51 protein-coding genes and 1 tRNA gene (1 of these 52 running past the window's edge) are annotated in these 56,057 nt (G+C 72.5%); 24 read left to right on the plus strand and 28 right to left on the minus strand.

From position 1 onward, the window contains the following. Window positions 1–69 precede the first annotated feature (69 nt). Both QQX10_RS13000 and QQX10_RS13005 read right to left on the minus strand, forming a co-directional pair. Window positions 70–468, minus strand: a complete 399-nt coding sequence (locus QQX10_RS13000; protein WP_301119926.1) for an Rv3235 family protein — start codon at window positions 466–468, stop codon at window positions 70–72. Next, on the minus strand, window positions 465–1,229 hold the full coding sequence (locus tag QQX10_RS13005) for a LysM peptidoglycan-binding domain-containing protein (RefSeq protein ID WP_301144571.1): 765 nt from the start codon (window positions 1,227–1,229) through the stop codon (window positions 465–467). The genes QQX10_RS13000 and QQX10_RS13005 overlap by 4 nt, the downstream gene beginning before the upstream one ends. A 112-nt stretch (window positions 1,230–1,341) precedes the next feature. Between QQX10_RS13005 and QQX10_RS13010 the strand changes: the two genes are divergently transcribed. Continuing rightward, complete coding sequence (locus QQX10_RS13010; protein ID WP_301119930.1) at window positions 1,342–1,863, plus strand: hypothetical protein; 522 nt, start codon at window positions 1,342–1,344, stop codon at window positions 1,861–1,863. On the opposite strand, the gene QQX10_RS13015 is transcribed toward QQX10_RS13010, so the two are convergent. Beyond that, on the minus strand, window positions 1,860–2,072 hold the full coding sequence (locus QQX10_RS13015) for a helix-turn-helix domain-containing protein (protein WP_301119932.1): 213 nt from the start codon (window positions 2,070–2,072) through the stop codon (window positions 1,860–1,862). The genes QQX10_RS13010 and QQX10_RS13015 overlap by 4 nt on opposite strands. Window positions 2,073–2,180: 108 nt before the next feature. Between QQX10_RS13015 and QQX10_RS13020 the strand changes: the two genes are divergently transcribed. The 3 genes from QQX10_RS13020 to QQX10_RS13030 are packed head-to-tail and all read left to right on the plus strand — an operon-like array spanning window position 2,181 to window position 4,403. Beyond that, a complete protein-coding gene (locus tag QQX10_RS13020) occupies window positions 2,181–2,786 on the plus strand; it encodes an SAF domain-containing protein (RefSeq protein ID WP_301119934.1) in 606 nt (201 codons plus the stop codon). Then, window positions 2,786–3,964 carry a CpaE/TadZ family protein gene (locus QQX10_RS13025; RefSeq protein WP_301119936.1) on the plus strand — a complete coding sequence of 393 codons (1,179 nt, stop codon included), beginning with the start codon at window positions 2,786–2,788 and terminating at the stop codon, window positions 3,962–3,964. Before QQX10_RS13020 ends, QQX10_RS13025 begins: the two co-directional genes overlap by 1 nt. Window positions 3,965–3,968: 4 nt before the next feature. Continuing rightward, window positions 3,969–4,403, plus strand: a complete 435-nt coding sequence (locus QQX10_RS13030) for a DUF6912 family protein (RefSeq protein WP_301119938.1) — start codon at window positions 3,969–3,971, stop codon at window positions 4,401–4,403. A gap of 11 nt (window positions 4,404–4,414) precedes the next feature. On the opposite strand, the gene hisN is transcribed toward QQX10_RS13030, so the two are convergent. Both hisN and rsgA read right to left on the minus strand, forming a co-directional pair. Continuing rightward, window positions 4,415–5,200, minus strand: a complete 786-nt coding sequence (hisN, locus tag QQX10_RS13035; RefSeq protein WP_301119940.1) for a histidinol-phosphatase — start codon at window positions 5,198–5,200, stop codon at window positions 4,415–4,417. A gap of 188 nt (window positions 5,201–5,388) precedes the next feature. Beyond that, window positions 5,389–6,411: a ribosome small subunit-dependent GTPase A gene (gene rsgA / locus QQX10_RS13040; RefSeq protein ID WP_301119942.1), complete on the minus strand. Its 1,023-nt coding sequence runs from the start codon at window positions 6,409–6,411 to the stop codon at window positions 5,389–5,391. A gap of 104 nt (window positions 6,412–6,515) precedes the next feature. Here rsgA and QQX10_RS13045 point away from each other — a divergent pair, with 104 nt between their 5' ends. Beyond that, window positions 6,516–7,499, plus strand: coding sequence for a Gfo/Idh/MocA family protein (locus tag QQX10_RS13045; RefSeq protein ID WP_301119944.1), 984 nt, complete (start codon window positions 6,516–6,518; stop codon window positions 7,497–7,499). A 6-nt stretch (window positions 7,500–7,505) separates the two neighbouring features. On the opposite strand, the gene aroA is transcribed toward QQX10_RS13045, so the two are convergent. Together aroA and QQX10_RS13055 are read right to left on the minus strand one after the other, a co-directional pair. Continuing rightward, window positions 7,506–8,816: a 3-phosphoshikimate 1-carboxyvinyltransferase gene (aroA, locus tag QQX10_RS13050; RefSeq protein WP_301119946.1), complete on the minus strand. Its 1,311-nt coding sequence runs from the start codon at window positions 8,814–8,816 to the stop codon at window positions 7,506–7,508. Continuing rightward, complete coding sequence (locus QQX10_RS13055) at window positions 8,813–9,310, minus strand: hypothetical protein (protein ID WP_301119948.1); 498 nt, start codon at window positions 9,308–9,310, stop codon at window positions 8,813–8,815. Before QQX10_RS13055 ends, aroA begins: the two co-directional genes overlap by 4 nt. Window positions 9,311–9,399: 89 nt before the next feature. Here QQX10_RS13055 and QQX10_RS13060 point away from each other — a divergent pair, with 89 nt between their 5' ends. Together QQX10_RS13060 and rsrA are read left to right on the plus strand one after the other, a co-directional pair. Next, window positions 9,400–10,095 (plus strand): sigma-70 family RNA polymerase sigma factor, encoded by a 696-nt coding sequence (locus tag QQX10_RS13060; protein ID WP_436968557.1) that lies wholly within the window; start codon window positions 9,400–9,402, stop codon window positions 10,093–10,095. After that, complete coding sequence (gene rsrA / locus QQX10_RS13065; RefSeq protein ID WP_301119952.1) at window positions 10,088–10,333, plus strand: mycothiol system anti-sigma-R factor; 246 nt, start codon at window positions 10,088–10,090, stop codon at window positions 10,331–10,333. The genes QQX10_RS13060 and rsrA overlap by 8 nt, the downstream gene beginning before the upstream one ends. A gap of 81 nt (window positions 10,334–10,414) precedes the next feature. Here the strand turns inward: rsrA and QQX10_RS13665 are convergent, their stop codons facing one another. Beyond that, a complete protein-coding gene (locus QQX10_RS13665) occupies window positions 10,415–10,489 on the minus strand; it encodes a 50S ribosomal protein bL37 (RefSeq protein ID WP_375730880.1) in 75 nt (24 codons plus the stop codon). 159 nt (window positions 10,490–10,648) lie between these two features. Here QQX10_RS13665 and QQX10_RS13070 point away from each other — a divergent pair, with 159 nt between their 5' ends. Continuing rightward, window positions 10,649–11,737: a type IV pilus twitching motility protein PilT gene (locus QQX10_RS13070; protein ID WP_301119954.1), complete on the plus strand. Its 1,089-nt coding sequence runs from the start codon at window positions 10,649–10,651 to the stop codon at window positions 11,735–11,737. Between the two features lie 84 nt (window positions 11,738–11,821). Here QQX10_RS13070 and QQX10_RS13075 read toward each other — a convergent pair whose 3' ends face one another. The 4 genes from QQX10_RS13075 to QQX10_RS13090 form a co-directional block, all read right to left on the minus strand. Continuing rightward, entirely contained in the window at window positions 11,822–12,418 is a 597-nt protein-coding gene (locus QQX10_RS13075) for a GDSL-type esterase/lipase family protein (protein WP_301119956.1), read from the minus strand. Next, window positions 12,415–16,152 (minus strand): multifunctional oxoglutarate decarboxylase/oxoglutarate dehydrogenase thiamine pyrophosphate-binding subunit/dihydrolipoyllysine-residue succinyltransferase subunit, encoded by a 3,738-nt coding sequence (locus tag QQX10_RS13080; protein WP_301119958.1) that lies wholly within the window; start codon window positions 16,150–16,152, stop codon window positions 12,415–12,417. Before QQX10_RS13080 ends, QQX10_RS13075 begins: the two co-directional genes overlap by 4 nt. Before the next feature lie 256 nt (window positions 16,153–16,408). Next, window positions 16,409–17,206: an ABC transporter permease gene (locus tag QQX10_RS13085; protein ID WP_301119960.1), complete on the minus strand. Its 798-nt coding sequence runs from the start codon at window positions 17,204–17,206 to the stop codon at window positions 16,409–16,411. Next, a complete protein-coding gene (locus tag QQX10_RS13090; RefSeq protein ID WP_301119962.1) occupies window positions 17,203–18,093 on the minus strand; it encodes an ATP-binding cassette domain-containing protein in 891 nt (296 codons plus the stop codon). The genes QQX10_RS13085 and QQX10_RS13090 overlap by 4 nt, the downstream gene beginning before the upstream one ends. Before the next feature lie 113 nt (window positions 18,094–18,206). Between QQX10_RS13090 and QQX10_RS13095 the strand changes: the two genes are divergently transcribed. From QQX10_RS13095 to QQX10_RS13105, 3 genes are all read left to right on the plus strand, one after another. Continuing rightward, entirely contained in the window at window positions 18,207–19,502 is a 1,296-nt protein-coding gene (locus QQX10_RS13095) for a hemolysin family protein (protein WP_301119964.1), read from the plus strand. After that, entirely contained in the window at window positions 19,499–20,539 is a 1,041-nt protein-coding gene (locus QQX10_RS13100; RefSeq protein WP_301119966.1) for a hemolysin family protein, read from the plus strand. Before QQX10_RS13095 ends, QQX10_RS13100 begins: the two co-directional genes overlap by 4 nt. A gap of 156 nt (window positions 20,540–20,695) precedes the next feature. Next, window positions 20,696–21,487 (plus strand): M15 family metallopeptidase, encoded by a 792-nt coding sequence (locus QQX10_RS13105; protein ID WP_301120003.1) that lies wholly within the window; start codon window positions 20,696–20,698, stop codon window positions 21,485–21,487. Window positions 21,488–21,771: 284 nt separating this feature from the next. On the opposite strand, the gene QQX10_RS13110 is transcribed toward QQX10_RS13105, so the two are convergent. Beyond that, window positions 21,772–22,593, minus strand: a complete 822-nt coding sequence (locus tag QQX10_RS13110) for a class II aldolase/adducin family protein (protein ID WP_301121844.1) — start codon at window positions 22,591–22,593, stop codon at window positions 21,772–21,774. 309 nt (window positions 22,594–22,902) lie between these two features. Between QQX10_RS13110 and ald the strand changes: the two genes are divergently transcribed. Next, window positions 22,903–23,976 (plus strand): alanine dehydrogenase, encoded by a 1,074-nt coding sequence (gene ald, locus QQX10_RS13115; RefSeq protein ID WP_301121842.1) that lies wholly within the window; start codon window positions 22,903–22,905, stop codon window positions 23,974–23,976. A 48-nt stretch (window positions 23,977–24,024) separates the two neighbouring features. On the opposite strand, the gene QQX10_RS13120 is transcribed toward ald, so the two are convergent. The 4 genes from QQX10_RS13120 to QQX10_RS13135 are packed head-to-tail and all read right to left on the minus strand — an operon-like array spanning window position 24,025 to window position 28,403. Further along, the gene (locus QQX10_RS13120; RefSeq protein WP_301121840.1) at window positions 24,025–25,263 is read right to left on the minus strand and encodes an MFS transporter; all 1,239 of its coding nucleotides are present in this window, start codon (window positions 25,261–25,263) and stop codon (window positions 24,025–24,027) included. Window positions 25,264–25,294: 31 nt separating this feature from the next. Beyond that, a complete protein-coding gene (locus QQX10_RS13125; RefSeq protein WP_301121838.1) occupies window positions 25,295–26,266 on the minus strand; it encodes a fumarylacetoacetate hydrolase family protein in 972 nt (323 codons plus the stop codon). Next, the gene (locus QQX10_RS13130; protein ID WP_301121836.1) at window positions 26,263–27,393 is read right to left on the minus strand and encodes an FAD-dependent monooxygenase; all 1,131 of its coding nucleotides are present in this window, start codon (window positions 27,391–27,393) and stop codon (window positions 26,263–26,265) included. The genes QQX10_RS13125 and QQX10_RS13130 overlap by 4 nt, the downstream gene beginning before the upstream one ends. A gap of 23 nt (window positions 27,394–27,416) precedes the next feature. After that, the gene (locus QQX10_RS13135; protein WP_301121834.1) at window positions 27,417–28,403 is read right to left on the minus strand and encodes a cyclase family protein; all 987 of its coding nucleotides are present in this window, start codon (window positions 28,401–28,403) and stop codon (window positions 27,417–27,419) included. Between the two features lie 123 nt (window positions 28,404–28,526). Here QQX10_RS13135 and QQX10_RS13140 point away from each other — a divergent pair, with 123 nt between their 5' ends. After that, window positions 28,527–29,465 carry a LysR family transcriptional regulator gene (locus QQX10_RS13140; protein WP_301121832.1) on the plus strand — a complete coding sequence of 313 codons (939 nt, stop codon included), beginning with the start codon at window positions 28,527–28,529 and terminating at the stop codon, window positions 29,463–29,465. Window positions 29,466–29,574: 109 nt separating this feature from the next. Here QQX10_RS13140 and QQX10_RS13145 read toward each other — a convergent pair whose 3' ends face one another. Continuing rightward, complete coding sequence (locus QQX10_RS13145) at window positions 29,575–30,591, minus strand: VOC family protein (protein WP_301121830.1); 1,017 nt, start codon at window positions 30,589–30,591, stop codon at window positions 29,575–29,577. Window positions 30,592–30,868: 277 nt separating this feature from the next. Here QQX10_RS13145 and QQX10_RS13150 point away from each other — a divergent pair, with 277 nt between their 5' ends. Beyond that, complete coding sequence (locus tag QQX10_RS13150; protein WP_301121828.1) at window positions 30,869–32,044, plus strand: alpha/beta hydrolase family protein; 1,176 nt, start codon at window positions 30,869–30,871, stop codon at window positions 32,042–32,044. A 33-nt stretch (window positions 32,045–32,077) separates the two neighbouring features. Here QQX10_RS13150 and QQX10_RS13155 read toward each other — a convergent pair whose 3' ends face one another. Both QQX10_RS13155 and QQX10_RS13160 read right to left on the minus strand, forming a co-directional pair. Then, entirely contained in the window at window positions 32,078–34,948 is a 2,871-nt protein-coding gene (locus QQX10_RS13155) for an alpha-L-rhamnosidase (RefSeq protein WP_301121826.1), read from the minus strand. Window positions 34,949–35,051: 103 nt separating this feature from the next. Then, window positions 35,052–35,666, minus strand: a complete 615-nt coding sequence (locus QQX10_RS13160; protein ID WP_301121824.1) for a TetR/AcrR family transcriptional regulator — start codon at window positions 35,664–35,666, stop codon at window positions 35,052–35,054. A 114-nt stretch (window positions 35,667–35,780) separates the two neighbouring features. On the opposite strand from QQX10_RS13160, the gene QQX10_RS13165 reads away from it, so the two are divergent. The 3 genes from QQX10_RS13165 to QQX10_RS13175 are packed head-to-tail and all read left to right on the plus strand — an operon-like array spanning window position 35,781 to window position 39,797. Next, complete coding sequence (locus tag QQX10_RS13165) at window positions 35,781–37,346, plus strand: ABC transporter substrate-binding protein (protein ID WP_301121822.1); 1,566 nt, start codon at window positions 35,781–35,783, stop codon at window positions 37,344–37,346. Between the two features lie 40 nt (window positions 37,347–37,386). Then, a complete protein-coding gene (gene pgmB / locus QQX10_RS13170; protein ID WP_301121820.1) occupies window positions 37,387–38,079 on the plus strand; it encodes a beta-phosphoglucomutase in 693 nt (230 codons plus the stop codon). After that, on the plus strand, window positions 38,076–39,797 hold the full coding sequence (locus QQX10_RS13175; protein WP_301121818.1) for a glycoside hydrolase family 3 protein: 1,722 nt from the start codon (window positions 38,076–38,078) through the stop codon (window positions 39,795–39,797). The genes pgmB and QQX10_RS13175 overlap by 4 nt, the downstream gene beginning before the upstream one ends. Before the next feature lie 59 nt (window positions 39,798–39,856). Here the strand turns inward: QQX10_RS13175 and QQX10_RS13180 are convergent, their stop codons facing one another. Next, window positions 39,857–41,062, minus strand: coding sequence for a cytochrome P450 (locus tag QQX10_RS13180; protein ID WP_301121816.1), 1,206 nt, complete (start codon window positions 41,060–41,062; stop codon window positions 39,857–39,859). A 37-nt stretch (window positions 41,063–41,099) separates the two neighbouring features. After that, window positions 41,100–42,071 carry a PDR/VanB family oxidoreductase gene (locus tag QQX10_RS13185; RefSeq protein ID WP_301121814.1) on the minus strand — a complete coding sequence of 324 codons (972 nt, stop codon included), beginning with the start codon at window positions 42,069–42,071 and terminating at the stop codon, window positions 41,100–41,102. 125 nt (window positions 42,072–42,196) lie between these two features. Here QQX10_RS13185 and QQX10_RS13190 point away from each other — a divergent pair, with 125 nt between their 5' ends. Then, complete coding sequence (locus QQX10_RS13190; RefSeq protein ID WP_301121812.1) at window positions 42,197–43,075, plus strand: IclR family transcriptional regulator; 879 nt, start codon at window positions 42,197–42,199, stop codon at window positions 43,073–43,075. 7 nt (window positions 43,076–43,082) lie between these two features. Here QQX10_RS13190 and QQX10_RS13195 read toward each other — a convergent pair whose 3' ends face one another. Further along, on the minus strand, window positions 43,083–43,814 hold the full coding sequence (locus QQX10_RS13195; protein ID WP_301121810.1) for a patatin-like phospholipase family protein: 732 nt from the start codon (window positions 43,812–43,814) through the stop codon (window positions 43,083–43,085). 51 nt (window positions 43,815–43,865) lie between these two features. On the opposite strand from QQX10_RS13195, the gene QQX10_RS13200 reads away from it, so the two are divergent. Together QQX10_RS13200 and QQX10_RS13205 are read left to right on the plus strand one after the other, a co-directional pair. After that, window positions 43,866–44,381, plus strand: coding sequence for a hypothetical protein (locus tag QQX10_RS13200; RefSeq protein ID WP_301121808.1), 516 nt, complete (start codon window positions 43,866–43,868; stop codon window positions 44,379–44,381). 37 nt (window positions 44,382–44,418) lie between these two features. Next, window positions 44,419–45,465 carry a LacI family DNA-binding transcriptional regulator gene (locus tag QQX10_RS13205; protein WP_301121806.1) on the plus strand — a complete coding sequence of 349 codons (1,047 nt, stop codon included), beginning with the start codon at window positions 44,419–44,421 and terminating at the stop codon, window positions 45,463–45,465. Between the two features lie 61 nt (window positions 45,466–45,526). Here the strand turns inward: QQX10_RS13205 and QQX10_RS13210 are convergent. The 5 genes from QQX10_RS13210 to rhaI form a co-directional block, all read right to left on the minus strand. Then, window positions 45,527–45,602: transfer RNA gene (locus QQX10_RS13210), tRNA-Arg, on the minus strand. A gap of 76 nt (window positions 45,603–45,678) precedes the next feature. Continuing rightward, entirely contained in the window at window positions 45,679–46,914 is a 1,236-nt protein-coding gene (locus QQX10_RS13215) for an alpha-hydroxy acid oxidase (protein ID WP_301121869.1), read from the minus strand. Window positions 46,915–46,921: 7 nt separating this feature from the next. Further along, entirely contained in the window at window positions 46,922–48,343 is a 1,422-nt protein-coding gene (locus tag QQX10_RS13220; protein ID WP_301121804.1) for a rhamnulokinase, read from the minus strand. After that, entirely contained in the window at window positions 48,340–50,400 is a 2,061-nt protein-coding gene (locus QQX10_RS13225) for a bifunctional aldolase/short-chain dehydrogenase (RefSeq protein ID WP_301121802.1), read from the minus strand. The genes QQX10_RS13220 and QQX10_RS13225 overlap by 4 nt, the downstream gene beginning before the upstream one ends. A gap of 100 nt (window positions 50,401–50,500) precedes the next feature. Continuing rightward, window positions 50,501–51,667 carry an L-rhamnose isomerase gene (gene rhaI, locus QQX10_RS13230; RefSeq protein WP_301121800.1) on the minus strand — a complete coding sequence of 389 codons (1,167 nt, stop codon included), beginning with the start codon at window positions 51,665–51,667 and terminating at the stop codon, window positions 50,501–50,503. A gap of 227 nt (window positions 51,668–51,894) precedes the next feature. Here rhaI and QQX10_RS13235 point away from each other — a divergent pair, with 227 nt between their 5' ends. The 4 genes from QQX10_RS13235 to QQX10_RS13250 form a co-directional block, all read left to right on the plus strand. Beyond that, entirely contained in the window at window positions 51,895–52,905 is a 1,011-nt protein-coding gene (locus QQX10_RS13235; protein ID WP_301121798.1) for a LacI family DNA-binding transcriptional regulator, read from the plus strand. A gap of 145 nt (window positions 52,906–53,050) precedes the next feature. After that, on the plus strand, window positions 53,051–54,388 hold the full coding sequence (locus tag QQX10_RS13240) for an ABC transporter substrate-binding protein (protein ID WP_301121796.1): 1,338 nt from the start codon (window positions 53,051–53,053) through the stop codon (window positions 54,386–54,388). Between the two features lie 75 nt (window positions 54,389–54,463). Then, entirely contained in the window at window positions 54,464–55,396 is a 933-nt protein-coding gene (locus QQX10_RS13245; RefSeq protein ID WP_439710131.1) for a carbohydrate ABC transporter permease, read from the plus strand. After that, window positions 55,393–56,057, plus strand: the 5' portion of a protein-coding gene (locus QQX10_RS13250; protein ID WP_301121794.1) for a carbohydrate ABC transporter permease. Its footprint extends 190 nt past the window's final position; only the first 665 of its 855 coding nucleotides appear in the window; it begins with the start codon at window positions 55,393–55,395; its stop codon lies off the right edge, out of view. Before QQX10_RS13245 ends, QQX10_RS13250 begins: the two co-directional genes overlap by 4 nt.

Here is a 56,057-nt window from a genome sequence, read left to right on the forward strand (position 1 = left end):
GCCCCCCCCGCCCGCCGGGGGGGGGGCGCCCCCGGCGGGGGGCCCCCCCTCCCGGCGTCAGTGCGGCGGTCAGCCGAGGTCGAGCACCGTGACCACCCAGCGTCCGGACCAGTCCTCGAGCCGCATGGCGACGGGGTGCGTGCGCTCGCCCACCGCCGCGATCACGCTCACCTCGGCGGCGTCGCGCGACACCCGGCACACCCGGGCCCTGACGATCCGGGCGTCGGGGGCCCCGCGACGCCCGGCGCGCCGGGACAGGGAGTGCTGCCGCGTGAGCGCGTCCCTGAGCTCCGGGGTGATCCATCGCAGGAGCGTGTCGATCCCGTCGCCGCCCCGAGCGACCTGGATCGCGGTGAGCGTGACGGTGCAGGCCAGGGGCGAGGGGTCGCCGAGCACGGCGCGGGCGCGCCCGTAGACGTCCCGGCGGACCGGCGACCGCCCGGTCGCGCCGAGCGGCTCGGCGCTCATCGTCCACCCCCCAGGGTGGGCGGCACCTCGAGCCGCATCCCGACGCTGATCATCCCCGGGTCGTCGCCGATGGCCGCGCGGTTGGCGCGATAGAGGTCGGGCCAGGCCTCCGCGATGCGTGCGTCGCTCGGGCCGTCGCCGAGCAGCGCGGCGGTGATCCGCCACAGCGAGTCGCCGGCGACGACCACGTGCACCTGGGTCGCATCGCCGGTCGAGGTCGAGGTCGAGGTCGAGGTCTGCGTCGGCGGGGGGACGGATGGGCCCGATGGCACGGACGAGGTCGGGGTCGCACCGGGCGACGGCGGCGTCCCCGCGGGTGCCCGCAGCGCCTCCGGAGGTCCGGACCCGAGCGGGGTCGTCCACGCGGACGCCGACGGCGAGGGCGATGGCGCGGTGTGCTCGACCGGCAGCCATCCGACGGGAGGGGTCTCGGTCGACGCGGTGGCGGCGCCCGTCCCGGCCAGAAGCGCGAGCAGGGAGCCCGCCGCGGCGGCTGCGAGGCGGCCGGTCCGCGCGGGGACCGGCCGACCGCGGCGCAGGGCCCGCCACGCGGAGGCGACGTCGGTCACGAACCGCAGGCCGGCCACCGTGGCGAGCACGCCGATCCCGACCGCGGCCGCGTCGGACGGAGTCCACCGTGACCAGTCGGTCGTCGAGCCCAGCCGGTACGTCAGCCACCCGGCCGCGGAGGTGAGCACCGGTGCCGCGACCGCGATCGCGAGGGGTGCGGCGGCCCCGACGCGCGCATCGTTCCTACTCATCATCATGCCCCTTTGATGTTGTTTGATGCTGTTTGATGTCATCTGGTCTACACGACCGCCACGGTGATGTCGACCGGTGGGCGCAGATGGGGGACGGCGGTAGCGTGGCGCCATGCGATGGGAGCGGCTGTTCGACGACCTGGAGGCGCGGCTCGCGGCCGAGCAGCGTGCCGAGCTCGCCGCCGAGGTCGCCGAGCGCGTGGTCGCCGAGCGGTCGGCGGTCGCCATGTCCGCGCGGCTCGCCGCCCACCGGGGCGGCGAGCTCGTGCTGGTCCTCGAGGGCGGGCTGCGGATCCGGGGGACCCTGCGGTCGGTCGCCGCGGACGGGGTGCTGCTCGACATGGATGGCGGCGAGGCACTGATCCCCGAGCACGCGATCGTGGTCGCCGAGAGCCTGGCCCGGCGCGTCGCCGCGCGCGGCGTGGTCGAGTCCCGCCTCCGTCTCACCTCGATGCTGCGGTCGCTCGCGGAGCAGCGCGCGCGGGTGGTGGTCGAGACGGGAGCGGGAACCGCGGCGGGTGCGCTGGTCGGGGTCGGCGCCGACCACGTGGACCTCGAGGGTGACGGACCGGTGCGCACGGTCGCGCTCGCAGCCGTCAGGATCCTCCGCGCGGCGCCCGAGCGTCCGTTCTAGCGGGGCTCGCGCTCCTTCACCTGCTCGCGGGCTGCCGCGTACTGCCGCTCGATGTAGGCCTCGAGCTCGGCACGCTCGACGCGCCAGACCCCGCGTCCCCCGACCTGGATCGCGGGCAGCTCGCCCGATCGCACCAACGCGTACGCCTGCGGCGAGGAGATGTTGAGGATCTCCTGCACATCGCTCAGCTTCAGGAAGCGGGGCTCCATGCCTGCATTGTGGCACGGGCGCGAAGGTCGGCCGCGCTCCCTCCACAGCCCTTTCGTTCAGCTCCGCGACCAGGCATGATGAGGTCATCTGGCGAAGGGGGGCCGCCGATGGACGCTGCGACGCGCCCGGTGCCCGTGCGGCTGCGCCGCCCGGGATGGAGGGACCCGCGCCTCATCGTGGGTGTGCTGCTGATCGCGATCGCCGTCGCCGGGACGGCGCTGCTGCTGCGCTCGGCCGACCGGACGGAGCCCGTGTACGCCGCACGCCACGCGCTCGCGCCGGGAGTGGTGCTGGAGCCGGCCGACCTGGTCGTGGTCGACGTGCGCGTGGGCGACGGCTACGCCGAGCCCGACGCGGTCGAGCCCTGGGGGATGACCGTGACGCGCCCGGTCGGTGCCGGGGAGCTCGTTCCCGTGGCGGCCCTGGCCGAGCCCGCGGACTTCGACGGCCGCCCGGTCGCGGTGAGCGTGTCGCAGCCTCTCGCCGAGGGCGTCGTCCCCGGGGCGCTGGTGGACGTCTGGCTCACGCCGGCGGACGGCACCTCGAGCAGGCGGATCGGCGAGGCGCTGCCCGTCTCGGCGGTCGACGAGGACACGGGCGGGTTCGCCGCCGGCGAGGAGACGGTCTACGTGGTCGTCCCGTCCGCCGACGTCGGAGCCCTGCTGGACGCGCTCGCCGACGAGGGCGCGATCGCGGTGCTCGGGAGCGGCTGATGGGGACTCTGGGGGTGATCGTCGCGGTCACCGGTGCGCGCGAGATCGAGGTGGTCGAGGCGCTCGATGCCGACCCCGGCCTGACGGTGGTGCGCCGATGCGCCGACCTCGCGGAGGCGGTCGCGGTCGCGCGCGCCGGCCTCGGCGACGTCCTGGTGGTCTCGCCGCAGCCGAGGCTCGACCGGGACGCGCTGCGGGCCGTCGCGGACGCAGGCGTGGGCGCGGTGGGGGTGGCCGCCGGGCCCGACGACCTGGCGACGCTGGCCGGGCTCGGGGTGCCGGTGGCCGGCACGGACCTGGTCGAGGCGGTGCGGGTCGCCGCGATCGGCGCCCGGCAGCCGGTGCAGGAGGAGCCGGCGCGGGCGGAGGTCCCGGCCGGCGCCGCGGGCGCCGGGGTCGTGATCACGGTCGGCGGCACCGGTGGCGCGCCGGGACGGACCACGGTCGCGGTCAACGTCGCGGCCGAGCTCGCGGCAGGCGGCCACGAGGTCCTGCTCGTCGACCTCGACACGGTCGGCGCCGCCGTCGCGACGGTGCTCGGGGTCCAGGACGAGTCGGCGGGGATCGCCGCGCTGGCGCACGGCTCGGTCCGCGGCTCCGACCCGTCGTCGCTGCTCGAGAGGCATGCGCTCGCCGTCGGCCCGCGGCTGCGGGTCGTCACCGGCCTGGCGCATGCGTCGCGCTGGGCGGAGCTCTCCGACGCCGCCCTGGAGCCGCTGTGGCCGGTGCTGAGGGCCTCCGCCGACGTCGTGGTCCTCGACACGGCGGCCCGCGTCGGAGGCGAGCGGGACACGGCCGCCGCGGGCGCGGTGCTCGCGGCCGACGCGGTCGTGATGGTCGGGTCCGCGGAGCCGCCGCAGCTCGCCAGGCTCGTGGCCGCGGTGCCCGACCTGGCTGCGGGAGCCGCGGTCGTCGTGAACCGGGTGCGGGCGTCGGTGGCCGGGCCGAACCCCGCGGACGCCATCGCCTCGGTGATGGCGCGGCACACCTCGCTCGACGAGCTCTGGCCGCTGCCGTGGGACGGTCCCGCGTGCGACGACGCGCTGCGCGACGCCCGCACGCTCGCGCAGGCCGCTCCCCGATCTCCGTTGCGGCGGTCGATCGAGTCGCTCGCCCACGCGGTCCTCGCCGACGCGCGCGCCGCCTCGCGGCCCGGGGCGGTCCCGGTGCCAGACTGAGGCCATGCGCGTGTACATCCCCGCCCGTCCCGACCAGATCCCCACGATCACGTCCGGGATGTGGGAGCCGCCGCTGGGCTTCGCGGTCACCGGGCCGCTGCTGGACCTGATCGACAGCGACGACGACGACGAGCTCGCCGAGGTGGTGCTCGACGTCGCCGCGTGGGCCTCGCTCGAGGACCTCGGCGCGCCGCTCCGCCTCGTGATCGTCGCCGAGGTGTCGCGCTCGGAGTCGGAGGCCGCGCCCGACGTGAGCCCGGCGGCGGTCCGCCTCACCGGTCGCATCCCGACGTCCGCCATCGCCTGCGCGTTCATGGACGAGGCCGAGGCGGGCGACGATGCGGCGGGTGCCGCCGCGGGCGACGAGGACGCCGCGGACAGGCTCGCCGAGCGCGACCTGCTCTGGTACGACGCGTCCGAGATCGCCCACCTGGGCTGACACGACGCGGGTCAGGCGAGGCGGCGCATCACCTCGTCGTGCAGCAGGCCGTTGGTGACCAGCGCGTTGCCGCCGTGAGGTCCGGGCGTGCCGTCGACGCCGGTGAACCGGCCTCCGGCCTCCTCGACGATCGCGACGAGCGCCGCCATGTCGTAGAGCGCGAGCTCGGGCTCGGTGGCGATGTCGACCGCGCCCTCCGCGACCATCATGTAGCTCCAGAAGTCCCCGTACGCGCGGGTGCGCCACACGCTGTCTATCAGCCCGAGGAACTGGTCGAGCCGCCCGAACTCCCGCCATTCCGCCAGGTCCGAGTAGGACAGCGAGGCCTGATCGAGCGACGCGACATCCGACACGGTGATCCGTCGCGCCGTCGCCTCCGACGCCCCGAGCCACGCGCCCTGGCCACGGGCCGCGAACCAGCGCCGCCCGAGGGCGGGCGCGGAGACCACGCCGACCGCGGCATCGTCCCCGTCCAGGAGGGCGATGAGCGTCGCCCAGACGGGGACGTCGCGGATGAAGTTCTTGGTGCCGTCGATGGGGTCGACCACCCACCGGCGGGCGCCGGTCCCGGTGGTGCCGTACTCCTCGCCCACGAACGCGTCGTCGGGACGATGCTGGGCGATCAGGTCGCGCGCGGTGCGCTCCGCCGCCCGGTCGACGGCGGTGACCGGGGTGTCGTCGGGCTTGGTCTCGACGGTGAGCTCGCCGGTCGCGAAGTTCGGCAGGGTCACCGCGTCCACCGCGTCGGCGAGGGCGAGGGCGAGCAGCAGGTCGTCGGCGTACGGTCCCGGGGTCATGCGCCCAGGCTAGTGCGCCGGGGTCCGACAGCCGCCCCGCACCCTGAGCGCACCCCCACCGGACAGTCCGCACGGAGTCGGTTCCGGGTCGGCGGCGTGTCGCACCCGATCGGGCCATGGGACCCGGCGTGTCGCGACGGATTCCGTGCGCGCTGTCCGGGGAGAGGAGGGGGAAGGGAAGGGGGGCGTCAGTACGTCTCGCCGGCGGCGCGGGAGGCGAGCAGGCGGCGGATCGAGTCGACGCGCGCCCGCCGTGCCGGGTCGTCGCCGGCCCAGGCGTCGAGCTCGCAGCCCAGCTCCGCGCTCTCGTGGGTGCAGCCGCGGGGGCACCGCTCGTCGGTCGCCTCGGAGACGTCCGGGAAGGCGTGGATGAACCGCTCCGGGTCGACATGCGCGAGCCCGAAGGAGCGCACGCCGGGGGTGTCGACGATCCACCCGCCCGTCGGAACCTCGTATCGGATCGCGGACGTCGATGTGTGGCGCCCGCGGCCCGTGACGTCGTTCACCACGCCCACGGCGCGCCCCGCGTCCGGCACGAGCGCGTTGACCAGCGTCGACTTGCCCACGCCGGAGTAGCCGACCAGGACGGTGGTGAGGCCGTGGAGCTCCTCGCGGAATCGCACGAAGCCAGGATCCGCCTCCGGGCCGCCGTCGCGCTTCACCGAGGTCTCGATCACGGTGACGCCCAGCGGCTCGTAGGCCGCACGCAGCTCGTCCGCGCTCGCGAGGTCGGCCTTCGTCAGCACCAGCAGCGCCGTCATGCCGGCGTCGAAGGCGGCGACCAGGCAGCGGTCGACCATGCGCGCGTTGGGCTCGGGGTCGGCCAGCGCCGTGACGATCGCGAGCTGGTCCGCGTTGGCGACGATCACCCGCTCGGTCGGGTCCGTGTCGTCCGCGGTACGGCTGAGCGAGCTGCGCCGCTCGAGCCGCCTGACCACGCGGGCGAGCGTGTCGGGCTCGCCGGTGACGTCGCCGACCACCTTGACCCGGTCGCCGATCACCAGGCCGCGGCGCCCGAGCTCGCGCGCCTTGACGGCCATCACCACCTCGCCGTCGTGGACCTGGACCGTGTAGCGCCCACGGTCGACCGCGATCACCGTGCCGTCGACAGCCTCCTCGTGAGCCGGGCGGATCTTGGTCCGCGGCCGGGACCCGCGCCTGCTGGGGCGCACGCGCGCGTCGGACTCGTCGTAGCGGCTCCAGTCGCTCACAGGATGTCCGGGGTCCGAGGCATGCCACCAGGGTACCGATGCGGCGCGGGCGGGCGGGCGGCCGGCGACGGTCCTACGCTCGGAGGAGACGGAGGGAGCGTGTCATGGGCGACAGGCTGAGGGTCGGGGTGGTGGGCACGGGCGCCTGGGCGGCGCAGCACGCGCGGATCTTCTCCCGCCGCCGCGACACCGACCTGGTCGGGATCGTGGGCCGCGATCCCGACCGCACCGCGGCGCGGGCGGAGGCCTTCGACACCGTGCCGTTCACCGACGTCGACGCGATGCTCGACGAGGCGCGACCGGACCTGGTCACGGTGTGCCTGCCCAACGAGGCGCACTTCGCGCCCACGCTGCACCTGCTGGGCCGCGGCGTGCCGCTGCTGGTGGAGAAGCCGCTGGTGTTCTCTATGGAGGAGGCGGACGCCCTGCTCGCCGAGGCGGACGCGCGCGGGCTGTTCTTCGCGATCAACCTCAATCACCGGTACGCGGAGCCGGTCGCACGGGCGAAGGCGGCCATCGACGCGGGCGAGCTGGGCGAGGTGGTCTTCGCGACCTGGCGCTTCGGCGGGGAGGCGAACATCGGGACCAGCCCTCACGCCAACCTCATCGAGACGCAGGTGCACGGGATCGACATGCTCGAGCACCTGTGCGGCCCGATCCGCTCGGTCGCGGCGCAGATGACCGACATGACGCTGCCGGGCACGTTCACCACGCTCGCGGTCGCGCTGAGATTCGCGAGCGGCGCCGTGGGCTCGCTGGTCGGCACCTACGACTCCTCGTACGCCTACCCCGCCACCCATCTGGTGGAGGTCAACGGGACGCGCGGCCGGCTCCTGATCGAGGACACCGTCAAGCGGCTGACCGTGTCGCGCGCCGGGGAGGCGACGAGGAGCGTGTGGGAGGCGGGCTACTTCGACGACGAGGCGCGCACGTTCGAATACACGTTCGACCGCCACGTCGCCGCGGTGCTGGCGGCCTTCCGCGCGGGTGAGGCGCCGCCGGTGCACGCGCGCGCGGGTCGCCGCGCGCTCGAGGTGGCGCACGCGATCATCCGCTCCCACGAGACGGGCGCGCGGGTCGAGGTGTGACGCGGGTCAGGCGTCGGCGCCGAGCATGCCGGCCCACATCTGAGGGAAGTCCGGCATCGTCTTCGAGGTGGTGCCGACGTCGAGCACCTTCACCGCGGGGACCGCCAGACCGACGATCGCGGCGAAGGTCGCCATGCGGTGGTCGTGGTAGGTCTCCATGACCGCCCCGGCCAGCCCCTCCGCGGGCATCCCGCCGAACGTGAGCGAGTCGTCGTCCGCGTGGCAGGTCCCGCCCAGGCGCTCGACCTCGGTGGCGATGGCGGCGAGCCTGTCGGTCTCGTGGCCGCGCAGGTGACCGATCCCGGTGAGCCGCGACGGCCCGTCCGCGAGAGCGCACAGCGCCGCGATGGTCGGGGTGATCTCGCCGGCGGGAGACAGGTCGGCGTCGATCCCGGCGATGCGGCCCGTGCCGCTGACCGTCATGACGTCGCCGTCGAGCGTGCACGTCGCGCCCATGCGGGTGAGCAGCTCGGGGTAGTACGCGCCCGGCTGCGTGGTCACGTCGGGCCAGCCCGGGATGCGCACCGTGCCGCCCGCGACCAGGGCCGCCGCCATGAACGGGCCGGCGTTCGACAGGTCGGGCTCGACGCGCACGTCGCCCGGCCGGATCTCGCCGGGGTGCACCACCCAGGTGCGCTCGTCCGGCTGGTCCACGCGGATCCCCGCCTCGCGCAGCGTCTCGCACGTCATGTCGATGTGGGGCAGGCTCGGCAGCGTCTCGCCCGTGTGGCGCACCGTCAGCCCGTGGCGCAGGCGCGGTGCCGTCAGCAGCAGCCCCGTGACGAACTGCGAGGAGGACGAGGAGTCGACCTCCACCTCCGCGGGCATCGCGGCGGGCGGGGTGACGGTGAACGGCAGCGTCCCGGTGCCGCCGTCCTCGACGGTGGCACCGAGCGCGCGCAGCGCATCGAGCAGGGGGCCCATCGGGCGGACGCGGGCGCCCTCGTCGCCGTCGAAGCTCACGGGCCCGTCGGCGAGGAGCACGAGCGGCGGGACGAAGCGCATGACGGTGCCCGCGAGCCCGCAGTCGACGTGGGCGCCGCCGCGCAGCGGGCCGGGGGTCACGCGCCACTCGTCGCCGGAGTCGTCCACCTCGATGCCGAGTCCTCGCAGGGCGCCGATCATGAGGTCGGAGTCGCGGGAGCGCAGGCCTCCGCGGACCGTCACGGGCTCCGCGGCGATCGCCGCCAGCACCAGGAAGCGGTTGGTGAGCGACTTCGACCCGGGCACGGAGACGGTCGCGTCGAGAGGGCCCGAGGCGACGGGCGCGTCCCAGACCTGCCCCGGGCCGGTGCCCGGGACCAGGCCGGCTGTCACGCGGCGCGCTTCTTGGACTTCGCGGCCTTGGCGGTCGCCTTGGCGTCCACGGCCTTCTCCTTCGCCTTCACCTTCTTGGCCTTCTTGCGCGCGATGTGGCGCGCCGAGTGGCCGGCGGTCGCGGCGACCAGGACGCCGCCGACGAGCGACACGTCCTTGAGGAACAGCTCCATCTCCGCCTCGCGGCGGGCCGGGTCCGTCTCCTTCCAGAACGGGTGCGCGAAGACCGCCTTGGCGCCGGCGAGCCCCGCGAGGCCCAGGGCCGAGGCGCGCGGCGAGCGCGACAGCGCGAGCGAGGCCGCGAGGGCGACGGTCAGCGCGCCGTGCACCTTCACGATGTCGACGGCCTTGACCTCCTCCACGCCGAGCTCCTTGAGCGCCGGCTCCACGGTGGGGGCGATCAGGCCGGCGTTGCGCTCGGGCTCGAGAGCGTTCTGCACGCCCCCGTAGACGAACCACGATGCGAGCAAGGGCCTGGCAAGTACACGGAGCATGCTTCTGACGATAGCAAGCGCGAGCGCCCGAGGCACCGGCTTCCGGGACAACCGGGAATGAATCGCGCACAGGTGCCGTTGCCGGTGCCATGACCACCATCGCGGAGACGCCACGCGCCTCGCGAGAGCATCCGGCGGCCAGCGCCGGGGTACGCTCGCAGGCGATGACTCAGCATGCCGATCCAGCCGCCGACTTCGAGGTCGAGGCCCTGTCCTACATGGACCAGCTCTACGCCGCCGCGCTGCGCATGACGCGCAACGCCGCAGACGCGGAGGACCTGGTCCAGGAGACCTACGCCAAGGCCTTCGCCGCGCGCGACAAGTTCACCATGGGCACCAACCTGAAGGCGTGGCTGTACCGCATCCAGACCAACGCCTTCATCAACAGCTACCGCAAGAAGCAGCGGGAGCCGAAGCGGTCGGACGCGGAGAGCGTGGAGGACTGGCAGCTCGCGGCCGCCGCCGAGCACACGTCCAGCGGCCTCGCGTCGGCGGAGGACCACGCGCTGGACTCGCTCGGCGACGACGAGATCAGGCGGGCGCTGTCGGAGCTCTCCGAGGACTTCCGGATGGCGGTCTACCTCTCCGACGTGGAGGGGTTCGCCTACAAGGAGATCGCCGAGATCATGGACACCCCCGTCGGGACCGTGATGTCGCGGCTGCACCGTGGCCGCAAGCTGCTGCGCGAGAAGCTCCGTGACTACGCCGCCGAGCGCGGCCTCTACGAGAAGACGCCGGTCAAGCCCAAGCAGGAGAAGAAGGACGGAGGTGTCTGCGATGCCTGAGCCCGAATGCGAGGAGGCCCTCGACAGGCTCTTCGAGTACATCGACCACGAGCTCCCCGAGGAGGAGATCCACCGGATCGGGGAGCACCTCAAGACGTGTCCGCCGTGCGAGGCGGAGCACAAGATCAACGAGAAGATCAAGAGGCTCGTCAACCAGACCCGTCACGAGACGGCGCCCGATGCCCTGCGCCAGCGCGTGCTCGACGCGATCCGCGCGACCCGCGAGACGCCCGCCTGATCCGAGACGCGCATCGTCCCGCCCGGACATGACAGAAGCCGCATCGGCCATGCCGATGCGGCTTCGTCGTGGTGTCAGCGCTTACGCGTTGGGGCGCTTGCCGTGGTTGGCACCGGACCCGGCGCGGCTCTTGCGCTTGCGGCCTCGCTTGCTCATGGCGTTCCCCTTTCTTGGACGACTCGGACGATGCGGCGGTTCACGATCGACCCCCTATCCTCCCATACGGCGCGGGTTCGTCACACCTGCTTCCATCGGACGGCGGTTCCCCAGTAGCGTCGGCTCAAGCCGAGGCCCTCGGAAGCCGATGGAGGATTCGTGAGCGACCAGCCAGTCTCAGTCATCCCGTTCCTGCACGCCCTCGCGTCGACGGGCGGCTCCGACCTGCACTGCAAGACCGGATCGCCGCCGCGCGTCCGCGTCGACGGCCGCCTGCGCAAGCTGCAGGTGCCGCCGCTGACGCCCGAGGACACGCGCAACATGGTCGCCCAGGTCCTGCCGGAGGACCTGGTCGCCTCCTTCCGCGACACCCATGAGGCCGACTTCGCGTTCTCGCTGTCCGGCGTCGGGCGCTTCCGCGTCAACGCCTACGTCGCCCGGGGCACCGAGTCGCTCGTGTTCCGCCGCGTCGCGGTGGGCGCGCAGAGCTTCGAGGAGCTGGGCCTGCCGCCGGTCATCGCGGACCTCGCGCTCGAGCCTCGCGGCCTGGTGCTGGTGACGGGCCCGACCGGATCCGGAAAGACCACCACGCTCGCCTCGATGGTGGACCTCATCAACAGCTACCGCGAGGTCAACATCATCACCATCGAGGACCCGATCGAGGTCCTCCACTCGGACAAGAAGGCGATCATCTCGCAGCGCGAGGTGCGCTCCGACACGCTCGACTTCACCAACGCGCTGCGCGCCGCGATGCGCCAGGACCCCGACGTGATCATGGTCGGCGAGATGCGTGACATCGAGACCGTCCGCGCGGCGCTGTCCGCCGCCGAGACCGGCCACCTGGTGCTGGCGACGCTGCACACCGTGGACGCGCAGGACACGATCAACCGCATCGTCGACTTCTTCACCCCGCACGAGCAGAACCAGGTCCGCGCGACGCTCGCGCAGACGCTGCGCGGCATCGTCTCCCAGCGCCTGGTGCGCCGCGGCGACGGCACCGGCCGCACGCTCGTCGCGGAGGTCATGGTGAACACCGGCCGCACCGCCGAGGCGATCGTGGACCCGGCGAGCCAGCCTCCCATCCTCGACCTCATCAAGGACGGCGAGTACTACAAGATGCAGACGTTCGACCAGCACCTGTTCCAGCTCGTGGGAGCCGGAACGGTGGCGCTGGACGACGCGCTCGCGATCGCCTCGCGCCCGCACGACCTCATGGTCGAGCTCCGCGGCGCCGGGATCGTCGAGTAGCCGGGGGGATCCGGCCGCGCCACGCACGGCGCCACCGAGGCAGGGCGGTTCGATGAACCGCCCTGCTGACGTGTGCGGCGAGGCTCAGGCGGCGGGCGGCTCGATGCCGAGCCACGAGTGCCAGCGGGAGTGCAGCACCAGCCACGCCATGAGCCCGTAGCCGGCCTGCAGCGGCAGCGCGTCACGGCCCGTCGCCATGTCGGCCGTCCACTGGTCGTGACGCGCGAGCGGCCCGTACATGTCGATGTAGCCCACCTCGCGGCGGGATGCGGCGTCCTCGAGCACCGCCGCGAGCTCGGCGATCCGCGGGTTGTCCTCCTCGCGCCCCGGCGGGGGGCCGGCCATCAGCGTGCGGAAGCCCAGCGCGTGGGCCCGGTCGAGCGCGTTCGCGATGTTCAGGCGCGTCATCGTGGGGGAGACGCCGCGCGTGACGTCGCCGCGGCCGACGGCGAAGAGCACGTGGTTCGCCTCCGCCTCGTCGTGGCGGGTGCGGCGCAGCGCCTCCTCGTCCCAGCGGCTGGTCATCTCCCCGGTGGTCTCGCCGGGCACGGCGAGCACGTGGAAGCGGAGGTCGGGGGCGACCGGGAGCGTGCGTGCTGCGACGCGCCCCGCCCATCCCAGCGCCTTCGGATCCCCGTGACCGGCGACGAGCTCGTCGCCCACCAGGAAGACGTTCCTCATCGCGTGAAGGCCCTCTCGACCAGCTCGGCCTGCTCGGCGGCGTGGCGCGAGGCCTGGCCGGCGGCGGGCGATGCCGACGCGGGCCGGGACACGCAGCCCACCGTGGTGCCGATGATCTGCGGCAGGCTCAGCGAGATCTTCGACCACGCGCCCTGGTTGAGGGGCTCCTCCTGGACCCACAGCACCTCGGCGCCGTCGAAGGGCGCGAGGGCCTCCTTGATCGCGTCGTGGTCGAGCGGGTACAGCTGCTCGAACCGCAGGATCGCGGTGGCGGTGTCGCCTGCCTTGTCGCGCTGGGCGACCAGGTCGTAGTAGACCTTGCCGGCGCAGATCAGCACGCGGTCGACCCCGCCCGGGTCCACCGTGGTGTCGGGGATGACCTCCTGGAACGTGCCCGTGGTGAAGTCCTCCACCTCGGACTGCGCGGCGCGCAGGCGGAGCATGGACTTCGGGGTGAACACCACCATCGGTCGGCGCGGACGGTCGTAGGCCTGGCGGCGCAGCAGGTGGAAGTAGCTGGCCGGGGTCGACGGCATGGCCGCGACCATGTTGTCCTCGGCGCACAGCTGCAGGAACCGCTCGACGCGCGCCGACGAGTGGTCGGGGCCCTGACCCTCGTACCCGTGGGGCAGCAGCAGCACCACGGACGACGACTGCGCCCACTTCTGCTCGGCGGCCGAGATGAACTCGTCGATGATGGTCTGCGCGCCGTTGACGAAGTCGCCGAACTGCGCCTCCCACAGGACCAGCGCGTCGGGACGCTCGACGGAGTAGCCGTACTCGAATCCGAGGCAGGCGTACTCCGACAGCGACGAGTCGAAGATGTGGAGCCGCGCCTGGTCCGAGGACAGGTACAGCAGCGGCGTCCACTCGGCGCCCGTGCGGCGGTCGTGGTAGACCGCGTGGCGCTGCACGAAGGTGCCGCGGCGGCTGTCCTGGCCCGCCATCCGCACCGGGACGCCCTCCTGCAGCAGCGTGCCGAAGGCGAGGATCTCGCCGTAGCCCCAGTCGATGCCGCCCTCGGTGCTCATCTGCTCGCGCTTCTCGAGCAGCTTGCCGAGCTTCGGGTGGACCGTGAAGCCCTCTGGCGGGCGCACGTGGGCGCGGCCGATCCGCTCGACCTGGCTCGCCGAGACGGCGGTCCGCCACCCGACCATGACGCCCGCGTCGGAGGACTGCGAGCTGGGCAGCTCGAGGCCCGAGATCGACTCGGTGTCCGGGCGGGGCTGGTAGCCCTCGCGGGTCTCGATGAACACGCGCTCGAGCTGGGCCAGGTAGTCCTTGGAGACCGTCTCGGCCTCCTCGGTCGTGATGTCCCCGCGACGGATGAGCGACTCGGTGTAGAGGTGGCGCACGGACCGCTTCGCCTCGATGAGGTCGTACATGCGCGGCTGCGTCATCGACGGGTCGTCGCCCTCGTTGTGCCCGCGGCGGCGGTAGCAGACCATGTCGACGATCACGTCGCGCCCGAACCTCTCGCGGTACTCGAACGCGAGCCGGGCGGCGCGCACGCACGCCTCCGGGTCGTCGCCGTTGACGTGGAAGATCGGGACCTGGAAGCCCTTCGCGATGTCCGTGCAGTAGCGCGTGGACCGCGAGTTCTCCGGGCCGGTGGTGAATCCGACCTGGTTGTTGATGATCACGTGCACGGTGCCGCCGGTGCGGTAGCCGCGCAGCTGCGACAGGTTCAGGGTCTCCTGGACGATCCCCTGGCCGGCGAACGCGGCGTCGCCGTGCACCAGGATCGGCAGCACGGGGTAACCGTCGGTCGCCGGGTCGGCGCCGAGGGCGTCGAGCTTCGCGCGGACGATGCCCTCGAGGACCGGGTTGACCGCCTCCAGGTGCGAGGGGTTCGCGGCGAGGTAGACCCGCGTGGACGCGCCCGACTCCGCCGTGAAGGTGCCCTCGGTGCCGAGGTGGTACTTGACGTCGCCCGAGCCCTGCACGGAGCCCGGCACCGCGGTGCCCTCGAACTCGGAGAAGATCTGGCCGTAGCTCTTGCCTGCCAGGTTCGCGAGCACGTTGAGGCGTCCGCGGTGCGCCATGCCGATGCAGACCTCGTGGACGCCGGACTCGGCCGCGGCGCTCATCACCTCGTCGAGCAGCGGGATCAGCGACTCGCCGCCCTCGAGCGAGAACCGCTTCTGTCCCACGTACTTGGTCTGGAGGAAGGCCTCGAACGCCTCCGCCGCGTTGAGGCGGTGGAGGATCCGCAGGTGCTCCTCGCGGCTGGGCTTCGTGTAGCCGTGCTCGAGGCGCTCCTGGAACCACGACCGCTGCTCGCGGTCGGCGATGTGCATGTACTCGAGGCCGATGGTGCGGCAGTAGGCGTCCCGCAGCCGGCTGAGCACCGTGCGCATCTTCCACCGGTCGTGGCCGGCGAAGCCGCCGGTCGAGTAGTGCCGGTCGAGGTCCCACAGCGTGAGGCCGTGGGTCTGGACGTCGAGGTCCGGGTGCTTGCGCGGTCGGCTCGACAGGGGGTCGACGTCCGCCATGAGGTGCCCGCGCGAGCGGTAGGCGTGGATGAGCTCCGCGATGCGGGCGGGCTTGGCGGCCTCCTCCTCGGGCGAGGTCGCGGCGTCCTGGACCCAGCGCACGGGCTCGTAGGGCACGCGGATCGACACGAACACGCGGTCGTAGAAGCCGTCGATGCCGAGCAGCTTCTTGTGCACGAGGCCCAGGAACTCGCCGGACTGGGCGCCCTGGATGACGCGGTGGTCGTAGGTCGACGTCAGGGTGAGCACCTTCGACACGCCCAGGCGGGCGATGGTCTCCTCGGACGCCCCCTGGAACTCCGCGGGGTAGTCCATCGAGCCGACGCCGATGATGGTGCCCTGGCCGTTCATGAGGCGCGGGACGGAGTGGACCGTGCCGATCGTGCCCGGGTTGGTCAGGGTGATCGTCGTGCCCTGGAAGTCGACCGCCTGCAGCGTGCCCTGGCGGGCGCGCCGGACCAGGTCCTCGTAGGAGGACCAGAAGGCGTGGAAGTCCATGCTGTCCGCGCCCTTGATCGACGGCACCAGCAGCTGGCGGGAGCCGTCGGGCTTCGCGAGGTCGATCGCCAGGCCCAGGTTGATCTCGGCGGGGGTCAGCAGCGCGGGCTTGCCGTCCTCCTCGGTGTACGCGACGTTCATCGACGGGAACTCGGCGAGCGCCTCGACGATCGCGTAGCCGATCAGGTGCGTGAAGCTCACCTTGCCGCCGCGCGTGCGCGCGAGGTGGTTGTTGATGACGACGCGGTTGTCCATCAGCATCTTGGCGGGCACCGCGCGGACCGACGTCGCCGTCGGGACGGTGAGGCTCGCCTCCATGTTCTGGACCACGCGTGCGGCCGGGCCGCGCAGGCGCTCGACGCCCTGCGTGACGTCCTTGGCCTCGACGGGCTCGTAGTCCGGGCGCTGCAGGTACGCCGCGGTCGGGGCCTGCGCCGTCGCGATCGGCTGCGTCATCGCGACCGTCTCCGCGGCGGGCTCGGGGGCCTCGGCGCTCGCGGTCGGCTCGGGTGCCGGAGCCGGGGCCGCGGGCGCTGCGGGCGCCTCGGGCGCGGGTGACGATGCGCGGGGTGCCGGCGGCGGGGGCGGCGGCACGTCGCCGTAGCCCTGCGCGGACGAGGTCACGCGCGGCATCGGCTGGGTCGGGGGCTGGGGGACGTGGGGACGGTGGCCCGGGGCGTCCGCGCGGGCGTCGTCGGTGGCGTCCGCCCCGCGGGAGCCGCCCAGGATGAGGGAGGCCACGGCTGGGGCGTCCACGCCACGGGCGACGGGGACACGGTCGGTATCGGGCGCGGAGGTGTCTGGGGACACGTTGAGGCCGCTCGCTTTCTTGGCGCATCAGCGTCGGTGGTGACTGGTGGACCCATCTTCTCCCCTTCCGACACGCCGCCGGAACCACCCACCGCGCATTTGGACAAAGTTTTACCCATGCCAGGGAAGACCAGGGGTGACGCATCGGACGCCCATGGCCGTCATCGTCCGTCCCGGGCCTCCGGGCTCAGGTGATGTCGCGGCGGAAGGAGGTCCGCCAGCCGATCGCCGCGGCGACCAGGCCGTAGCCGAGCAGCACCAGCAGCCCCGCCCACGGGGCGAGCAGGTCGGACAGGCCCGTCGCGGAGTAGAAGGAGCTCCCCGCGATCGCCTCGCCCGCCGCCCCCGGCAGGAAGCGCGCGACGGGCGCGGCGGCATCCCAGTAGCCGAGCCCGATGCGTGCGAGCGGCTCGACGATCTGGGTCCAGACGAGCACGCCGACGACGACCGCGACCTGGTTCGTCACGAGCGTGCCGAAGCCCACCCCGACGAGCATCCAGGCGGCCATGGCCACCGCCCCGAGCGCGAGGGTGCGCCAGGTCGCCGGGTCGTCGAGCATCGTCCCGGTGCCCGCGAGCGCCAGGGCGGGCGCGCCCGCCGCCAGCGCCGCCAGCGAGCTCGCGAGCCCGTACGCGAGGGCGAAGGGGAGCGCGGCCAGCAGCTTGGCGGCCGCGACCCGGGTGCGCCGCGGCTCGGCCAGCACCGACGTCTGGAACGTGCGGTGGCGGAACTCCTGGGTCACGATGATCGCGCCGAACGCCAACGGGAACACGTATCCGAGGGTCACGCCCGCCGAGTAGACGGTGAGCGCGAGCTGGTCCGGAGGGACGGTGAGCTCGTCGCCGGGCTGCTGGCCGCCGAGCCCGATCGCCAGCGCGAGCGCCCCAGCGAGGAAGGCGACCGCGCCGCCCATCGCGGCGAGGAGCGCCCACCACAGGCGGGTGGTGAGGATCTTGCGCAGCTCGGCGCGGACGGCCGCGGTCATGCCGCCTCCTCCGTGAGTCGCAGGAAGACCTGCTCGAGCGTCTCGCCGGACTCCGCGAGCCCGTGCACCTCGAGACCCGCGGCGAAGGCGCGGGCCCCCACCTCGGCGGCGTCCGCGTGGGCCACCACGAGCTCGTGCGGGGACGTGAGGCGTGACCCGGGCCAGTCGTCAGCGAGCCGCGCGAGCCGGTCGGCGTCGGGTGACACCAGGGTGGTCGCCGGGTGCGCGAGCCGGCGCAGCTCGGCGAGCGAGGAGGCGTGGCGGATCCGGCCCTGCGCGATCACCACCACGTCGTCGACCGTCTGCTCCACCTCCCCGAGCAGGTGGGAGGAGAGCAGCACCGTCCCGCCGCGCGCGGCGAAGTCGCGGACGAAGCCCCGCATCCACGTGATGCCCGCGGGGTCCAACCCGTTCGCGGGCTCGTCGAGCACCAGGGCAGTCGGCTCCCCGAGGAGCGCCGTGGCGAGGCCCAACCGCTGCCGCATCCCCATCGAGAAGCCGCCGACGCGGCGGTTCGCCGCGTCGCTCATGCCCACCATGGCCAGCGCATCGTCGCACCGCGCATCGTCGGCGTCGACGAGCGGCGCGACCGTCCGGAGATGGGCGCGTGCGGTGCGGCCGGGGTGGAACGCACCCTCGAGCAGCGCGCCCACGACGGCGGCGGGCCGCTCGAGCTCGGCGTAGGCGTGGTCGCCGATGCGCGCAGAGCCGGCGGTCGGCGCGACCAGGCCGAGCAGCGCGCGGAGGGTGGTCGACTTCCCGGCACCGTTCGGCCCCAGGAATCCGGTGACCCGGCCCGGCTCGGCGGCGAACGACACGTCCTCGACGGCCGTCACCGTGCCGAACCTCTTCGTGAGGCCGGCGATCGCGATGCGTGGACCCTCCATGCGCACTCTCCTTAAGAGTTGTTATAGAGGAACTATAACACTTTGACCCTGCCGTCGCGCCACGCCCGGCTGTATCCTTGCGACACCATGGACCCTGACAGTTCCCGTCCCCGATGACCGCCTGGATCCTGATCGGCGTGGGCGTGCTCCTCACGCTCGGCACGGCGGTGTTCGTCGCGGCCGAGTTCTCGCTCGTCGCCCTCGATCCGGCCCATGTGGACGACGAGAAGGACCGCCGGGTGCGCCGCGCGCTGTCGCGCCTCTCCACGCAGCTCTCGGGTGCGCAGGTCGGGATCACGCTCACCACGATCCTGCTCGGCTTCACCGCGCAGCCGGCGCTGGTCGAGCTGCTCGAGGTGCCGCTGTCGACCTCGACGGTGACGCGCGCCGCCTCCGGGGCGCTCGCGGGCGCGCTCGCGGTGATCCTGGTCAACGCGTTCTCGATGCTGTTCGGCGAGCTGGTGCCCAAGAACATGGCGCTCGCGGCGCCCCTGCGCACGGCGCGGGTGGCGGCGCCGCTGAACATGGGGTTCACCGTCGCGCTGCGCCCCCTGATCGCGGCGCTCAACTCTGCTGCGAACGGGATCCTGCGGCTGATCGGCATCGAGCCGAAGGAGGAGCTTGCCGGCGGACGGTCCCGGCAGGAGCTCGCGGCGCTGGTGCGCCGCAGCGCCGAGGCGGGCACCCTCGCGCCGTCGACGGCGCTGCTGCTGAAGAACAGCATCGAGCTCGACGACCTCGCGGCGATCGATGTCATGACCGACCGCACCCGCCTTCATGTGCTGCCGCGCGACGCGGTCGCCGCGGACGTGCTCGCCGCCGCGCGCGCGACCGGACACTCGCGCTTCCCGGTCGTGGGCGACGGCCACGACGACGTGCTCGGGCTGGTCCACCTGCGTGCGGCGATCGCGGTCCCCGCCCACGAGCGCGCCGCGCGACCGGTCCGCGAGCTCATGGTGGAGGCGCCCCGCATCCCGGAGACCATGCAGATGGGGCCGCTGCTCGTCGAGCTGCGCGGCCTGGGCCCGCAGTGCGCGATCGTGGTCGACGAGTACGGCGGCACCGCCGGGCTCGTGACCCTCGAGGACGTGGTCGAGGAGCTCGTGGGGGAGGTGGCCGACGAGCACGACCGGCGTCGTGCGTCGGTCCACCGGGTGCCCGGCGGCGCGTGGATCGTCCCCGGCGACCTGCGCCCCGACGAGGTCCGCGAGCGCACGGGCCTGGTGGTGCCGGAGTCGCCCGCCTACGAGACGGTGGGGGGCTTCATCATGGCCGCGCTCGGCCGCGTGGCGGCCGTCGGCGACATCGTCGACCACGACGGCGTCCACCTGCGGGTCGAGCGCATGGACGGCCGCCGGATCGACCGGGTGCGACTCGCGCCGATCGCGGAGCCGGAGGGCGAGGGATGACCGCCGAGATGGTCGCCGTGGTCGCGGGCCTGCTGCTGGCGAACGCCTTCTTCGTCGGCGCCGAGTTCGCCATCATCTCCGCGCGGCGCAGCTCGATCGAGCCGCGCGCGGAGGAGGGGTCGCGCGCCGCCCGCACCGTCCTGTGGGCGATGGAGCACGTCTCCCTGATGCTCGCGACGGCGCAGCTGGGCATCACGGTCTGCTCGGTCACCCTCGGTGCCGTCGCGGAGCCGGCGCTCGCTCACGCGCTCGAGCCCATGCTCCACTCGTGGGGGCTCCCTGAGGGGACCGCCCACGGCGTGGCCGTCGCGATCGCCCTGCTCGTGATCGTCGGCCTGCACGTCGTGGTCGGCGAGATGGTGCCGAAGAACTCCGCGGTGTCGAGCCCGGACCGCGCCGCGCTGGTGTTCGGCCCCCCGCTCGTGGCCATCGCTCGGGTGGTGAAGCCGGTGATCGGGGCGCTGAACTGGGTCGCGAACCACGTGGTGCGGCTGTTCGGGCTCGAGCCCAAGGACGAGGTCACGAGCGCCTTCACCGCGGACGAGGTCCACAGCATCGTCGAGCGGTCGAGCGCCGAGGGCACCATCTCCGACCCGACCGGCCTGCTCACCGGCGCGCTCGAGTTCTCCGACCGTTCGGTGGCCGAGGTGATGGTCCCGGTCGATCGGGTCCGCGCCCTCGAGCTCGGCGTCACGGTCGACGGGCTCGAGCGGGCCGCGACCGACACGGGCTTCTCGAGGTTCCCGGTCACCGAGGCCGGGCGCTTCATCGGCTACCTGCACATCAAGGACACCCTGTTCGCTCGGCCGGGGGAGCGCGAGGACCCGATCCAGGCGTGGCGGGTGCGGGACCTGCCCGCGATCGACGCGGAGGCCGAGATCGAGCTCGCGCTCGCGCTGATGCGCCGCTCGGGGGCCCACGTCACGGCGGTCGAGCGCGACGGGTCCACCCTCGGGATGGTCTTCCTCGAGGACATCCTGGAGGAGCTCGTGGGCGAGGTCCGCGATTCTCTCGCACGTCGTGATCAGGTGATCTAGCAGGCACCTCGCAACTAAGTCAGGCCGCTGTGAGCAGTGTCATACCCAGGGGGGTTGGCCTGACCGTTACCAATCGGTAATATTTGCGCAGGCGCTTGCATGGACCTCACCTCGAGCGCTCAGATGACAGCTTCGCCTGAGGAGGCCAGTGTGAGCATGCGCGGACCCGTGCATCGGCACCGTCCTGCGCACCCCTCGCGCCGCCAGCTCCGCATCGAGCGCACCCAGGAGATCCAGGTCCGCACCACCCATCGCCGGCGCAAGCTGCTGACGCGCGGAGGGGTCATCCTCGGCTTCCTCGGCGCGATGGTGGTGTACCCGGTGATGGGCACCATCACGCCGTACGCGAACGCCGCCGAGCAGCTCCCTGGCGTGGTCGAGGGGCAGGCCCCCACCATGTCGACCGCGATCCTCGGCGCCGGCCCGCAGTTCGAGTCCTCGGACCTGCCGCTGCCCACCGTCGACGACCAGTCCACGGTGGTCCTCACGGAGAACGACATCCCCGTCGCGTCCTCGCTGCTGCCGGACTGCGACCCGGAGTTTGACGACACCACCTCGAACGGCCGACTCCGCGCCGACCAGCTGTGCAGCCTCTGGGTCGCCGGCGAGCAGCTCCGCCCCGACGCGGCGCTCGCGCTCGCGGCGCTCAACGAGCAGTTCAAGACCGCCTTCGGCACCAGCATCTGCATCGCGGACTCGTACCGCAGCCTCTCCGAGCAGTACGCCACCAAGGCGTCCCGCGGGTACCTGGCGGCCAGCCCCGGCACCTCGATGCACGGCGAGGGCCTGGCCATCGACCTGTGCCGCACGCAGGCCTCGGGCGTCTACTACCGCTGGCTCTCGAACAACGCGGAGACCTTCGGCTTCTGGAACCCCGACTGGGCCAAGTGGTCGAAGTACGAGCCCTGGCACTGGGAGTACCTGCCCGGCACCGGCATCTACTGGTGACCCACGCGGGGCGCGACCCCCGCATCGTCCCGGCCCGCGACGCATCGTCGCGGGCCTTCTGCGTCCCCGACCGAGGGCGCCCCGCACCCACGCCGAAATGGAGGATCGGGGGCCGACAACCCCCGCGGTGGGGGGCCCCGACACCAACTCCAGCGCCCCACGCCGGCCCCCACGCGCCCCCCCCCGCAAGGGCCGCACGGGGCCCCCACCCCCCCCGCGTGCGCCCCCCGATCCTCCATCTCGTGCACCTCAGGCGGCCTCCGAGGCGCACCGCCGGTCCCGGATCAGAGCCAGGGGGAGTCGATCGAGAACGTGGTGGCGACCCCGTTGATCTCGTCCTTGGTGAGGCCCTCGGCGCGGCCTCCGGCAACCAGGTCCATGTACTCGTACTTCGCGCCGGTCTCGGCGTACTCGACGCGATCGACGGCACGGTAGACGGAGACGTCGGACCGCGACATGGTGCCGTGCTTCGACCACAGGGTGATCTCGAAGTCGCGCAGGCCGGTGACGTTCGCCTCGCCCATCTCCTCCGAGCCGGGGATGAAGAACGGCAGCACCGCGATGCCCTGCGACAGCGAGACGATGCTCTCGGGCTCCCAGCGCAGGATGGCGCGGTTCATGCGCTCGGTGTCGCGGTACGCGGGGATGTGCGAGAGGTAGGTGAGGTGCGGGGGCTGCGCGTGCACCACGGCCTGGAAGTCGACGCCGCGTCGCTCGACCTGGTCCTGGTGGACCGCGAGGTGGGAGTTGAACTCCGAGGTGAGGCGGGCGAACTTGCGGGTGTTCGAGGTGTAGAGCGTGCCGGTGCGGCCGCCCTCGTGGATCTTCACCGCGCCGATCGCGGCGAGGGGCTCGGCCTCGATCTGGCGCAGGCGGCGGCCGGAGCCGGTCGCGAGCACGGTGCCGCCGGCGAGGGCGGGCGCGGGGACGGGGAGCTCGATCTCCTCGGCGTTGGGGAAGTGGCGGCGGACCTCCACATCCCATCCCATGTAGACCGAGATGTTGCCGGCGCCGGCCTCGGAGGCGTCAATCTCGCAGATGCGTGCGCCGCATTCGCCGATCTGTTCGATGATCTCGTCGAGCGTGGGCTTCGGGTCGGTGGCCACTGTGCGTCTCCTTGTGATGTGGGGCGCGGCACCTCTGTCGCGCCGTTGCGGATGGCGGTCCTCACCTCGCTTCCGCGAAGTGTTGAAACGATTCAATCATAGCCTGAGATGGCAGCGCGAGTCGAAGGTCCCGGGTGTCCGGCGCGCGGGCGGCCGCGGCCGGTCTGTCCGGGATCCCGGGGCGGCTGTGGTCCTGCGCGAGGGCCGCACCGATACTGGGAGCAGAGGCGGCCGACAACCCGGGCCGCACGAGGACGCACACCGCCGTGCCCCACCCCGCACGGCGGTGTGCCCACCGAGGAGGCAGCCGTGCTGGTCGGAGTCCCCACCGAGACCAAGAACCGCGAGACCCGCGTCGCGCTGACCCCGTCGGGCGCGCACGCGCTGGTGGCAGCCGGCCACCAGGTGGTGGTCCAGCGCGCGGCGGGCGAGGGGTCCGCCTACGAGGATGACGAGTACCTGCTCGCCGGCGCCGTCCTCGGCACGGCAGCGGACGCCTGGGCGGCGGACCTGGTGCTGAAGGTCAAGGAGCCCCAGCCCGAGGAGCTCCCGCTGCTGCGCGACAACGTGCTGTTCACGTTCCTGCACCTCGCCGCCAACCCCCGCCTTGCGGACGCGCTGTGCACCGCCGGCACCACCGCGCTGTCCTACGACACCGTCCAGCTCGACGACGGCTCCCTGCCGCTGCTCACGCCCATGAGCGAGGTCGCCGGCCGGCTCGCCGTGCTCGAGGGGGCGCACCATCTGCTGAGCCCGCAGGGCGGGCGCGGCGTGCTCCTCCCCGGCGTCCCTGGCGTGCCCGGGGCGCGCGTGACGATCCTCGGCGCCGGGGTCGCCGGATCCAACGCGGTGGGTCAGGCGGTCGCGATGGGCGCGGACGTGACGGTGCTCGACCTCTCGCTGCCGAAGCTGCGCGCGCTCGACGAGCGGTTCGGCGGCCGGGTGAGCACGGTCGCCTCGACCGCGCACACGGTCGAGGACGCGGTGCTGGGCGCGGACCTGGTGATCGGCGCCGTGCTGGTGCCGGGGCGCCCCGCGCCGACGGTCGTGAGCCACGCGATGGTGGCGGGGATGCGCCGCGGCAGCGTCCTGGTCGACATCGCGATCGATCAGGGCGGCTGCCTGGAGGACTCCCGCCCGACCACGCATGACGCGCCGGTGTTCGAGGTCGAGGGCTCGCTGCTCTACTGCGTCGCGAACATGCCGGCCGCGGTCGGCTCGACCGCGACCCGTGCGCTCGCGAACGTCACGCTGCCGTACGTGCTGCGGCTCGCGTCCGGCGTCGACGCGGCGGTGCGGGACGATGCGGCGCTCGCGCGTGGCGTCAACGTCCGGGGCGGCCAGGTGGTCCACCCGGCGGTCGCCGAGGCGCTCGGCGTCTAGACGCGGCGAGAGGGGGCCGGGTGGGACCCGACCCCCTCTCGCGTGCCGTCAGGCCGCGGCGACTGGAGCCGCGGCCGTGGCGGGCTTGGCGACGACGACGGCCGTGAGGCCCGCCGCGATCAGCGCGCCCACGCCGACCACGCCGACGGCGGCCGGCAGCGACCCGACGCCGCCGACGATGCCCTGCATGACGAGCGGCGTGAGGAACTGGCCGAGGAAGAAGGCCATGGTCCACAGGCCGGTCACGCGCCCGCGCTCCTCGAAGCGCAGCGGCGCGATGGTCCAGGTGACCAGGGTGGGCAGCAGCAGGCCCGAGCCGGCCGAGGCGATCGCCGCGCCGATCCCGACGCCGATGAACGCGGTGCCCATCAGCGCGATGACGGCCATGCCGATCGCCTGCAGCCCGAACGCGATCGGCAGCAGCACCTTGGGCGTGAGCCGCGCGATGCGGGCGAAGGTGAACGCTCCCGCCGCGGTGGCGAGAGAGGCGACCGCCGCGACCGTGCCGATGGTGCGGGTGTCCTCGGGCGCGACCCCGGTGCCGACCACCAGGTAGCTCGCCTCGATGATGAGCACGTAGAACGAGAAGCCCCCGAACAGCGTGACGGCCAGCGGCAGCGCGATCCGGCCCCACGGGATGCGGACCTTGACGCCCTCGGCGACGTGGGTGTCGGTCGAGTCGTGCCGGCTCGGCTCCCACAGCCCGCCGATCATCAGCACGCCGATCGCGGCCGCGATCGTGTACACCCAGAACGGCGTGTGCCAGCCGCCGACGCCGAGGGCGCCGCCGATCGCGATGAACACCGTGGCGCCCAGGGTGGTGACCACCGTCTGGAGCCCCAGGTACTTGTTGCGGCGCCGCTCCTCGTGGAAGTAGTCGACGATCAGCGTGGTGCAGACCGTCATGATGGCGGCCTCGAAGACACCCACGAGCACGCGGCTGATGAGGATGGACTGCAGGGTGGTGAGCAGCGCGGGCGCGGCACCCGCGAGCGCGTAGGCGAACATCGCGATGACCAGCAGCGGCTTGCGCCCGAGGCGGTCGACGATCTGCCCCGCGAACGGCGCGAACACCGCGATCATGAGCGCGGGGATCGCGACGATCATGGGCACCAGCACCTCGGCGCCCGGCTGACCGCCGAACTCCGCGGAGAGCTGGGGAAGGATCGGGGTGATGAGCACGGAGCCCATCACCGGCATGCAGCTGCCGGCGAGCAGCAGGGCTGCCTGCCAGCCGCCGGCGCGTCGGGCCGGCGCGGTGGCGCCGGCGGTGGTCTGACTCGTCATTGAATCTCCCGGGGTGAGAAGGGCGGTGAGATCACCGCGATCGCACGCGCGGACGCGTGCGGGCGGCGGGCAGGGCGACGGGTGCCTGCGGCGTCCCGACGGTCCCTCGGAGCTCGCCGATGCCCTCGACCCGGAGGACCACGGTGTCCCCCGGACGCAGCGGCTCCGGTGCGAGGCCGCCGGTGCGGCCCCAGAGCTCGGCCAGGCAGCCGCCGTTGCCGGCGGTGCCCGAGCCGAGCACGTCGCCCGGGACGATGCGAGAGTCCCGGGACGCGTAGGCGGCCAGCTCAGCGAAGGGCCAGCCCATGTTCGAGAGGAGGTCGTGGCCGATGCGCTCGCCGCGCACCCACGCCTCGACCTCGAGCGCGAGGAAGCCGTCGGCGTCCTCGTACGGCGTGAGCTCGTCCGCGGTGACGATCCAGGGGCCGAGCGAGGTGGCGAAGTCCTTGCCCTTGCACGGGCCGAGCCGCACCTTCATCTCGCGCCCCTGGACGTCGCGCGCGGACCAGTCGTTCATGATCGTGTAGCCGACGATGTGCCGCTTCGCGGTCTCCACGTCGAGGTCGCGGCCGTCCGAGCCGTCGACGCCTCCGATGACCGCTGCGACCTCGAGCTCGAAGTCGAGCCGCGCGCTCACCGGGGGACGCACGACGGCACCGTCGGCGCGGAGCGTGTGGGGGTTGGTGAAGTAGAACGTCGGCAGCTCGTACCACTCGGCGACCACCTCGCTCGCGCCGTCGATCGCCGCGGACACCCCCTCGACGTGCTCCTCGAAGGCCACGAAGTCGCGCACGCTGGGAGCGGCGACAGGCACCATGAGCTGGACCCCGGCGAGAGGCCGCGCACCGGCCGCGTCCGCCCAGCCGGCGACCTCCTCGAGCCGGTCGAGCCCGGCGGCGAGGGCGTCCGCGACCGTGCGCCCGGCGCCGAAGGGCACCGCCGCATCGTCCCGGATCACGCCTTCCTCGACGGTGCCGTCCGCGCTCCAGCGCGCGAGCCTCACGCCGGCACGCTCACCGTGCGTGCCACGGTCCCGACCAGGCCGGGGATGTCCGCGTCGCGGCGGCCCTCGAGCAGCCACTGACCCAGCTGGACCGAGGACCTGACCACCAGCGTGGCGCGCTCGACGCGGCGGTCGTGGAACTCGTCCCACATCGCCTGGTCGATGGGCCCGCGCAGGATCAGCTCGCCGAGCACCTCGGCGTCCTCGAGCGCCTGGGCGGCGCCCTGCGCGATGGTGGGAGGGCACGAGTGGGCGGCGTCGCCGATCACCACGGTCCGGCCGCGGTTCCAGGCACCCTCGATCACGTGCTCGGTGAACCAGGTGTAGTTGACGTGCGAGGCGGTCGAGAGATTCTCACGGATCGCGTTCCAGGGGCCGTCGTAGGCCATCGACTGGCCTCGCATGATCTCCACGGCCTGCTCGTCGGTCACGTCCGTGTGCTCCTGCGCGTCCTCGACCAGGAACGCGTACATCGAGTCCTCGCCGGTGGGCGTGTAGCCCGCGATGTACATGGGTCCGCCGTAGTACAGCTCGGTGTGGGCGACCTCGGCGGGCCGCGGCACGAACGCGCGCCAGATGCCCATGCCGGTGCGGCGGGGGTGCAGGTCGATGCCGATCGCGGCGCGGACCTTCGAGTGCAGGCCGTCGGCGCCGACCAGCAGGTCGTACGTGCCGGCGGGTGCGCCGTTGACCTCGACGTCCACATCGGTGTCGCGCGTGGTGCAGCCGGTCACCTCGGAGGAGTGGTGCAGCCGGGCGCCCGCGGCGACCGCGGCGTCCGTGAGGATGCGCGCGAGGTCGGGGCGGTACATGCCCATGCCGGCGGGGAAGTCGGGTCCGCCCATGCCGATCTCCGGCATGTCGGCCACGACGGGGGCGCCGGGTCCCGGGGCGCGCAGGGTCAGGCCGTTGAACGCGTAGCCCGCCTCCTGGATCCGGTCCCAGACCCCGAGGTGCCCGAACGCCCGCAGCGCGTTGCCCTGGAGCGTGATGCCGGAGCCGAGCGCGCTCACGCAGTCGGCCTTGTCGAACATGTCGACCTCCACCCCGCCGCGGGCGAGCTGGATGGCGAGCGCGGTGGCGGCGACTCCGCCTCCGGCGATGGCGACACGCGTCGTTGCGGTCATGATGGGGTCCCTTCCTTCCGGGGTTAGAGCAGGGCGATGGGGTTGACGGGGGAGCCGACCGCGCCGGTGATGCGCAGCGGCGCGGCGACCATGAGGAACTCGTAGCGCGACGATGCGGCGCACGCCTCGGCGAGCGTGTCCAGGTCCCACATCTCGCCGATCGTGAGGCCCATGTGGGGGATCACCACCTGGTGCAGCGGCTGGAACGCGGGCTCGAACTCGTTGGGCCTGACCTCGAAGCCCCAGGTGTCGGTGGCGATCGCGGCGATGTTGCGCGCGTGCAGCCAGGGCGCGGTGGTGAAGGACAGCCCGGGCGCGGCGCCGCCGGCGTAGTCGCCCCAGCCGTCGCGGCGCGCGCGGGTGAGCTGTCCGGTGCGGACGACGACGATGTCACCGGCGCCGACCGTGGAGGTGGGCCCCTGGGCGGCGATGCAGGAGTCGAGGTCGGCGGCGGAGATCGCGTAGCCGTCCTCGAGCTCGCCGGCGTCGGGGCGCAGGTGGCGGCCCAGGTCGAGCAGCACGCCGCGCCCGGTGATGAGCGAGGCGGCGTTCTCGATGCCGGTGACGCCGTCGCCGAGCGAGGTCACCACGTCGCCGGCGCGACGTCCGTTCCAGGCCGCGCCGTGGTCGAAGATGTGCCCGAGCCCGTCCCACTGCGTCGAGCACTGGAGCGGCATCGCGATCACGTCGTCCGCGCCGCCGATCCCGTGGGGGAAGCCCTGGACGCCGGCCTCGGCGTCGGTGCCGGTGTCGAGCATCGTGTGGACGGGGTTGGTCCGGCGCCGCCAGCCCTTCTGCGGGCCGTCCATGTCGAACGGCAGCGACAGCGAGATCGACTCCCCGGTGCGGACCAGCGCCGCGGCGCGCGCACGCGCCCGGTCGTCGATGAGGTTGAGGGTGCCCACCGCATCGTCCTCGCCCCAGCGGCCCCAGTTGCTGACCGCGCGGGCGGTCGCGGCGATCGCGGCCTCCGGATCGCGCGGATCGAAGCCTGCGGCCTGGACGAGCATGTCCCTCCCCGTGGACGCATCGTCGCGTCCGTGCCCCAGTCAATCGCGAGTCAGTGCATCAGCACAGACGAATCGACCGATGAGCGGTATCCGTGCCGCCGATACGGTGGCTAGGCTCGGCCCATGGACCTGCGCAACCTCGACATGAATCTCCTGCTGCCGCTCCACGCGCTGCTCGAGGAGCGCAGCGTGTCGCGGGCGGCGCAGCGCCTGAGCCTCAGCCAGCCGGCGCTCTCGGCCTCCCTCGCGAAGCTCCGCAGGCTGTTCGGCGACGACCTCCTGGTGCGCCACGGCAACACCTACGAGCTCAGTCCCCTCGCGGTCTCGCTGCGCGAGCGCACCTGGACGGCCGTGCAGACCATGGACCGCCTGTTCTCCGCGCAGGCCGAGTTCGACCCCGCGACCAGCACCCGTGACTTCCGGATCCTGGGCGCCGACTACGCCTTCCGCATCGCCGGCCGGGAGATCTCGCTCGCCGTCTCCGCGGCGGCCCCCCACGCGCGGCTCACGTTCGAGACCCTGGCCCGCGAGACCCTCGAGGGGGCGCCGGAGTCGCTGCGCGACTGCGACGGCATGATCCTGCCGCACGGCTTCATCGGCTCGGAGCGCTACCTCGACATCCTCGAGGACCGGTGGGTGGTGGTCGCGGCGCGCGCCAACCCGGAGCTGGGTGAGACTCTCACGACCGACGACCTGGCGTCGCGGCCGTGGGTGCTCGCGATGAACCGCACCACGTCGTACACCCCCGCCGTGCGGCAGATGCAGACGCTCGGCATCGAGCCGCGGGTCGCGGTGGTGACCCCGAGCTTCGCCACGCTTCCGGCGCTGGTGGCCGGTACCGACCGGATCGGGCTGCTGCAGGAGCGGCTCGCGCTGGCGGTGCAGGACCTGCACGACCTGCGGATCCTGGACTTCCCGGTGCCGATCGCGCCCATCAAGGACGCGTTCTGGTGGAACGCCCTCTACGACGCGGACCCCGGCCATCAGTGGCTGCGGTCCGTGCTCGCGCGGGTCGCGGAGGAGATGCGACTGCCCGGGGGCGTCGACGCCTCGGGCGCCTGAGCGCCCGCCGCGAGCGCCGCATCGTCCCGCCCGGGCGCACAGACGCCGACGGCGGCGCCCCGGGGCCGGAGGAGGTGGCCCGGGACGCCGCCGTCGACGCGTGTGCGGCTCAGCCGTTGCCCTGCTTGGCGTACGGGTTGAACAGCGCGTCCTTGATCTCGTCGGGCACGCCCTCCTCGGTGGCGGAGGGGCCGTCGGCGGCGGGGAACGACTCGGTCATCGACATGGGCATCTGCGAGTTCTTGTAGAAGTTGTTCGAGCCCAGCGACGGGGTCCAGGTCTGCGGCTCCCAGTCCGGCACGTAGTTGCGGTAGCCGCCCGTGTTGAGCTCGATGCGGAGGCTCGAGGGCTCGCGGTAGTAGAGGAAGTTCTGCTCGCCGATGCCGTGGATCGACGGGCCGTACTCGATCGGGACGCCGTTCTCGAGGAGCGAGTCGGCGGCCTGGAGCAGGTCCTCGCGGGTGTCGACCCAGAAGGCGTAGTGGTTCATGCGCCCGGCACGGGTCGAGCCGTCGAGCACCACGCCCAGGTCGTGCGACTTCTCGTTGGTGGTGATGACGGAGAACACGGAGATCGGGGCCTCGTCGAGCACGGTGCGCGCCATGATGCGGAAGCCCAGCACGTCGCGGTACCACTGCGCGAAGGCGTCCACGTCGGACGTCGCGATGGTGATGTGATCGAGCTGGCGCGGCGCGCCCAGGTGGCGGCTGCGGCGCTGCGGGCGGTCGGGGTAGGCGGACGCCTTGTCGCCGGTGGCCTTGTAGTGCTCCACGTCCCAGTGGAGCGTCATCGAGTGGCCCCACGGGCCGACGAACTCGAACGCCTTGCCGATCCGGTTGCCCTCGATCCAGGTGCCCTCGATGCCGGCCTCCTGGATGCGGCGGGCCGCCTCCTCGAGCGCCTCGGGGCTGGTGGTGCGCCACGCCATGGTGGACAGCGACGGCTCCGGGCCCGGGCGCAGCACCACCGAGTAGCGGTAGTAGTCGCCCCAGCAGCGCAGGTAGACGTCGTCGCCGATCCGGTCCACGACCTCGAGCCCGACGTGCTCCTCGTAGAACCTCACCGACGCCTCGACGTCGGGGCACGTGACGGCCACGTAGGACAGGTGCGACAGCAGAGAGATCATCGTTGACCCTTTCCGTTCCCTCCGGCGGCGTTGCCGGAACGACTCCCACTGTGGACGCGGCCGCCGATATCAGGGAAGCGGAATCTGGCGATGCCGCGCATCACTGCCGCTGATCCTGCGCCGTCCCCTCACCCCGTGCGGAGCGTCCGCGAGGGTGGAGGGGTGGCGGCGGGGTATCGGCGGGGTCGATGGTGGGCATCGTCAGAATCGACTGTGCGGATGGTTCGCCGCTCCCTAGGGTGGACGCGACGCAACGACGCGAGCGAGGTGGACCCCCATGTTCATGTACTTCCCGACCAACTACGTGTGGAGCATGGCGGCGGTCGCCTCGCTCAACTGCGGCGGGTACATCGACGAGGTCGACCGCGCGTGCAAGCCGGTCCTCGAGGCCTCGCGCAACGGCGACGACGTGGGCACCGACCTCCTGTACGCGTCCTGGGAGGCCGTCGCCGACCGCCTGATCGCGTCGGCTAAGGAGGACGTGCGGCTCGGACGCCGCATCAACGCGGGCGACAAGTACTACCGTGCCAGCCTGTACGTCTCCCAGGCGGAGCGCCTTCAGTCCCCGCAGTGGGAGGGGCGCAAGGCCGCGTATCAGAAGTCGATCGACCTGCTCCTGACGCACGTGGAGTTGTCCGGTGCGCCCTTTACCACCGTGGAGATCCCCTACGAGGGCGCGAGCCTGCCGGGCTACTTCTACGCCGCCGACCCGGCGGCGGTGCCGGCGGGCGCCAAGGCACCGGTGGTCATCCAGTGGAACGGGCTCGACTCGACCAAGGAGATGATGTACTACTCGCAGTTCCCCCAGATGCTCGCCCGGCGCGGCGTCTCGACGCTGATGGTCGACACCCCCGGATCCGGCGAGGCGCTGCGCATGCGCGGCCTGCAGGCCCGCTACGACACCGAGGCCTGGGCCGCCGCCTGCGTCGACTACCTCGAGACCAGGGACGATGTGGACCTCGCGAAGGTCGGCCTGGTGGGCTGGTCGCTGGGCGGCTACTACGCGCCGCGCGCCGCGGCGTTCGAGAAGCGCATCTCGCTGGTGGTCGCCTGGGGCGCGAACCACGACTGGGCGGCGGTCCAGCGCCGCCGTGTCGAGCGCGAGGGTGAGAACCCCGTGCCGCACTACTGGAAGCACGTGTTCTGGGTGTGGGGCGCCTCCGACCTGGACGACTTCATGGAGCGCACCAAGGACATGCACCTCGACGGGGTGGCCGAGCGGATCACGGTGCCGTTCCTCATCACGCATGGTGCCAACGACCGCCAGATCCCGGTGGCGATGGCGCACCGCAGCTACGAGCAGGCGGTCAACAGCCCCAAGCGCGAGCTGCGGATCTTCGACGAGCCCGAGGGCGGCACCGAGCACATCTCGATCGACCACATGGCCTATGTCGCCGCGTACATCTCCGACTGGGTCAGCGAGACGTTCGCGGAGCTCGGGTCGAAGGGCTGACGCCTCGGCGGATCCAGCCCTCCGACCCTCGGCTCACAGCCGCCAGTGGTCGGGACCGCAGGGCTCCAGGCCGCGCTGCACGTTGATCGCGTCGAGCTCGGCACCCATCGCGGCGACCTGCTCGGGCGAGCACATGGGCAGGCCCGTGCGGAGCGTCGTGTCCGCGCGCCAGCGGCCGTTGTCGATCCAGCCGAAGCCGATGAAGTAGCCCACGCGCCCGAACACGCCCTGCAGGCGACCGGTCACCTCGGGGTCCCAGGCCATGACGGACAGCGGGGTGTCCATGGTGAACGGCGCGGGCGCGGCCGGGGGCGCGTCCAGCGGGACGCTCCACTCGTGCGCGCCCGCGCCCACCCGCTGCTCGGGCATCCCGGGCAGGTCGACCACGGCCTCGGCGTTCGCCGGCACCGCGGCGGTCACGTGCATCGTCCCGTCCTCGAGACGCCAGGACACCTCGAAGCGCCCGTGGACCGACTCGAGCGCCGTCGAGGCGGAGGTGAGCGCGCCGCCGGGACGCGGCGCGATGCGCGCGACGCGGTAGCCGGGCTCGAGCGGGCTGAGGCCCGCGATGTCGCGGTGCATCCAGTCCGCGACGGCGCCCAGGGCGTAGTGGTTGAAGCTGGTCATCTCGCCCGGGTTGACGCTGCCGTCCGGCATCATCGAGTCCCAGCGCTCCCAGATGGTGGTCGCCCCCATGGTGACCGGGTACAGCCAGGAGGGGCAACCGGTCTCCGCGAGCAGGCGGTGCGCGACGTCGCGGTGACCGGTGGAGGCGAGCGCGTCGCACAGCAGCGGCGTGCCCACGAATCCCGTGCGGATCCGGAACGCGTGCGCCACCGTGAGCTCGGCGAGGCGGTCGCCGGCCTTCGCGAGGCGCGCGTCGCCGTCGAGCAGGCCGAACGTGATCACCAGGGCGTACGCGGTGGGGGCGTCGGACAGCACGCGACCCTCGGGCGTCACGTACGCGGCGAGGAAGGCCGCGCGGGTGCGGGCGGCCTCGGCGGCCCAGCGCTCAGCGTCCTCGGTCCGGCCCAGGACGGCGGCGGCGTCGGCCACCGCGGTGAGGGTCTTGTGCAGGTAGGCGCTCGCGACGATGTCCTGGTCGGTCTTCGCGGCCGCCGGGTTGTGCGGGGGAGCGGTCGGGTCGAGCCAGTCGCCGAACTGGAAGCCGCCGCGCCACAGGCCCTGCTCGTCCGTCACGGCCAGCACGGCCTCCGCCCACGCGGTCATGGACGCGTACTGCCGCTCGAGCAGCCCGGCATCGCCGAGGGCGAGGTGGAGGGCCGGCGGGACCAGCGTCGCGGCGTCCGACCAGGCGGCGGCCGGCAGCACCGGGCTGCGGTGGGCGGGGTTCGGCACGATCATCGGCACCACGCCCGCGTTGCGCGCCTGCTCGGCCTCGACGTCCTTGAGCCAGGAGCCGAGCATGCCGCCGCAGTCGTACAGGAAGGACGCGGTGGGCGCGAACACCTGGATGTCGCCGGTCCAGCCCAGGCGCTCGTCGCGCTGCGGGCAGTCGGTGGGCAGGGAGACGAAGTTGCCGCGCATGCCCCACACGACGTTCTGGTGGAGCTGGTTGAGCAGCGGGTCCGAGGACTCCCACCAGCCGGTGCGGCGCATGTCCGTGTGGATCACCACGGCCTCGACGGAGGCGAGCGCCTCGAGCGAGTCGATGCCCTCGATCTCCGCGTAGCGGAAGCCGTGGAAGGTGAAGCGGGGGGCGAAGTCGACCGTGCCCGAGCCGCCCACGACGACGGTGTCGACGTTGGCCGCGTGGCGCAGCGCGCGGATCGCGAGCTCGTCGTTCTCGAGCACCTCGGCGTGATGCAGCGTCACGACGGTGCCCTCGGGCGCCGTCGCGCGCACGTGCATCCAGCCCACGAGGTTCTGGCCGAAGTCGAGGCGGATCCGGCCGTTCTCGCGCATCTCGCTGGCGACGGGCGCCACCGTCTGGATCCGGCGCGCGGGCGGCGCCGCCGCGGGCTCGAGCCGCTCGCGAGGAGCGTCGACCACGACCACGGGCGCGGCGTCCGCGAATGCGGGGGCGCCGCCGACAATGCGTGTGAGGCCACCGTCGAGGCGGCGGTCGTCGCGGCGCTCGCCCTGGTAGATCGACGCCGAGGAGGTCGGGCCCGTGTAGGTCGCGAGCCAGGTCGCGTCCGTCCCGTGGGTGTCGACGGTGCCGTCGGCGTACTCGAGGCGCACCTGCATGAGCAGCGCGGTCGGACCCTCGTACGCGACGCGGAAGTCGCCGTCGAAGCCGAAGCGCTCGCGGTGCCAGCCCTCGGCGACCTCGGCGCCGACCAGGTTGTCGCCCTCGACCATCAGCGCGGTGACGTCGGTGGTCTGGAGCAGCAGGCGGTCCTCGTAGGAAGTCCAGCCCGGCGCGAGCACCTCGTCGGTGGCGACGGTGCCGTTGACGACGGGCTCGTAGACACCCAGCGCCGTCGCCGTGAGCACCGCCCGTGAGAGGCCGTCGCGCACCTGCACCACTCCGGCCGCGCGCAGGGTCGGGCGGTCGCCCGCCAGGTCGGCGGGCTCCTCGGGCTGCTTCGCGGCGGTGATGAACGATGCGGTGACGTCGGCGGGTGCCAGCGGCCCGGTCAGGACGGGCACCGTCTCGCTCCACGCCGTCTCGTCGCCGCGGGTGGACCGCGCTCGGACGCGCAGCGCGGCTGCGGTGAACGGCGCGAGCGGGGGGAACGGCCAGGCCACCGCCGCGGAGTCGCGTCCCGTCACGGTCGCGATCGAGGCCGTGCCCGCGATGGTGAGCTCGAGGTCGGCCGACTCCTGGAGCCAGCCGTCGTGAGCGTCGGTCACGGTCCACGACACGGTCGGCCGGGGGGTGGAGCGGAAGGCGGGGGAGCCCCTCCCGTCGAGCCACAGCTCAGCGATGAGCGCCATCGGTACTCCTTGGAGTTGGGTGCTGAATGATTGTTCAGAATTGATGAGGAAAGTCTGCCATGAGGCGTCCGGCGGCCGGTGGGCCGCCGGTCCCGGCCCGAGGTCAGAGCGGGACGGACACCAGCTGCTGGATCGAGGTGCGGAGGTCGCCGACGGTGTCCACCCGATCGGGGTGGTAGAGCCACTGCAGCTGCAGCCCGTCGAGCACCGCCACCAGCGTACGGGCGGCGTGCCCCGGCTCGACCCCCGGCCGCAGGAGGTCCTGGTCGCGCAGCGCCAGGAGCGACACGTGCGCCTGCTCGATCAGCCAGTCGTATCGTCCCGCGAAGTAGGCGTGCGCCGGATGCCCGGCGGCCGTCGCCTCGGCGGCGAGCACCGAGTACAGCTGGATCATGCCTGGTTCCTCGACGTTGTCCCGCACCAGGTCCACGAATGCGCGGAGGTGGGCGATGCCGGCGGGCTGGCCCTCCGTCCGCCGCGTGAACCGCTCGCGGCTGCGCTGGTCGCGGAGGTCGAGCACCGCCTCCAGCAGGTCGATCTTGGAGCCGAAGTGGAACAGCACGCCGGCCTGGCTGATCCCGACCTTTGCCGCGATCGCGCGCAGCGAGCCGTTCTCATAGCCGTGCTCCGCGAACACGACCGCCGCGGCCTCGAGGATCTCGCTGCGACGACCGGCGGTCTTCGCGTACGAGCCGCGCGCGGCGGTGCCTGAGGTCATGCGCGCACCGTACCATCGGCGAAAACTAACCACCTATTCAGTATCTGTGCTACCGTCGGTGCCGCACCGGTTCCTGGAGGGGCCAGGGGACCCGAGACAGACAGAGGAACAACGATGTTTCGTACCGCCGCCGTGATCGCATGCGCCGCCGCCGGCGTCCTCACCCTCGCCGCCTGCTCCTCCGGCGCCGCCGCCGCCGTCGAGGTGCCGGCCATGCCGGCGGCCTCCGGGGGGTCCGACGCTCACGCCCCGCTGCTGCGCCTGGGCATGGTCGACGCGCCGGGCGAGGCCGGGTTCGTCGCCAGCCAGATGGCCTTCGCCACCAAGTCCGTCTACGGGCAGGCCGTCTACGACACGCTCGTGCGCGCGACCGCGGCCAACAAGCTCGAGGCGGGCCTCGCGACGGGGTGGGAGTACGACGAGACGAGCACGGTGCTGACCATGCGCCTGCGCACCGACGTGCGGTTCTCCGATGGGGCCCCGTTCACGGCCGACGCCGCGGTGCAGAACCTCCTGCGGTTCCGTGACGGAGGCTCGCAGAACGCCTACTGGCTCGCGTCGGTCGCCGATGTCGTGGCTCTCGACGAGTCGACCATCCAGCTCACGTTGAGCGCGCCCGACCCGGTGCTGCTGCTGCAGCTGTCGCGGTCCGCGGGCTACATGGAGTCGCCGGCGTCGTTCGAGGACCCGGCGCCTGTCGGCACGGGCCCCTACCTGCTCGACGCGGAGGCCTCGGTCGCCGACGAGACGTACGTCTACGTGGCCAACCCCGAGTACTGGGCGCCCGAGTTCCAGCACTACGACCGGATCGAGATGTCGGTCTTCGAGGAGCCCGAGCCGTTGATGGCCGCGTTCCTGGAGAACCGCCTCGACGCCGGGCTTTACAACGGCTACTACGGCTTCGAGCAGATCGAGGGGGCCGGCTACACCGCCAACGACTTCATGCTCGACTGGACCGGCCTGCTGCTGTACGACCGCGCCGGCGAGGTCAACCCGGCGCTGGCCGACGTGAACGTGCGGCGCGCGATCAACTTCGCATTCGACCGGGAGGGCATGCTCGCGACGCTCAACGGTGGCCGGGGCGAGGTCACCACCCAGATCTTCGGCATCCACACCGACGGCTACAACGGCGCGCTCGACACCGTCTACGACTACAACCCCGAGAAGGCGCGCGACCTGCTGGTCAAGGCCGGCTACCCGGAGGGCTTCGAACTCGAGATGCCCTCGGTCTCGTGGATCCCCGCCGCCGTCTTCGAGTCGATGGCGGCCCAGCTGGCCGACATCGGCATCACGGTGGTCTACACCGACGAGCCGGACTACATCGCGGCGATCACGCAGCCCCGGTACGCCGCGGTGTCCTTCCAGCTCGAGCAGCCCGCCACGCCGTGGGAGACCTACGTCAACGCGCTGTTCCCGGGCGTGGCCGAGGCGGGCATCGGTCCCGCGCCGTGGAACCCGTTCGGCTCGACCGACCCGTTCATCGAGCGGATCGTCGCCAAGTTCCAGGCTGGCGACCCCGGCGCCGCCAAGGAGCTGAACAACTACATGGTGGATCAGGCGTGGTTCGCGCCGTTCTACCGCAACCTCTCGGTGTTCTACACGGGCGACTCGACCGCGGCGACGCTCCAGGTCGGCAACGCGTACCCGGCGCTGTGGAACATCGTCCCGACGGGCGCCTGACCGGCCCGCCCGCGCCCACCCGTACGACGGAAGGACCCTCATGACCGCCCATGCCGCCCTGTTCGACCTCGACGGGGTGATCGTCGACACCGCGGTGCATCACTTCGCCGCCTGGCGGGAGACCGCCGCCGAGCTCGGCTTCGCCCTCGCCGACCAGGACGAGGAGCTCCTCAAGGGCGTCGGCCGCATGGACGCGCTCCGGATCGTGCTCGGGATCGGCGGGGTCGAGGTCGACGACGCGACCGCCGAGCGGCTCGCGGCGGAGAAGAACGCCCGGTACGTCGAGGCGATCGCGTCGATCACGCCCGCCGACATGCTCCCCGGCGCCCTGGACTGCCTCGAGGCGCTGCGCGCCCAGGGTGTCCGCACGGCGCTCGGCTCGGCGAGCCGCAACGCCCCGATGATCCTCGACGGTCTGGGGATCCGCGACCTGTTCGACGCCGTCATCGACGGCTCCGTCGTCACCGAGGCCAAGCCCCACCCGCGGGTGTTCCTCGCGGGGGCGGAGGCCCTCGGCGTCGCGCCCGCGGACTGCGTGGTCTTCGAGGACGCCATCGCCGGCGTGCGGGCCGCCAAGGCCGGCGGCATGCTGGCGGTAGGCATCGGCGACCCCGCGGTGCTCACCGAGGCGGACGCCGTCATCCCCGGACTCCACGCCGTCGACGCGCTCGCGTCGCACGGCATCACCTTCGCGGGCGCGCCCGCCCCTGCCACCGAGGAGATCTCCGCATGACCACCCCGACCCGGGTCCGGCTCGACGCCGCACCGTTCCACCTGGACGCCGCGGCGCAGGAGTGGGTGACGTCCACCCTCGCGGGCCTCACGACCGAGCAGAAGGTGGGACAGCTGTTCTGCCTGCTCGGCATGCCCGGCACCACCGAGCAGATCGACGCGGAGCTCGCCGTCGCCGAGCCCGGCGGCTACATGCGCCGCCCGTCGCTCAGCACGGAGATCATCGAGCTCAACCGCTACATCCAGGACCGCTTCACCGTGCCCGCGCTGATCGCGGCGAACCTCGAGGCGGGCGCCTCCGGTGCCGCGTTCGACCAGACGTCGATGGGCTCGCCGATGCAGGCGGCCGCCACCGACGACGAGACCTGGGCCCACCGGATGGGCGAGGTCTGCGCGGTGCAGGGTCGCGCGATGGGCGTCAACTGGGCGTTCTCGCCGATCATCGACATCCAGACCGACCCGCGCAACCCGATCGTGCTCAACCGCGGCTTCGGCGCGGATCCGGAGCGCGTCCGCCGGATGGGTGTCGAGTTCGTCAAGGGGCTCCAGGAGAACGGCGTCGCCGCCTCGGTCAAGCACTGGCCCGGCGACGGCGTCGACGACCGGGACCAGCACCTGGTCACCACCGTCAACTCCCTGAGCACCGAGGAATGGGACGCCACGTTCGGCGAGGTCTACCGGGCCGTCATCGACGCGGGTGCGCTCACCGTGATGGCCGCGCACATCTCCCTGCCCGCGTACTCCCGCGCGCTGCGTCCTGGCATCGCCGATGAGGACATCCTGCCCGCGTCGCTCGCGCCCGAGATCACCACGGACCTGCTGCGTGACCGGCTCGGCTTCAACGGCCTGGTGGTCACCGACGCGACGCTGATGGCGGGCATGCAGATGTCGATGCCGCGCGCCCAGGCGGTTCCCCAGTCGATCGCCGCCGGCTGCGACATGTTCCTGTTCACCGACGGGTACGCCGAGGACTTCGCGCACATGCTGGCCGGTCTCGAGGCGGGCGTCATCACCGCCGAGCGCCTCGACGAGGCCGTGACCCGCGTGCTCGCGCTCAAGGCCGCGCTGGGCCTCCACGCGGCGACGGCCGAGGAGCTCACCCCCGGGCTCGAGGGCGTGAACCGCGGGATGCACGAGGGCTGGGCCGCCGAGCAGGCCGATGCGGCCGTCACCCTGGTGAAGGACAAGGAGGAGGGGCTGCTCCCGCTGTCGCCGGCGCGCACCCCCCGGGTGCTGGTGTACTCGCTGCGCGGCGGTGCGATGCCGTCGACCCGGCCCGCCGAGGCCCTGGTGGACGCGCTCGCCCGCCGCGGCTTCGAGGTCACCCTCCACGAGGACCCGCCGCGCGAGGCCACCATGTTCGGCGCGGTCGGCCGCGACGGCGCCATCGTGGGCGACGCGCTCACGGGTGCCTTCGACCTGGTGATTTACGTGGCCGACGTGCCGCCCACCTCGAACCATCCGACGGCCCGCCTCGAGTGGACCTTCTGGACGGCGGCCAACCTCCCGCGCTTCACGCACGAGGTCCCCACCATCGTCGTCTCGGTCGCGAACCCGTTCCACCTGCAGGACGTGCCCCGCGTGAAGACGTACATCAACGCGTACGCGGGCAACCCCGCGACGCTCGAGGCCGTCGCCGCGAAGCTCACGGGCGAGAGCGAGTTCCGCGGCATCGACCCGGTCGACCCGTTCATGGGCTACTGGGACGCGCGCCTGTAGCCGCGCATCGTCCCGCCGCTCCGGCTCGTCCCGCTCAGGCGGGACGAGCCGGACGCGTCTCAGGCGAGCGTCACCTCGACCGGCACGCTCTCGAAGCCGCGCAGGGTGTTGTTCGGGTGGTGGACCACCGGCCCGGTGAGGTCGATGCGTGCGACCCGCTCGAGCAGCGCGCCCAGCACCGCGGTCGCCTCCAGGCGCGCCACGTGCTGGCCCACGCACTGGTGGATCCCCATGCCGAAGCCGACGTGCCCCGACGGGTCGCGGTCCAGGTCGAACGCGTCGGGATGCTCCCAGCGGCGCGGGTCGCGGTTCGCCGCGCCCAGGAACATCAGCACCTTGCGGTCGGCCGGCAGCGTGATGCCTGCGATGGTGGTCGGCACCTTGGTGGTGCGGAAGAAGGTCTGCACCGGTGACGCCAGGCGCACGGCCTCCTCGAAGGCGCGGGGCAGGAGCTCGGGATGCGCCCGCAGCCGCTCCCACGCGCCCGGCGTGGTCGCCACGGCGTGCACCACGGCGGCGATCCCGGTCACGGTGGTGTCGACCCCCGCCGTGAGCAGGGAGCGGACCATCAGCGGCGCCTGCTCGGGCGTGATGTCGCCGTGGTCGGACGCCTCCCAGATCTGGCACCCGAACCCGCCGTCGGCGAGGTTCTCGCGGCGGCACTGCTCGCCGATCCACTCGATGGTCGGGCCGATGGTGGGCGCGGCCTTCGCGACCAGGCCCTCCTGAGGGCCGAACGCGTTGAACGCGAAGTCGCCGTAGGGCAGGAGGTTCTCGCGCCCGTCGGGTCCGAGCCCGACGGCGTCGGGGAACACACGCAGGGGGAACACCTCGGCGAGAGCGGTCACGGCGTCGAAGGCCGTGCCGCGGGCGAGCACCTCGTCCACCAGCGTGTGCGCGTCCGCCCGCCAGCGCTCCTCGAGCGCGCGCAGGCTGCGCGGCGAGAGGATCTCCTGCAGCACGTGCCGCGGGGCGTCATGCTTCGGCGGGTCGGCCTCGAGCAGCACGCTCGGCGGCCGCCACGGCTTCTCGTGGTTGAAGTTCGACAGCCCGACGCCCGCGGCGGACTGCAGCGACTGCCAGTCGGTGAGCGCGCGGTGCACGTCCGCGTAGCGCCCGATCGCGTGGACGTCGTGGCGCTCGAGGTGGACCACCGGCGCCATCTCGCGCAGCTCGGTGACGAACGGCCAGGGGTCGGCGAGGAACTCGGGGGAGAAGGGGTCGACGTCCGAGGTCGGGATCGTGGTGTCGATGGCGGCGGTCATGGGATTCCTCCGGAGGGACGATGCGGGGGCAGGGGGATCAGACGTCGAGGACCAGGCGGGAGTCGAGGCAGCGGCTCACGCAGGGGAGCAGGCAGGTGCCCTCCGCACGGGTCCGCTCGTCGAGGACCGAGTCACGGTGGTCGGGGCGTCCGTCGACCACGTCGGTCTCGCAGGTGCCGCACACGCCCTGCGCGCAGGAGGTGATGACGTCGACGCCGACCCGGCGGAGCGCGTCCACCACCGTCTCGTGCTCGCCGACCGTGGCGGCGGCGCCGGAGCGGGCCGCGATCACCTCGAAGGCGCGGGAGGGGCGGTCGTCGAGCCGGGCCACGAACCGCTCGACGCGGGGGGCGTGCTCGAGGGCGGGCGCCCAGGCCTCGACCGCGTCCAGGAGCCGCTCCGGGCCGCACGCGTAGACGCGCACCGCGGGGTCCGTGGGGATCCACGCGTCGAGGTCGGCGCGGCCGTCCGTATCCTTGCAGTGCACGGTGATCCGGCCGGAGTGGCGCGCGAGCTCGCGGAGGTACGCCAGGTGGGCGTGGCTGCGGCCCAGGTAGAGGAGGTGCCAGTCCGTCCCGAGCAGCTCGGCCTGCTCGATCATCGGGATCAGCGGCGTGATGCCGATGCCGCCGGCGACGAAGAGCTGGCGCGCGGACGGAGCCATCCGGAAGTTGTTGCGCGGTCCGGCGAACGTGAGGGTGTCGCCCTCGCTGACGTGCTCGTGGATGTACCGGGATCCGCCGCGTCCCGCGGGGTCGAGCAGCACGGCGATGGTGTACGTGTGCGCGTCCCAGCGGTCGCCGCAGAGCGAGTACTGGCGGCTGCGACCATCGGGCAGCACCAGGTCGATGTGGGCGCCGGGAGCCCAGTCGGGCAGCCGTCCGCCGTCGGGTCGGCGGAGCACCAGCTCCACCACGTCGTCGGCGACCTGGTGGCGGCGCGCCACGGTGACGGTGCGGACGCCGGCCTGGGCCGGGGCCTCGGGAGCGAGGGGTTCTGCGGTGAGCACGTGGCCTCCTTGCCGGTGCGCGATCGTCGTTGATCGACTCCGACGGTAGGCCGCGCATCGTCCCTCCCGGGAGCGATCCTTCCATTCAACGGAAGGTCGGGTACGGTGGGGCCGGGAGGCACGCGATGGCGCGAGGTTCGGCGGGGAGGTCCGCGCTCAGCAGGCACCTGCGCGTCCTGGGAGCCTTCGGGCCCCTCACGGGCGATCTCACGCTCAGCGAGATCGCCGCCGCGGCGGCGCTGCCCTTGTCCACCGCGCATCGTCTGGTCGCCGAGCTCGCCGAGGAGGGCCTGCTCGAGCCGGTCGGTGACCGGCGCTACCGGCCCGGTCTGCGGCTGTGGGAGCTGGCGACCCGGACGCCCGGCGCGGCGGGCCTGCGGGAGCTCGCCCGGCCCTGGATGGGCGTGGTGCATGCGCGGCTGCGCCAGCACATCCAGCTGGGCGTGCTCAGCGGGCACGACGTGCTCTTCATCGAGCGCCTCTCCGCGCCCGACGCCGTGGTGAACGCCACGCTGATCGGCGCGCGTATCGCGTTGCCCCTCAGCTCGAGCGGCCTGGTGCTGCTCGCTCACGCGCCGGAGGCGCTGCTCGACGAGGTCGCGGCGGGGCACTGGTCGCGGCCCACGGCGCGCGCGATCGCGGACGCGCGCGAGCTGCGCGCCCGGGTGGCCGACGCGCGGCGCGACGGCTACGCGGTGCTCGACGGCGCGATCCACGAGGCCTCCCGCGGCATCGCGGTGCCCGTGATCGACTCGACCGGGCGGGTGCACGCGGCGCTCGGCGCGGTGGTGCCCATCGATGAGACGCCGGTGCGTCCCGCGATCGAGCTGCTCACCGTGGCCGCGGCGGGGATCGCGCGCTCGCTCGAGGCGACCGCTGGTGGAGCCGCCGCCCGGCCCGGACGCCCGCTGCGCCCGCTGCTCGCGACCTCGCGCGCGACGCTCGCCTACTTCGAGGAGCTCGGCGTCGACACCGTGCTCGAGCTGCGGGCCCACGACGACTGAGCGCCGCTCACTCCTCCAGCGCCGCCTCGGTCGCCGCGCGCCCGGCCTCCACCACGCGGTCGAGGTCCTTGGTCTGCCACCACTGGCGGCCGCGGAGGTTCGGCGCGATCGCCAGCACGTCGGGCCGGGCCTCCAGCGCACGCAGCGCGGCCGCGCTCGAGTAGCCCGGGACGTCCCACTCGGGCGCGACCCTGACCGCGATCACGGGGGACGCGCCCATGTCGAGGGCGGCCTGGAGCGGCACGTTGGCGATCAGCCCGCCGTCGGCGAGCCGGCGGCCGTCGATGCGGACCGGCCGGAACACCCCCGGGACGGAGATGGAGGCGCGCAGGGCGTCGATCAGCGAGCCGCGGTCGAACACCCGCGCCGTGCGCGACGCGAGATCCGTCGCGACCGCGACGAACGGCATCGGCATGTCCTCGATCGCGACGTCCCCGCCGATCAGGCCGGTGACCGACGCGCGCAGCGCCTCCGCGTCGAGCAGCCCCGCGCCCGGGCGGCGCGGCACGCGCGCCACGTCGGTCCAGCGGATGCCGAGCAGCAGCTCCTCGAGCCGGTGCGGGTCGATCCCCATCGCGTAGGCGGCGCCGACGAGCGCGCCCGACGAGGTACCCGCGATGTAGGCAGGGGTGATGCCACGCTCCTGAAGCACCTGCAGGACGCCGATGTGCGCCCCGCCGAGCGTGCCGCCGCCGCCCAGGGCCAGCCCCAGGGCGGGCGCGTCCCTCAGGTCGATCACGAGCCCACTGTAGGCGCGGAAGGCGCGTGACCGCCCCGTACGCTGGTCGCCATGCCGCAGCCCCCTCAGCCCGCCGAGAAGCCCGTCGAGCCGCCGCGCGCGTGGTGGCCCGTCGCGGTGGCCGCGGGCGTCGCCCTGCTGGTGGTGATCGGCGCGGTGGTCGTGTCGAACCTGCGGCAGGGCTACAGCGCGGGTCAGGCCGATGCGGTGAGGGCCTGCGAGGACGCCTACGGGGCGCAGGCGGCCTCGGGCGAGGCCCAGCCGACCATCCAGGCCGGCGACGTCTACTCGGCCGCCGACTGGCGCGACTACTACGGCCTCCTGCGCCAGCAGGGTGCGCTCGACAGCCCGGTCGCCGACCTTCCTGACGACCAGGTCGCCGCGCTCGACGACGCGGCGGACGCCCTCGCCGCGGAGGCTCGCGACCACGTCACGGTGGTGTGGTGGCTGTCGAGCGAGGAGCACCTCGTGTGCGAGGTCGACGTCGAGGGCGACCGCGCGGTAGCCGACTCGGTGGCACTGCACCCGCTCGAGGCGCCCGAGGTGTCCGAGACCGCGGGCGAGTAGCGGGGTCGGGGCGCGTCCGGCGCCCTAGAGTGTGATCGTGGACGAGCGGGCGAGCGGCCGCCGCACCGGGGCGGCACGGTCGAGCATGGCGGACGTCGCCGCGCGCGCCGGCGTGTCCAAGGGCACGGTGTCGCACGTGCTCAACCACCCGGAGCGGGTGGCCCCCGAGACCCGGGAGCGCGTCGAGCGGGCGATCCGCGAGCTGAGCTTCATCCCGCACGGCATGGCGCGATCGCTCGCGGTCGGCACCTCGCCGGCGGTGGGGCTGGTGCTCTCGGACGTGGCGAACTCCCTGTTCCGGGAGATCGCGCGAGGCGTCGAGACGGTGGTCGACGAGCGCCAGGCCTTCGTGCTGCTGACCAACACCTACACGGACCTTGCGAAGGAGCGCCGCTACCTCGCGATGTTCGAGTCCATGCAGACGCTCGGCACGATCGTCGCGATCAACAACGACCGTCACTTCCGGAGCCTGGTCGAGCATCACCGCGGGGAACGGCCGCTGGTCTTCGTCGACTTCCACGGGGACGGCGTCGATCGGTGCTCGGTCCACGCGAACAACGTCGAGGGCGGCGCGCTCGCGGCGCGGCACCTGGTGGAGATCGGGCGCCGCCGCCTGGCCGTGGTCGCGGCCCCGCGTGAGCTTCAGCCCGTCGACGAGCGTCTCGAGGGGTTCGAGGACGCGCTCGCGGGCACCGGCGCGTCGATCGTGGCGCGCGCCGAGGTCGACGGCGTGCGCCGGTCCGACGGCTGGCTGGTCGGCCAGGAGTGGCGGTCGCGTATCGAGGCGGGCGAGATCGACGGGATCTTCGCGATGGCGGACCTGGTCGCCGCGGGTCTCGCCCAGGCCCTCACCGCCGGCTCCTCCCTGCGGATCCCCGAGGACGTCGCGCTGATCGGGTACGACGACAACCAGGAGGCGTGGGACAGCCCCACCCCGCTCACCACCGTCCGGCAGCCCGGCGCGGCGATGGGCGAGGAGGCGGCGACCATGCTCTTCGAGGAGGCTGAGGACCCACGTCACCGTCATCGAGCGGTGGGCATGGCGCCCAGCCTCGTGGTGCGCGCCAGCACCGTCGGCGCCTGATCGGACGCCGGGACGACGAAGGCCCGCCGCGAGCGAATACGCTGGTAGCGGGCCTTGTCTGTGGCGCCCCCGACAGGAATCGAACCTGCGACCTACGGTACCGGAAACCGGCGCTCTATCCGCTGAGCTACGGGGGCCCGCCCGGACAGGTCCGGGCCGAACGAGGATACCAGCCGGGCGGGGGGAGGCAGTACCCCGCCCGGCCGGGACCCCCTAGGAGGAGCGCACCGGCACCAGCCGCTGCAGCTGCGTGACGTGATCGGGGTTGAGCTCCGCCACCGAGGCGACGCCCAGGAGCTTCATGGTCCGCACGACCTCGGTGCTGAGGATCTGGATCGCCCGGTCGACGCCCTCGCGGCCGCCGGCCATGAGCCCGTAGAGGTAGGCGCGGCCCACGAGCGTGAAGTCGGCGCCGCAGGCGATCGCCGCGACGATGTCGGCGCCCGCCATGATCCCCGTATCGAGCACGATCTCGGTGCGGTCGCCCAGCTCCGCCGCGACCGAGGGCAGCAGGCGGAAGGGGATCGGGGCGCGGTCGAGCTGGCGCCCGCCGTGGTTGGACAGGACGATGCCGTCGACGCCCCGGTCGACCACGGCCTTCGCGTCGTCGAGCGTCTGGATGCCCTTGACCGCGACCTTCCCGGGCCACTGGTCGCGGATCCACTCGAGGTCGTCGAAGTCGACCGTGGGGTCGAACAGCGAGTCGAGCAGCTCGCCGACCGTGCCGTTCCACTCGCTCAGCGAGGCGAACGTCAGCGGCTCGGTGGTGAGGAAGTTGATCCACCACTCCGGGCGCGGGATCGCGTTGAGCACCGTGGACGGGGTCAGCTGCGGTGGGATGGTGAAGCCGTTGTAGTAGTCCCGCAGGCGCGCGCCCGCGGCGGGGACGTCGACCGTCACCAGCAGGGTGTCGAAGCCGGCGTCGGCCGCACGGGCCATCAGCTGCATCGACTTGTCGCGGTCCTTCTGCATGTACAGCTGGAACCAGTTGCGGCCGTCGGGGTTCGCGTCGCGCACCCCCTCGGGGGCCGTGGTGCCCAGCGTCGACAGGGAGAAGGGGATCCCGGCCGCGCCCGCGGCCGAGGCTCCGGCGCGCTCGCCCTCGGCCTGCATCATGCGGGTGAAGCCGGTGGGCGCGATCCCGAACGGCATCGCGGAGCGGCCACCGAGGATCTCGACGGACGTGTCGACCTGCGACACGTCGCGCAGGATCGCCGGGTGGAACTCGATGTCGCGGAAGGCCTGGCGAGCACGCGCGAGCGACAGCTCCTGCTCGGCCGCGCCGTCCGTGTAGTCGAACGCGCCCTTGGGGGTGCGCCGCTTCGCGATCGCCCGCAGGTCCGCGATCGTGTGCGCCTTCGCGAGGCGCCGCGCGCGGCCGTCGGTCTCGAGCTTCTTGAAGCGCATGAGCGGCGCGAGGTCCGCCGGCCGGGGGATCCGGCGCTCCATCTTCATGTCAGTGACCCTTCGGTTCGAACACTCGTGGCTTGAACGTACGCGCGACCAGGTCGCGCAGCGACTCGAGGGAGCCGGTGATCGCGCCCAGCGCGCGGCCCTGGACCAGCACGTTGCCGATCGCGGTGGCCTCGACGGGACCTGCCATGACGGGCAGGCCCGAGCGGTCCGCGGTGCGCTGGCACAGGAGCTCGTTGAGCGAGCCGCCGCCGGTGATGTGGATCCGGCGCACCTCCTGCGCCGACAGCGCGCCCGCATCGTGCACCGCGTCGGCGAACGCCTGCGCGAGGCTCTCGATGATGCACCGTGCCATCTCCGCCCGCGACGCCGGCACCTGCAGGCCCCGCTCGCCCAGCCATCCCGCGATGCGCCCCGGCATGTCGCCGGGCGGGCTGAACACCGCATCGTTCGCATCGAAGATGTGCTCGCATGCCGGCACGGCGGCCGCCTGCGCGAGCAGCTTCTGCAGGTCGACCGTCTCGCCGTCCCGCTCCCACCAGCGGATGGTCTCGCTGAGGATCCACAGGCCCATGACGTTGTGCAGGAAACGCGTGCGGCCGTCGACGCCGCCCTCGTTGGTGAAGTTCGCGTGCTCGGCGGTCCGGGTGAGGATCGGTGTCTCCGTCTCGACGCCCACGAGCCCCCAGGTGCCGCAGGAGATGTAGGCGCCGCCCGGCTCCGTCATCGGGGTCGCGACCACGGCCGAGGCCGTGTCGTGCGACCCGACCGCGACCACCGGGGTGGCGGCGGCGAGGCCCGTGACGTCGGCGACGTGGGGCAGCAGCGTCCCGATCCGCTCGCCGGGGTGGACGATGCGCGGGAACAGCCGGCGCGGCAGGCCCAGCAGGTCCATCAGCTCGCCGTCCCACTCCTGAGTGGTGACGTCGAGGAGGCCCGTGGTGGAGGCGTTGGTCGCCTCGGCGACCTCCGCTCCCGTCAGGTAGTGGGCCATGAGGTCGGGGACCAGCAGCATGCGGTCCGCGACGTCGAGCATGCCCGCCTCGCGCTCGACCGCGAGCTGGTACACGGTGTTGAACGGCAGGAACTGGAGGCCGTTGCGGGCGTACAGGGTCGAGAACGGGGCCTGGCCGTGGACCAGGTCGACCCCGCGGGCGGTGCGGTCGTCGCGGTAGTGGAAGGGCTCCCCGAGCACGCGTCCGCCGCGCAGCAGCGCGTAGTCGACGGCCCACGAGTCGATGCCGATCGAGGCGATCGACTCGTCCCAGCGCGACGCCGAGCGCAGCCCGTCGAGCACGTGGGAGAAGAGCTGCTGGAGGTTCCAGTGCAGGCCGTCCGGCGTGCGGACCGGCCCGTTGGGGAACCGGCCCACCTGGCGGAGCTCGAGGGTCTCGGGACCCACCTGCCCGACCATGACGCGCCCGGAGGTCGCGCCCAGGTCGACCGCGGCGACCGCCGCCGTCATCGGAGGAAGGCCGCCGCCACGCCGGCGTCCACGGGGACGTGCAGGCCGGTCGTGTGCGTCATGTCGGGGCCGGTGATCATGGCGGCCGCGTTGGCGACGTGCTCGGGGAGCACCTCGCGCTTCAGGATGGTGCGCTGAGCGTAGAACTTGCCCAAGTCGTCCTCCTCGATCCCGTAGGTCTTCGCACGGTTGGCGCCCCAGCCGCCGGCGAAGATGCCGGAGCCGCGGACCACGCCGTCGGGGTTGATGCCGTTGACCTTGATGCCGAACTCGCCGAGCTCGACGGCCAGCAGGCGCACCTGGTGCGCCTGGTCCGCCTTGGTGGCGGAGTAGGCGATGTTGTTCGGGCCCGCGAACACGGAGTTCTTGGACGCGATGTAGACGATGTCGCCGCCCATCTCCTGGGCGATCATCGCGCGGGCGGCCGCCTGGGAGACCAGGAACGAGCCCTTCGCCATCACGTCGTGCTGCAGGTCCCAGTCCTTCTCGGTGGTCTCGAGCAGCGGCTTCGACAGCGACAGGCCGGCGTTGTTGATCACCAGGTCGACGCCGCCGAAGGCGAGCACGGCCTCGTCGATCGCGGCCTGCACGGCGGCCGGGTCGGAGACGTTCGCGGCCACGCCCACGGCGACGTCCGGTCCGCCGAGTTCGGCCGCGGCCTCCTGCGCCTTGGCGAGGTCGAGGTCCGCGATCACCACGCACGCGCCCTCGGCGGCCAGGCGGGTGGCGATGGCCTTGCCGATGCCGGACGCGGCGCCGGTCACGAACGCGACGCGGGTGGCGTGCGACTTGGGCTTGGGCATCCGCTGGAGCTTGGCCTCCTCGAGCGCCCAGTACTCGATCGCGAACTTCTCGGCGTCCGAGATCGGGGCGTAGGTGGAGAGCGACTCGGCGCCGCGCATCACGTTGATCGCGTTGACGTAGAACTCGCCCGCGACGCGTGCGGTCTGCTTGTTGCGGCCGAAGGAGAACATGCCGACGCCGGGCACCAGCACGATCGCCGGGTCCGCGCCGCGGATCGCGGGGGAGTCCTCGGCCGCATACGCGTCGTAGTAGGCCTGGTAGTCCTCGCGGTAGGAGGCGTGCAGCTCCTTGAGGCGGGCGATGCAGTCCTCGACGGGGGCGTCCGCGGGCAGGTCGAGCACCATCGGCTTGACCTTGGTGCGCAGGAAGTGGTCGGGGCAGGAGGTGCCGAGCGCCGCCAGGCGCGGGTGCTCGGCGGAGCTAAGGAAGTCGAGCACCACGTCGGCATCGGTGAAGTGACCCACCTGCGGCGCGTCCATGGACGCGAGACCGCGGATCACGGGGGCGAGGGCGGCGGCCTTGGCGCGACGCTCGGCCTCCGGCAGGGCGCCGTAGCCGGCGAGCGCGGGGCCGAAGGGCTCGGGTCGGCCGTTGGCCTCGATGTACGCGGCGGCCGTGTCGATGATCTGCAGCGAGCGCGCCTCGCACTCGTCGGAGGTCTCCCCCCACGCGGTGATGCCGTGGCCGCCCAGGATGCAGCCGATCGCCTGCGGGTTCTCCGCCTTGATCGCCGCGATGTCGAGGCCGAGCTGGAAGCCGGGACGGCGCCACGGCACCCACACGACGGCGTCGCCGAAGATGCGCTGCGTGAGCTCGGGGCCGTCCACCGCGGTCGCGATCGCGATGCCGGCGTCGGGGTGCAGGTGGTCGATGTGCGGGGCGTCGACCAGGCCGTGCATGGCGGTGTCGATCGAGGGCGCGGCACCGCCGCGGCCGTGGAGGCAGTAGTCGAAGGCCTCGACCATCTCGTCCTCACGCTCGACGCCGGGGTAGGTGTCGACCAGGCCTCGGAGGCGGTCGAGGCGCAGCACGGCGAGCCCGTTCGTGCCCAGCGTGCCGAGGTCGCCGCCGGAGCCCTTGACCCAGAGGAGCTCGACGTCCTCGCCCGTCACGGGGTCGGCCGCGAGGCCCTTGGCGGACGTGTTGCCGCCCGCGTAGTTGGTGTTCTTCGGGTCGGCGCCCAGGCGGTTCGAGCGGGCGATGAGCTGGTCGGCCGTGGTGTGCGATGCGGCCGCGGACGTGGGGACGGTCACGGTGGTGCCTTTCGGGAGGGGTCTGGTGGTGGGGTCGGGACGATGCGGGAGGGCCGCGGGGCGCACGGGCAGGGAGGTGCCGCGCGCCCCGCGGCGGGGCTCAGGCGCCCCAGCCGGCCTGGACTCCGCCGACGCGGTCGGCGGCGATCTGCGCCAGGTAGCCGGAGTCGGCGAAGGCCTTCATCGGGTCGGCGGGCAGGCCGCGCTCCTCACGCCAGGCAGCGAGGTCGGGGCGCACGTCGGTGTAGAACGCGTCCATGAGGATGCCGTTCGCCTTGAGCACGTCGCCCTCGACCTGCGCGGCGGTGAGGGCCTCGCGGTCGACGAGCAGCGCGCGCGCCGTCATCTCCTGGACGTTCAGCACCGAGCGGATCTGGCCCGGGATCTTGTCCTCGATGTTGTGGCACTGGTCGAGCATGAACGCCGTGTCGCCGTCCTTGCCGTAGCCGCCGCCGCGCAGCACCTCGACCAGGATGCGGAACAGCTGGAACGGGTCCGCGGCGCCGACGATCAGGTCGTCGTCCGCGTAGTTGCGCGAGTTGAAGTCGAAGGACCCGAGCTTCCCCAGGCGCAGCAGCTGCATCACGATGAACTCGATGTTGGTGCTCGGAGCGTGGTGACCGGTGTCGAGGCACACGGTCGCGCGGTCGCCGAGCGCGGCCACCTGAGCGTAGGAGGTGCCCCAGTCCGGCACGTCCATGTGATAGAACGCCGGCTCGAAGATCTTGTACTCGAGCACCAGGCGCTGGTGCTCGCCGATCCGGTCGTAGATCTCCTGCAGAGCCTCGGCCATGCGGTCCTGGCGGCCGCGCATGTCGTCCTGACCCGCGTAGTTCGTGCCGTCCGCGAGCCAGATCTTGAGGTCGCGCGACCCGGTGGCGTCCATGATGTCGATGCACTCGAGGTGGTGGTCGATCGCCTTGCGGCGGATGCGGTCGTCCCGGTGCGCCAGGGAGCCCAGCTTGTAGTCCTCGTCCTGGAACGTGTTCGAGTTGATGGTGCCGAGCGCCACGCCCTCGTCCTCCGCGTGCCTGCGCAGCACCGCGTAGTCGTCGACCTTGTCCCACGGGATGTGGAGCGCGACGCTCGGGGACAGGCCCGTGAACTTGTGGACCTGGGCGGCGTCCGAGATCTTCTCGAACGGGTCGCGCGGGGTGCCCGGGGTGCCGAACACCCGGAAGCGGGTGCCCGAGTTGCCGAAGGCCCACGAGGGCAGCTCGATGGCCTGCTCCTCGAGTCGGCTGGCGACGTGGCTGCTGAAGGCCATCGTGTCTCTCCTTCGAGTCCGGCCCGGGGCGGGCCGCGCCGTCGGCGGCGCCCTTGCCCGGGTCAGTGCGGTCACGGCGCATCCGCCGTGTTGAAACGATTCAAACTCTAGGCGCGTGCGGGGCTGCGGTCAAGTCGGGCGCGTGTGGGGCTGCTCCGGCGGGCCGGTGGCGGCCAGCGTGGAAGGTTTCAGTATCCTGGCGGCACCCGGGTCGAGGAGGTGGGACGGTGGCGGTGAGCGTGCGCGAGGTCGCGGCGATGGCGGGCGTGTCCGTCGGTACCGTCTCGAATGTCCTGAACCGACCCGATCACGTCAAGCCCGACACCGTCGAGCGCGTGCACCGCGCGATCGACGAGCTCGGGTACGTGCCGAACGCGGCCGCGCGCCAGCTTCGCGCCGGGCGCAGCCGCGCGCTCGCGCTTGTGGTGCTCGACGTGGCCAACCCGTTCTTCACCGACGTCGCGCGAGGCGCGGAGGCGCGGGCGGCCGAGGACGGCTACACCGTGCTCCTGGCCAACTCCGACGAGTCCCCTGAGCGCGAGGCCAGCCATCTCGAGGTCTTCGAGGAGCAGCGGGTCGGCGGGCTCCTGATCTCGCCGGTCGAGGACGACCTGTCCCGGCTCGAGCTCGCGCGCGACCGCGGCATCCCGGTGGTGCTCGTGGACCGCGAGGCCGGAACGTCCGGCTTCCCGTCGGTCTCGGTCGACGACGTGGCGGGCGGCGCGCTCGCGGCGCGTCACCTGCTCGACCTGGGCCGCCGCCGGCTCGCGTTCGTCGGCGGGCCCCTGCGGATCCGGCAGGTAGCGGACCGCCATCGGGGCGCCTCCGAGGCCGTCGCCGCCGTCGAGGGTGCGAGTCTTCACCTGGTCGGCACCGACGAGATGTCGCTCGACGAGGGTCGGCGTGCGGGCGAGGTGCTGCGCGCGCTCGTGCGCGAGACCGGCATCGACGGGATCGTCGCGGCCAACGACCTGCTGGCGATCGGCGTCGAGCGTGCGCTGCTGTTCGGCCCCGACCCGGTGCAGGTGCCCGACGAGGTGGCGCTGGTCGGCTACGACGACATCTCCTTCGCCGCCTCCGCGGTGGTCCCGATCACCTCGGTGCGGCAGCCGCGCGAGCTGATCGGCTCGACCGCGGTCGAGCTCATCCTCGAGCAGGGGGAGCGTCCGGACCGCGCGACCGCGCGGCACGTGGTGTTCGAGCCGAGCCTCGTGATCCGGGCGTCGACGCAGCCCTGAGGGTGCCGCATCCATGGTTGCTTGACATGTGTATCGTCGGGGAGTTATTGAATCGTTACACGACCACTGGCGGGACCTAGGTCCTCTGTGCTTGAATCGGTTCAACGGCGGAGCAAGGAGGCTTCGCCGCGGATGGAGGACAAGGATGCCTTTCTCTCACCGCCGAGCCGCCTACGGGCTGCCGGCACTGATCGCGGTCTCGGCCCTCAGCCTGGCCGCCTGCTCATCGGGCTCGTCGAGCCCCGACTCGTCCAGCTCGGGCGAGACCACCGACGCCATGGAGCCGGTGGAGCTCTCCTTCCTGGTCGACAACACCGAGACCAGCGTGGGCGTGGTCAACGCGCTCACCGCGGCCTACACGGCTGAGCACCCGAACGTGACGTTCGCGGTGGAGGAGCGTCCCGGCGGCGGTGACGGCGACAACATCGTCAAGACCCGTCTCCAGACCGGCGAGATGTCGGACCTGTTCTTCTACAACTCGGGCTCGCTGTTCCAGGCGCTCGCGCCGACCAGGACGCTGCTGCCGATCGACGACCTGCCGAACGCGGGCGCGATCCAGGACACGTTCAAGGCGGGCGTGACCGCGGACGGCTCGCTCTACGGCGTGCCCGCGGGTACCGCCATGGGCGGCGGCGTCATGTACAACATCCCGATGTACGAGGAGCTCGGTCTCGAGGTTCCCACCAGCTGGGACGAGTTCATGGACAACAACCAGGCGATCCTCGACGCCGGCAAGGTCCCGGTCATCCAGACCTTCGCCGACACGTGGACGTCGCAGCTGTTCGTGCTGGGCGACTTCGCCAACGTGCTCAAGGCCGATCCGGAGTGGGCGGACAAGTACACGGCGAACGAGGCCAAGTACGCGGACGGCTCGCCCGCCATTGACGGCTTCGTGCACCAGCAGGAGGTCTACGAGGCCGGCTACCTCAACGAGGACTTCGCCTCGGCCACCTTCGCGGACGGCGTCCGCATGGTGGCGCAGGGTGAGGGCGCTCACTACCCGATGCTGACCTTCGCGCTCGCCGAGGTCATCGCGAACTCGCCGGACAACGTCGACGACGTGGGCTTCTTCGCTCTCCCGGGCGCGTCGACCGACAGCCCGCTGACCACCTGGCTCGGCGCCGGCATCTACGCGCCGAACACGACCGAGCACGCCGACGTGGTGAAGGACTTCATGAACTTCGTCGCCACGCCCGAGGCATGCGACATCCAGACCGAGGCCGTGGGCGCCCAGGGTCCGTACTTCGTGGACGGCTGCACGCTGCCCGACGACGTCCCGCAGATGGTCGCCGACATGCTCCCGTACTTCGACGCGAACAACACGGGCCCGGCCCTCGAGTTCGTCTCGCCCATCAAGGGCCCTGCCCTCGAGCAGATCACCGTCGAGGTCGGCTCCGGCATCCGCACCGCCGAGGACGGCGCCGCGCTCTACGACCAGGACGTGGAGAAGCAGGCCCAGCAGCTGGGCCTCGAGGGCTGGTAAGCCCTCCGCACCTCACCCATCACGTCTCCGGGTCCCGGCCACGGCCGGGACCCGGAGACCCGGCGGAGCACTCTCATGACCGACACCCTCCCTCGCACCCAGGCCACGCCTCCGGAACCGGAGAGCCCGACCGCGCGGACGCGGCGCGACAAGAAGCGCAGCCCGTACCCGATGTGGTTCTACCTACCGGCGGCGATCATCTACGGCGTGCTCTTCGTGGCCCCCACGTTCGCATCGTTCTACTTCGCGCTGACGCGCTGGACCATCTTCGACTCGGAGTTCATCGGGCTCGACAACTTCGTCACCTTCTTCTCCGAGCCGTACCTCTTCCAGAGCCTGATCCACACGCTCCTGTACGCCGTGATCACCTCGGGCCTCAAGGTGGTCCTAGGCCTGCTCTTCGCGGTGTTCCTGTCGAGCCAGATCATCGCGCGCGGCTACCTCCGCTCGGTGGTGTTCTTCCCGGTCCTGGTATCCGCGGTCGGCGTCGGCGTGACCTTCAGGGTGCTGATGGACCCGTTCGACGGCCTCATCAACAACGTCCTTGCGGGGGTGGGCATCGACGGCCCGGGGTGGCTGACCGATCCTGACCTCGCGCTCTTCTCGGTGGCCTTCGTCGACGTGTGGGCCGGCGTGGGCATCGCCACGCTCATCTACATCGCGGGCATCGTCGCGATCCCGCAGGAGTACTTCGAGGCGGCCAAGGTCGACGGCGCGAGCGCCGTCAAGTCCTTCCGGCACGTGACGCTGCCGCTGATGCGGCCGGCCACCACCACCGTCATCATCCTGTCGCTGATCGGCGGTCTGCGCTCCTTCGCGTTGATCTGGACCATGACCGGCGGCGGCCCCGGATTCAGCTCCGACGTGCTCGCGTCCATGGTCTACAAGCAGTACCAGGCGGGCTTCTACGGACTCTCGACCGCGGGCAACGTGGTCCTCTTCGTCCTGGTCGCGGCGATCGTCATCCCGCTGTTCTGGTTCCTCAACCGCAAGGAGGTCGACCGATGACCACCGCCGCCGGTACCCCCAAGCTCAACCGCACCTACAAGTGGGTGGGCGGGCTCCTCGGCATCGTCGTGACCACCGTCGTGTTCATCGTGCCGTTCGCCTTCATCTTCCTCACCGCCTCGAAGAGCGGTCAGGAGGCCTCGCTGCTCCAGTTCTCGTGGCCCACAGAGTGGCACTTCGTCGAGAACCTGGTCGAGGTCATCCAGGCCCGCGACTACATCCTGGTCACGGCCTTCATCAACTCGACCATCCTCACGGTGGGCTCCGTCACCCTCATGGTCGTGGTCTCCGCGCTGGTCGGCTACGTGCTCCAGCGTCGCAAGAGCCGCTGGAACCCGTTCATCAACTTCCTGGTGCTCGCCGGGCTGATCGTGCCGCCGGCTGTGGTCCCGACCATCTGGGTGATGCAGTCGCTGGGGATCTACAAGACCCTCCACGGACTGATCCTGGTCGAGGTCGCCTTCGGCATGGCGTTCTGCGTGCTCATGTTCCGCGCCTTCGTCGCGACCATCCCCCGGGAGCTCGACGAGGCGGCGATCATGGACGGAGCAGGCCCGCTCAGGCTGTTCTTCCAGGTGATCTTCCCGCTGCTGCGCTCCGTGATCGTCACCGTGATCGTGGTCCAGTCGGTGTTCGTGTTCAACGACTTCCAGAACCCCCT

Origin of the sequence: Demequina lignilytica (genome assembly GCF_030418305.1) — a bacterium.
Taxonomy (GTDB): domain Bacteria; phylum Actinomycetota; class Actinomycetes; order Actinomycetales; family Demequinaceae; genus Demequina; species Demequina lignilytica.

Excerpts from the sequence above, each read along its gene's own strand:
- QQX10_RS13145 (WP_301121830.1), bottom strand. The coding sequence starts at position 30,591 with ATGATCTCTCTGCTGTCGCACCTGTCCTACGTGGCCGTCACGTGCCCC.
- QQX10_RS13060 (WP_436968557.1), top strand. The coding sequence starts at position 9,400 with ATGACCACCATCGCGGAGACGCCACGCGCCTCGCGAGAGCATCCGGCG.
- QQX10_RS13150 (WP_301121828.1), top strand. The coding sequence starts at position 30,869 with ATGTTCATGTACTTCCCGACCAACTACGTGTGGAGCATGGCGGCGGTC.
- QQX10_RS13055 (WP_301119948.1), bottom strand. The coding sequence starts at position 9,310 with ATGCTCCGTGTACTTGCCAGGCCCTTGCTCGCATCGTGGTTCGTCTAC.
- QQX10_RS13045 (WP_301119944.1), top strand. The coding sequence starts at position 6,516 with ATGGGCGACAGGCTGAGGGTCGGGGTGGTGGGCACGGGCGCCTGGGCG.
- QQX10_RS13030 (WP_301119938.1), top strand. The coding sequence starts at position 3,969 with ATGCGCGTGTACATCCCCGCCCGTCCCGACCAGATCCCCACGATCACG.
- QQX10_RS13085 (WP_301119960.1), bottom strand. The coding sequence starts at position 17,206 with ATGACCGCGGCCGTCCGCGCCGAGCTGCGCAAGATCCTCACCACCCGC.
- QQX10_RS13015 (WP_301119932.1), bottom strand. The coding sequence starts at position 2,072 with ATGGAGCCCCGCTTCCTGAAGCTGAGCGATGTGCAGGAGATCCTCAAC.
- QQX10_RS13220 (WP_301121804.1), bottom strand. The coding sequence starts at position 48,343 with ATGACGGCGGCGGTCGCCGCGGTCGACCTGGGCGCGACCTCCGGGCGC.
- QQX10_RS13180 (WP_301121816.1), bottom strand. The coding sequence starts at position 41,062 with ATGACCGCCGCCATCGACACCACGATCCCGACCTCGGACGTCGACCCC.
- hisN (WP_301119940.1), bottom strand. The coding sequence starts at position 5,200 with ATGACCCCGGGACCGTACGCCGACGACCTGCTGCTCGCCCTCGCCCTC.
- QQX10_RS13120 (WP_301121840.1), bottom strand. The coding sequence starts at position 25,263 with ATGACGAGTCAGACCACCGCCGGCGCCACCGCGCCGGCCCGACGCGCC.
- rhaI (WP_301121800.1), bottom strand. The coding sequence starts at position 51,667 with ATGGCCTTCAGCAGCCACGTCGCCAGCCGACTCGAGGAGCAGGCCATC.
- pgmB (WP_301121820.1), top strand. The coding sequence starts at position 37,387 with ATGACCGCCCATGCCGCCCTGTTCGACCTCGACGGGGTGATCGTCGAC.
- QQX10_RS13095 (WP_301119964.1), top strand. The coding sequence starts at position 18,207 with ATGACCGCCTGGATCCTGATCGGCGTGGGCGTGCTCCTCACGCTCGGC.
- QQX10_RS13020 (WP_301119934.1), top strand. The coding sequence starts at position 2,181 with ATGGACGCTGCGACGCGCCCGGTGCCCGTGCGGCTGCGCCGCCCGGGA.
- QQX10_RS13245 (WP_439710131.1), top strand. The coding sequence starts at position 54,464 with ATGACCGACACCCTCCCTCGCACCCAGGCCACGCCTCCGGAACCGGAG.
- QQX10_RS13130 (WP_301121836.1), bottom strand. The coding sequence starts at position 27,393 with ATGACCGCAACGACGCGTGTCGCCATCGCCGGAGGCGGAGTCGCCGCC.
- QQX10_RS13160 (WP_301121824.1), bottom strand. The coding sequence starts at position 35,666 with ATGACCTCAGGCACCGCCGCGCGCGGCTCGTACGCGAAGACCGCCGGT.
- QQX10_RS13005 (WP_301144571.1), bottom strand. The coding sequence starts at position 1,229 with ATGAGTAGGAACGATGCGCGCGTCGGGGCCGCCGCACCCCTCGCGATC.
- QQX10_RS13010 (WP_301119930.1), top strand. The coding sequence starts at position 1,342 with ATGCGATGGGAGCGGCTGTTCGACGACCTGGAGGCGCGGCTCGCGGCC.
- QQX10_RS13215 (WP_301121869.1), bottom strand. The coding sequence starts at position 46,914 with ATGGAGCGCCGGATCCCCCGGCCGGCGGACCTCGCGCCGCTCATGCGC.
- QQX10_RS13240 (WP_301121796.1), top strand. The coding sequence starts at position 53,051 with ATGCCTTTCTCTCACCGCCGAGCCGCCTACGGGCTGCCGGCACTGATC.
- QQX10_RS13155 (WP_301121826.1), bottom strand. The coding sequence starts at position 34,948 with ATGGCGCTCATCGCTGAGCTGTGGCTCGACGGGAGGGGCTCCCCCGCC.
- QQX10_RS13190 (WP_301121812.1), top strand. The coding sequence starts at position 42,197 with ATGGCGCGAGGTTCGGCGGGGAGGTCCGCGCTCAGCAGGCACCTGCGC.
- QQX10_RS13175 (WP_301121818.1), top strand. The coding sequence starts at position 38,076 with ATGACCACCCCGACCCGGGTCCGGCTCGACGCCGCACCGTTCCACCTG.
- rsrA (WP_301119952.1), top strand. The coding sequence starts at position 10,088 with ATGCCTGAGCCCGAATGCGAGGAGGCCCTCGACAGGCTCTTCGAGTAC.
- QQX10_RS13140 (WP_301121832.1), top strand. The coding sequence starts at position 28,527 with ATGGACCTGCGCAACCTCGACATGAATCTCCTGCTGCCGCTCCACGCG.
- QQX10_RS13135 (WP_301121834.1), bottom strand. The coding sequence starts at position 28,403 with ATGCTCGTCCAGGCCGCAGGCTTCGATCCGCGCGATCCGGAGGCCGCG.
- QQX10_RS13025 (WP_301119936.1), top strand. The coding sequence starts at position 2,786 with ATGGGGACTCTGGGGGTGATCGTCGCGGTCACCGGTGCGCGCGAGATC.
- QQX10_RS13165 (WP_301121822.1), top strand. The coding sequence starts at position 35,781 with ATGTTTCGTACCGCCGCCGTGATCGCATGCGCCGCCGCCGGCGTCCTC.
- QQX10_RS13075 (WP_301119956.1), bottom strand. The coding sequence starts at position 12,418 with ATGAGGAACGTCTTCCTGGTGGGCGACGAGCTCGTCGCCGGTCACGGG.
- QQX10_RS13000 (WP_301119926.1), bottom strand. The coding sequence starts at position 468 with ATGAGCGCCGAGCCGCTCGGCGCGACCGGGCGGTCGCCGGTCCGCCGG.
- QQX10_RS13100 (WP_301119966.1), top strand. The coding sequence starts at position 19,499 with ATGACCGCCGAGATGGTCGCCGTGGTCGCGGGCCTGCTGCTGGCGAAC.
- QQX10_RS13105 (WP_301120003.1), top strand. The coding sequence starts at position 20,696 with ATGCGCGGACCCGTGCATCGGCACCGTCCTGCGCACCCCTCGCGCCGC.
- QQX10_RS13200 (WP_301121808.1), top strand. The coding sequence starts at position 43,866 with ATGCCGCAGCCCCCTCAGCCCGCCGAGAAGCCCGTCGAGCCGCCGCGC.
- QQX10_RS13090 (WP_301119962.1), bottom strand. The coding sequence starts at position 18,093 with ATGGAGGGTCCACGCATCGCGATCGCCGGCCTCACGAAGAGGTTCGGC.